This window comes from Rheinheimera sp. SA_1 (assembly GCF_001669775.1).
GTDB lineage: Bacteria > Pseudomonadota > Gammaproteobacteria > Enterobacterales > Alteromonadaceae > Pararheinheimera.
The window spans coordinates 1-57,671 of the sequence record NZ_LXWK01000020.1 but is presented as its reverse complement, the minus strand read 5'-3'; the positions used below and the strand labels follow the sequence as shown (position 1 = coordinate 57,671).

Below are 57,671 nucleotides of genomic sequence, written 5' to 3'. Positions count from 1 at the left end.
ATGTGGCTCTGGATGAAGTACCGCTGGTTACATGCGGCGCAACGCATCGGTGGTGATGTGAAACGTACATCGGTATTTGCATTGTATGGCATTGAAATTCCGTGGCTGATGCGTTTAACCCGTCGTCCGGCAAGTCTTACCGGCACCTTGTTGCTTGGTGACGGAGATAGCTGGGTTGCATCGATGGTTCGGGCGACCTGGGCCACCTGGCTGGCTCCGGTAACTTTTTGGCTCTTAAGCATCCTGTTTGGCACTCCGGACAAGCCGTCGTCAAAATTATGGACTGAACACGTATTTCTAGTGTTATTAACGCTTTGCCCGCTATTTACTCTTTGTGCACAGCAGCAAAAATCGTCACAGCGACTGGGTCGTTGCTGGTTGTTTCTGGGAGGAGCCCGCCAGAGCATGTATGGTTTTGCCGAACGGGTGTTTTTTCAGGAGCTGGCGGCCTATACAGCCATGACGCTATGCCTGATGTTGCTACTGTTACCTTACCCAATGATCGTGCCGCTGCTTTGTTATGGGATCAGTGCAACCTTATTGCTCTGTTATCTGATTTTCGCCTTGGCCGGGCAACATTTCTGGTGGAGTATCAGCGCCAATCTGTTGTTACTGTTGGCACTGCTTATAGCAATGGATTTTCTGTGGGCCAAACCGAACTTCATTTATCTGGCGAGTCTGGCTTTGCTGTTGCCGGTTTATCCGCTACGTCGGTACGGCAAGGCCTACTGGCTGAAACTGGATTACGCGCAATTAAAACCGCGGCAATTGCTGTAGTCTGGAGGTCCGATGTTTATTTTAAACCCGAACGCCGGCGAGCCGATTTACCGGCAATTAGTCGAACAAATACGACGTCTGATTGCCAGTGGCCAGTTACAACCAGGCACCGAAATGCCTTCGGTGCGTGAACTGGCCAATAATAACGCCATTAACCCGATGACCATTTCCAAAGCTTACAGTTTGCTCGAAGCCGAAGGGTTACTAGAGCGCCAGCGCGGCAAACCGATGACGGTCGCGAGCTCAGAGCGACCCACAGAAGATGAAACAAAAAGGCTGCTAAGAATTCAACCGCAGCTGCAGCAACTGATCCAGGCGGCGCGGCAACTGCAGTTATCCCACGAAGCGGTGTTGCAGGAAGTGGCACGACAGTTGGCAGCACCTTAAATACAGACTACAAGCGCGGACGAATAAACACCTGGCGTTAGTTCTTTTAATGCCAGTTTGTTTGATGCTGTTCGTTTGATGTCAGTACTGTTTGCAAAAGAGCGACTCCGCCTCTCTCGACCTACTCACTGATAAGCCGGTGACAATACCAATTTCCCCGGTGTTACTTGTAGTGCCAACGGGATATTCAGCAGCGCTCTGTGACTTAACTTCTGCGGATCTAACCGATACACCGGCTGCTCTGCCAACAATCGCTGCAGCAGCTGTGCAATTTCACGATTTAACGGTTTCAGCTTGCCTTGCCAGCGTCCTGCTGCCAGCTCAGATTTGACCACCTGAAATTGTCGTAAATAAACCGCTTGTCGTGTTTGGTCAAAATAGGGCTCAGCGCGCAAAGTTAACGCCAGTTGCATCGGCATTTTTAACATGGCTAATTGTGCCTGCGCATCCGTTTGCAGCGAGAGCTGAATGAGTGGCTGTCCATCGGGCGCAATCACCGCCTGCAAAGTATTCACTTTGAATTGCAGCGGGATGCCAGCGACCCGGACATCCCGCGACAGGTTGGTCAGGGTACGCGTCAGCTGCTGGTTTAATTCGGCTTCGCTCAAGCTGAAGAGCGCCAATCGATTGCTGTGCTGACAAGCAGCACTTAATAAACACAACAGCACGACCAACACCAGGTGCCAGCGACTACTTAACGCCTGATATTGAGCTCGCACACTGGATCTCCTGTCGTTCTTTGCACTGATTTTTAGCCATTGTTTTTGTAACACCAGCTCAGTCATCACTTGGTGCCAGTTGCGACAAAATGCTCAACCTGGTAGCCCGCCGCGCTTAACAACGCCAGCAGACCGTCTTCACCCGGTAAATGACCAGCGCCGACTAAAATCAGCTCCCGTTGCTTATTGCCAAACAACTGCTGAATTTTCGGAACCCAATCCTGATTGCGCTTGGTAAACAACAGTTCATAGGATACCGGATCGTCAGCGCGGGCGTCATTGAGTAAAATCCGCTCCAGTGCTGCGATGTCACCCACCTGCCAGGCGGTAATTGACTGGCGCAACAGTTCCGCAGTTTCATCGGCGTGTTTTAAATTTGCCAGCATAAATTGATCTTCTGTCCCGGCGCCCATGCTTGCCATCAGATCCAACTGAAACTCCATCGTTTCCAGATAGTGCTGCGGTTTTGCATCTCTGGTGGCTTTTTTCACAAAATAGGCATCGACGCCTTCTCCCGCCATCCCCGCTTTGCGCAGTTCCAGCATGGCAATTTGCATCACGACAAAACCAGGTTTAAAGGCATTAAACTGCTGCGGTGTCAGGCTAAAAGTTTTCAGATAATCGGCCAACGCCTGTAACACCTTCGGACTTAATTTTTCACTTAAAGTATCGCCATTGCTGTACGACAATTTTGCCATCATCGCCATGGCTGCTTTTTGATCACCAGGATCCGGCAGCTTTGCTTCCAGCACCACCACGTCGGCCTTGGTATAGGCTTGCTCAAATTCCGCCGGCAGTGGAAAGGCAGTTGGCGGTAACATGTGGATGGTACCACTCAGGTACAGCTCATCGCTGCCTTTGGAAATTTTCCACACTGAACTGGCGGCAAAGGCCGGTGCTTGCAATAACAGCGTGGTGATCGCAATCATGCAGCTGTTTCGAATAATACGGCGATAGCTGGATTGACGGGACGAGAAACGAGAAATGGTCATTTCACAACTCCTTGTAGCTGACGAAGGGTCTGCAACAACGCTTGCTGCTTAACCGGATATAGCGGTGGAATTGACGCGATGCAGCCAACATGGACTGCATCGCTGCAGATAAAGCACAAAAAGATATTATTTTGGTTGTTTCACCGGGCGTTTCCAGCCAGTGATATGCCGCTGCTTTGAGCGCGCAACAACTAGTTCATCAGCTGCGACACTGGCGGTAACCACTGAACCAGCACCAATAGTACTGTTCTGGCCCAAAGTTATTGGCGCCACCAGCGAACTGTTCGAACCAACAAACACGCCATCTTCAATGGTGGTTGTAGACTTGTTGGCGCCATCGTAATTACAAGTGATGGTACCGGCACCAATATTCACTTTGCTGCCGATGACCGCATCACCTAAATACGCCAGGTGATTGGCTTTGGAACCTTTGCCAAGCGTGGTTTTTTTCAGCTCAACAAAGTTACCAACATGGCTGTCATCCAACAGCACTGAATCTGGCCGGATCCGCGCATAAGGCCCAACAGAGCAGTCTGCGCCAACGACAGAGCTTTCCAGCATCGAGTTTGGTTTGATTTCGGTGTTGTCGCCAATGGTCACGTCTTTCAGGATACAGTTGGCACCGATCACTACGCCGTTGCCCAATATGACTTTGCCTTCGAAAATAACGTTAACGTCGATCATCACATCGGCGCCAACTGTTACATCGCCGCGCACGTCGATGCGCGCCGGGTCGCGTAAATTAGCGCCACTCAGCATCAACTCTTCGGCTTTGCGTTTTTGATAAGCGCGTTCTAATTGCGCCAATTGCACGCGGTTATTGGCGCCTTCGGTTTCGATTGGATCGGCAGGATGGGCGGTGGCGATTTCCACGCCATCACGGTGCGCCATGGCGATAATATCGGTCAGATAAAACTCGCCCTGGGCGTTATTGTTTTGTAAGTTGGCCAGCCAATGTTTCAGCTGTTTGCCAGGCACCGCCATAATGCCGCTGTTCACTTCGTTGATTTTCAGCTGTTCCGGCGTAGCATCTTTTTGCTCAACAATACCAACCACCAGACCATTTTCACGTACCATCCGGCCATAACCGCTTGGGTTATCCAGAATGACGGTTAACACCGCCAGACCATGCGCCGGACGCGCCGCCAGCAGTTTTTCCAGCGTTTCCTGGCGGGTCAGTGGCACATCACCGTATAAAATCAGCACCGTATCGTCATCAGCTAAATGTGGTACTGCTTGTTGCACCGCGTGACCAGTGCCCAGTTGTTCGGCTTGCAACACCCAGTGCAGCGGCTGTTCGCCTAAACCAGCTTTAAGTTGCTCGGCACCATAGCCATACACCAGATTAATTTGGGCAGCGCCCAATGAGTTGGCGGTATCGATGACATGTTGCACCATCGAACGCTCAGCAACTTTGTGCAACACTTTCGGCAGAGCGGATTTCATTCGCGTGCCTTTACCGGCCGCCAGGATCACTACGTTTAACGCCATCAAAGAACTCCTTTCACAATTTGTGAGTTATTCTAATGGATAACGCCACAGAAAACAGGGGCGGTTTGAAGTTTTACTGAACAGTAGCCTATTCAGCCCGCCCCTTCGCTGATCTGAGCTAGTACCTCTGAGTATTGTTAAGGCTGAGTAACAAGCTGCACTTCTGTGATCTGATATTGATTCGCTTCCACCGCAAATTTATCCGACTTTAAAAGTCGAAACCCAAGTTTAAGTGAATCGGGCTTCATTTCAGCAAAAGTGACCGTAGAAAGTACCAACTGCTTATGCTGCTGATTTGCTTTTAACTGATAAGTTTTGCCAATCTGAAACAACTCGCGGTGCTCATTCGACACCCAGAAATATAAGGTTTTTTCGCCACTGTAGAAGTCAATCTGTTCATCAGCTGTTGTCACATAAATTACCGCTGGATAGAGCTGGTAACAGGCCCAACCGACGACACAGAGGAAGCAAAAAGCAATCATTTTAGCCATCTTAAACTCCACAACAGCCCCTTTTCCGGAAATCAGAATTGATAATCAACGCTTAACCAGGCGCGCGTATCGGATTGGCCTTGAGCAGGCTCGACACGAAACACGCCAGCACGGAGCTGAAGATCATTGAGCGCCACCGGCCCCAGTGGTAAACCAATATTGCCTTTAAGGCTGATACCGTAACTGTCGATTGTTGGCTGATTTGCAAATTCATGCCGGCGATAGACAAACTGCAATGGCTCCAAACTTCGATCAGAAAGACTCAGTTCCAGCCGCTGATAGTCTTGGCCTGTCTGCTGCTGAAAAGTTAATTCTTCGGCTGGGATCCGATTTGGATCTAAGCTGGTAAGTAGCGCTGGGTGAAGATACCCGCCTAATCGCAGCAAGGCTTCAGTTTGCCAACGACGCTGAGCCAGGTAGGTCATCTGCAGACTAATGTCCTGATATCGACCACCAACACTGGTTGTGACATCCAAACCACGCCAACCTTCATGCTGCGCACTGGACCTGCTTTGATGCCAACTGGCTTGGTTTGCAACGGTCACCGCCCAGCTATTCCGCTGATGGTGCCAGTCTTGCTGCAAATTAAATGTCCAACTGGATTGTTCCGGACTGAACCATGAATCGCCATTTTCGGTAAGAATGTGTTGATCTAACTGACGTAATTGCATCTCAGCTGACAGGGATAACTCTTGTTGTTGCCATGGATAACTGAAGCTGAGTACTCCGCCATCGCTGCGTTCGGCGGCACTGGTAAATCCTGATTGCCGAGCCAACGACAAATCAACATCAGCAACAGTGAGTGCTACTTTAATTGGCCAGGCCTGGTAACGCCCCTGCGCAAAATGAGCCGAAAAACCGTCCCGGCTGGTATCTTTACTGTAACCCCACTGATAACTGACCCGCTTTAATAGATCCCCGCCCTTGAAACCTACTCCGGTAGAGCCGGGGCTAGTCGTTGAATAGTGTTGATGCAATACCAGCGTCATTTGTTGCGGGCCTAAGCCATAATCCGTGACCTTTGCCGCAACAGGTGCCTGGTCGTACTGTTGTGGTGGTGGCATCTGTAAATGGTCAATCACCCGAACCTCAGACGCGGATTTAGCATTCAAGGCTGCTGCGTTCACGCTGCTGTTAGATTTGGTCGCTAAATAGCGACTTTGTGCGCTGACACTGCCGATCGAGCTATGGTTCTGTTGTGGTACCAGCCAGGGTTTCTGCCCGGCACTCTCGGTGATTACAGGCGTCAACACCTGTTCCGAGCTTGGCACTAAACGTCCTTCAGTCAGCGTCACTTCATATAAATCAGGACCCTGTTGATTAACTAATTGTGCCAATAACCGGTTATCGGACCTTGGTTGCACCATTTGGATCATCTCAGCACCCGAAGAGTGTTCTGTTAATTTTTTACTTTGTAAATCATATTGATACAGTTTCAATCTATGGTGCTGACTCGCAACATAAAACAGTGACTTCCCATCCAGACTCCAACTCGGGTAGGACAGGTACTGATAGCCTTGTGGCAGCGGAATCATCTCGAGTAATCGGGCATCCGAACTGGCACGCAGTTCCAACTGCCAGCCTTGCCCCTGCACAAAGTGCACCACGGCAAATTGTTGTTGATCCGGCGTGAGCCTTGGAAAATCATAGACATGCTCTAATTCTGCGGCAGTAAGTTCGGTCAAAACGCCGCTGGCCAGGTCCAACCTGACCAATTGGGCAAAACCGTCTTTACTGCGCTCGGCAATAATAAAACGACCATCAGCACTCACATCAAAGCGGCGAAGATTTTGTTCGGTTGATAAAGCGGTGACCGCTCCCGTTTGCAGATCCCAGCGATAAAGATCTTGCCGCATCATGCCATCCGCGTCTTTGGTGTCGCCGCCAAACACGATGCTGTGATTATCTAACCAGCGGGGATCTCTTATTTTGGAAAGATTCCGCGGTTCCAGTCGATGTTTAATTTCCCGCTGAAACACTGCAGGCTGGACATCGGTAATATCAGCAGGATCCGCTTGCTGTATTTCTTGCTGCACCTTCACAAATTCTGCCGCGGCTTTGCTGTTTTCTGCCGTGCTAAGCACCACCAGTTCGGTCAAATCGGCTTTGTCTTCTTCGATCAGTGCTAACATTTTCCGATCGGGGCTCAGTGCGGGAGCTTGCTGCCGCCCTTTGCTGTCATGCCAAAGCTGTGCGGTGAGTGGCGGTAATTGCCGCTGTTGTTGCAGCGCCTGAAAGCTATATTCAGCTGCAAACCGCTGATAAAGACTAGCCGGCGAAACGCCATAGATCCCACTAAAGGCTTGCTCAAAAGTACGGGACTTTTTCGCGATCAGTCGCGTCCAAACCGCATCTAATTGGGCGCTGCCATATTGTTGCTCTAACCATGCTAAAAAACGGCTCCCGACTAAATAGGCAAAACCACTCGCCTGATAACGCCCCTTGCTTGAATTAAGGGTGTTGTACTCCGGTAATGCGCCTTCTAATGCCAGTTGTTGCAACCAGGCTTCAGCAAAATGACTATACAATCGGCCATAACCAGTCAGACGCGACTCTAACAAAGTGGCATAACCTTCCGAAGCCCAACGCGGCGTTTGTAGGCGTAACAAATCGGCAAATTGCATATATTTTCCAGCCTGATTTTGCCATTCCCGCCGATGGGGCTGCGCCAAATGGACTAAATGCACATATTCATGCAATGCCACCAGCTGCATCCAACCCGTCATATGATGCAGAACCATATCGGACTGCGGCGGCGTCGCAAATAACGCCATGGTTGGTTGATGGCTGAGTGGTAACGCAAAACCATTCGGTGCATTATTCGGATCAAACAGTACCACTTCAGCTTTGCTCACGAGCCGCCGTTGCTGATGTTGCTCCAGCAACTGTTGGCTGTTCTCCAGTTCATTGGCGGCATTTTGGGCTAGTGCTGCCAAATTTTCCGGGTAAAACAGTTTAAAATGCGGTGTTTCTAAGGCTTTTAACGGCTGTTCTTGCAGCGAACCGGCATGGCAGCTCAGACTCACTGACAAAGCAGTGATCGATAATAAAAAACGTAACATCATGATCATCCAATTATGTAAATTGCATTTACAGACATAAAGTTCAGAGATTGGCGTCATCTATGGTGGCAAACACCCATGGTGCTGATCTGAACAGTGCTTTGAATGCAGTTCGGATCAGCCTCATTGCTTAAGGTTGCTTGCTGCGCTGTGAGCTGGGCAGTGGGCGTTGCTTCTTCAACTTCCCACACCATCAAGTCACAGAGCAGATTGCTAGCGTCGTTAAAAGGTGCAGTTTCAACCGCAACATTAATCAACAGCAATGCCAACACCACTATAAAAAACATCTTGTACTTTCCATCAGGTATGCCTCAGGTTGAAGCTTGCTCAAACGAACAGCTTCAGCCTATCCATACCTAACTTCAGTCACAATAACTGGGGGGTTACCTTCAGGGGACTTTGCAGAGACTTAGTTATAACCAGAGTTATAACCAAACTTAACTAGCTGACTTTCATGATCATTTCCAACTGAAATAATGATGCCGCTACCGTCTTTATCAATAGAAAAAACAGTTTTAACCGGCAAGTTTTCAATTGGATGGAGTTGTAAGTGGTCAGTCACCAGGTCCAACTCTGCAAGTGACCAATTCGATGCATGATTGATGTTGGTGTAAGCCACAATTAACTTATTACCGCGTAAATTGATTTGATGTCTTGCAGTCAGATCGATTTCCAGTGGTAGCTGCCTGACTAATTGATACTGGCTATCTAACAGATAAAACGCCCCTTTTGCATCCGCTGCAATAAATTGCTTCTGCCATGGCAGCAACACTCGATAACCTTTGACGACAAGACTTTGCGACTTGGTTTCTCTGTTAAATGCATTGATCTGCCAATCCTCACCAATGAGTTCAGCAAAGAAAATAATCTTATCATCCGCTGCAGGGGCGGGAAACCGAACACGTTGATTAACATCAGAAATGACTGTTAACTCGCCAGTGTTTTTATCCAGTAACTTCAGCTGTTTTTTATGGAATAGCAGCAAATAAGATCCATCATGTCCTTCCGCAGCTAAACTGAACCGCTCCGAGGCTTCAAAGTAGCGTTTTTTATCACCGGAAACCGGATGATAGTGATGTAATTGAAAACCTGTTTGATCCTGTTCTATTAGCCAATAGTTTTTCCGATGTCTGGCTGTAGTCCAGGCTGACAGCCTGCCCGGGAAATGAAAAATATTGTTGGATTGAATTCAGATCAGAAAACTGTACCTGATAAAAGCTCTTTTTCTGCGGCCGTTTTAGCAGCCCAAACAGGTTTCCAGCAACATCTCGCCCAAATCCGCTAAAACGTTCCGACGCTGGTATTGTCAATTTAATGCCGCTGACAACATTTAACTCTTCTAATTTATCACCATAGTTGAACAACAACTGCTCATTGTTAAGCCATAACAGATGCATTTCATCAAACGAGAGCTGACCGCGCTCAAAAGATTCTTGCCTGAGCAATTCTCTATTATCTGTACGGTAAACCTGAACATGAACACCAGTATCCGCGCGGATCAAAGCATAGTGTTTTTTATCAGGCGAATAGGCTGCAGACAAATCAACTGAGTTTTGACTTGAACTGAAGGTCACCTGTTCTAGCGTTTCTTCCTCCAGATTAAGCAGATAATAAAGAACATTTTTTTCACCTATTTTTTGACCGTTAATCAAAACAACCTGGTCTCGATAAGAGGTTGCCTGAACAATCTGATAAAAGTCTTTTAATTGAATCATTTTAACCGGTGTGTTCAGGTTGGATATCGAATATAAATACAACGTGACTTGGTTATCCCCCGAAGTTGAAAGCAACACAGTATCGTTGTTCACGATCGACACCACTGGAAAAGCAGCATGTTTGGGCCGATGTATTTTTTGTAATTGACCAGACTGAAGATCATAGACATAAGACTGCCAGCCTTCGGTTTTATTCAGTCGACCGGTAAACGCCTGAAACCTGCCGTTATCGGATACAGATAATAAACCTTTTTCTCCGGCGATATTTACAAGTGACTGAAATTTCAGTACATCGCTTTTGCTTTCAGTACTAAAGAACTGCCGACTAACCAATGCAATGACGACGAACATCAAAATGGCGAGGATGGGGTACCAGACCTTGGCCGAACCTAATGGCCACGTTGATTTTTCTAAGGTTACAGCACCTTGATTGTTGTCATGAGAGGTAGCGTTGGTTGTGTGAAGTTGTTCTGGATGCCAGACTTCTGTTGAGGCAGGCTCGCCAATAAACTGATAACCACGTTTCATCTGCGATTTGATATACAGCGGGGTCTCAGGATCGGTATCGCCAAGTAAGGCACGTAGTTTGCTGATCGTACGTCTCACCGCAGTATCGGTCACTATCCGGCCAGCCCAAACTTCCGCATGTAGTTCTGCCAATGGCACCAAGCGATCACGATGCTGAATTAAATAACACAACACCTCGATGACTTTAGGTTCCACAGCAAGTTCACCATCCGTGCTGTAGATCCGCCGCGCGTCGACATCCAGCCGAAAACCACCAAAATTTAGCAAAGCCATCTTTCAAGTCACTCAATTTACTGCCAAAGCATGTCAAAGCAGATAGGTCATATTCATCATGTTGGTTTCGTTTAACTACATCAACAACAGGTTCTGCACTTACTTAAAGTTAATTGCTGTCAAAATTTAACTCGACCAATTGGCTGTCGAGGTGATTTTCTACAATAGCGATGGCTGTTTGACCGTCATAACTAAAAGAAAACTTGGTTTTAATTGGCAATGTCGATGCCACATGCTGCTGATAGTCGTCAGAAACCAGGTCTAATGTAAAGAAATGCCAATTCGTATTTAAACTAAGATTCGCGGCAAAGAGTTGATGACCCCTTAAGCCAATATGATACCTGATGGTGAAATCAAGTTTTAGCTGTAGCTGCTTTACGACTTGGTAGTCACGATCCAACAAGAAAAACTGTCCTTGATCATTAGCTGCAATAAAATGCTGCTGCCAAGGCAAAAACACCCGATATCCTTTAAAAAGAATTCTTTGTGTCATGGTTTGTCTGTCAAAAACATTGATGTGCCATTCATTACCAATTTTTTCAGTGAAGAAAATGTCTTTGTCATCCGTGGCAAAACTCGCGAAAGCAACCTTCTGGTTCACATCTGCAATTTGCATGACTTGACCTGTGGCTCTATCCAGAAGCTGTAACTGTTTTTGTTTCGACCACAACAGTAACTCAGGTGACTGGTGCCCCTCAGCCAGCACTTCGAATGACTCTTTAGCGGTGTAATAGGTTTTTTTCTCGCCGGTATCTGGTTGATAGTGATTTAATTGATAGCTATTTTGATTCTGTTCAACCAACCAAAGATAATCGGGCATTCTGCTGTAAGTCAGACTCATTGGCGGTTTGCGAAAGGTAAAATAGCGCTTCGCAAAGTCCGGTTCTGCCCAACTAAACTGGTAAAAAGTGGTGGTCTGCGGCAATTTATGCAAACCAAACACCTTCCCGGATGCATCCCGCGCCAAAGCGCCAAAGCGTTCTGTCCCGGAAAGTTCAGTTTGAGTACCGCTGACAATATTAAATTGTTTCGTCTTGTGACCTGTGTTGATCAACAACCGATTAATGTCGAGCCATGCTAAATTAAGCTCATCACCGGTCAACTGCTTAACTTCTATTAAACCTTGAAAAATCAATTCTTTATCAGCAAGTCGATACACTTGTACTTGATTGACTGAGTCAGTTCGGATTTGCGCAAAGTGCTTTTTATCAGGTGAAACCACCAAATTATAATCTTTTGAATTCGAGCTCGAACTAAAAGTAAATTGTGTGAAAGTCTCTGTGTCCAAATTCAACAAATAATACACCCAACTTTTTTCACTTTTTTTTAAAGCGTTCACAAGAACAAACTTCCCCTGAAATGACACTGCCTGCCCAGTCGCCATAAACTCCGAAGGTTTAATTATTTTCACCGGAGTGTTCAGATTGGTGATTGAATAGATGCCCAACCATGCATCATCACCGTTACTTGCTGAAATCAGCAAAGTATCGTTGTCTAAAATAGACAGAAAAGAAAAAGCAGCTTCAAAAGGCAACTTGATTTTCTGTAGGTGACCTAACTGACGATCATAGATATAAGGCTGCCAACCTTCGGTTTTGTTTAAGCGCCCGGTAAATGCGTGGTATCGCCCATTCGGTGACACCGATAAAAAGATTTTTTCACCGGCGACGCTGACTAAGGGTTTGGTGGTGAATGTTTGGTTATTTGGTGTGAAGGGCAGTAAGGTGAAAGCCAATACACTGCAAATCAATACCATGGCTGCCGCCAGCCAATACCAGCGCTTGCTTGAGACTGTTTGCGCACTTGAAGGGTTGGGGATTGAAGCCGCTATGGTACTTACAGCTTCATTGTTGCTGGTATCAGCAGCCGCTATCGAACTCTGCGCTGGCAAAGGTTGGCCAATAAACTGATAACCACGTTTCATCTGCGATTTAATATACAGTGGGGTCTCAGGATCGGTGTCCCCAAGTAAGGCGCGTAGTTTGCTGATCGTGCGTCGCACCGCGGTATCGGTCACCACACGGCCAACCCAAACTTCTGCATGCAATTCCTGTAGCGGCACAAAGCGATCTTGATGTTCGATTAAATAACACAACACCTCGATGACTTTGGGTTCAACAGCAAGCTCACCATCCGTGCTATAGATGCGCCGTGCATCAACATCTAGCCGAAAACCACCAAAATTTAGCAAACTCATTATCCAAACCACTCAACTCACAGCAAAAGCATTATTTGGCAGATGTTTTTATTCAAATGCTGGCTCCAGGTCAACACCAAGATCGTATTGAACGCTAGTAACACAGCCAAAACATGTTGTATTAACCAGATAATAACAATAAATATGCTTACTGTCGTTTAATGATTTTATGACTTGGAGGAATTTAACGACTCGCGGATTTTTGTGATTGGACAACGAAGCACTTGCATACGAGCAACGTTATGTCTTCACGATGAGTGTTTTTATGAACTTGCAGGTAAAACAACATTTTACCTTGTCAGCGATATCGATTACCGCTGGAATACCGTGAAATATCCAAAAAAAAACCACCCGAAGGTGGTTCTTTACAAGTAACTGAATAATTACTTTTTGCGCAGTTTCTGGATAAGACGCAACTGCGCAATTGCTTCGGCCAACTGGGCCGCTGCTTCTGCGTAGTTGAAGTCGGCGCCGGCGTGTTGCATTGCTTCGGTCGCACTTTTTTGTGCGGCCAGCGCTGCTTGCTCGTCCAGGTCTTCGGCACGGACTGCCACATCGGCCAGCACTGTAATCGTATGAGGTTGTACTTCAAGTACCCCGCCCGCTACGTAAATCAGATGCTCTTCGCCGAATTGTTTTACGATCCGTACCATACCTGGCTTGATGCCGGTCAGCAGTGGAATGTGACCAGGTAAAATACCCAGCTCACCTTCGCTACCAGTCACCTGTATAGACTCAACAAGGCCAGAGAAAATCTTCTCTTCAGCACTTACTACGTCTAACTGTACTGTCATCGCCATTTCGCTCTCCTAAAGCTGTAAAATTACAGCTTCTTCGCTTTTTCGATCGCTTCGTCGATAGAACCAACCATGTAGAAGGCTTGTTCTGGCATGTGATCAAATTCACCTTCCAGAATGCCTTTGAAACCACGGATAGTTTCTTTCAGCGGCACGTATTTACCTGGTGAACCGGTGAATACTTCAGCAACGAAGAACGGCTGCGACAGGAAACGCTGGATTTTACGAGCACGGAATACAGTGGTCCGGTCTTCATCAGACAGTTCGTCCATACCCAGGATCGCGATGATGTCTTTTAACTCTTTGTAACGTTGCAGTACTGACTGCACACCACGAGCCACTTCATAGTGTTCTTTACCGATAACCAGTGGATCTAACTGACGAGAAGTAGAATCCAGTGGGTCGATCGCCGGGTAAATACCCAGAGATGCGATGTTACGGCTCAGTACCACTGTTGCGTCCAAGTGAGAGAACGTGGTCGCTGGTGATGGGTCAGTTAAGTCATCCGCTGGTACGTAAACGGCTTGTACAGAAGTGATAGAACCAGTTTTGGTTGAGGTGATCCGCTCTTGCAGTACACCCATCTCTTCCGCCAGCGTTGGCTGGTAACCTACTGCTGATGGCATACGGCCCAGCAGTGCAGATACTTCAGTACCGGCTAAGGTATAACGGTAGATGTTATCAACGAAGAACAGAACGTCACGACCTTCGTCACGGAACTTCTCAGCCATGGTCAGACCGGTCAGTGCTACACGTAAACGGTTGCCTGGCGGCTCGTTCATCTGGCCGTAGACCAGTGATACTTTGTCCAGAACGTTTGAGTCGTTCATTTCGTGGTAGAAGTCGTTACCTTCACGGGTACGCTCACCTACACCGGCGAATACTGAGTAGCCGCTGTGCTCGATGGCGATGTTCCGGATCAGTTCCATCATGTTAACGGTTTTACCTACACCGGCACCACCGAACAGACCTACTTTACCGCCTTTAGCGAACGGGCAAACCAAGTCGATAACCTTGATACCGGTTTCTAACAATGCGTTAGAAGCGGCCTGGTCTTCGTAGCTTGGTGCTGCACGGTGAATTGGCATACGCTCTTCTTCACCGATAGGGCCAGCTTCGTCGATTGGCTCGCCCAGTACGTTCATGATCCGACCCAGTGTGGCTTTGCCCACCGGAACGTGAATTGCTTTGCCACTGTTGGCAACTTCAGTACCACGACGCAGACCGTCGGTTGAACCTAACGCGATGGTACGCACAGTTCCGCCACCTAACTGCTGTTGTACTTCAAGTACTAAGCCAGCCAGATCGCCGTTTGTTACGTTTAACGCGTCATAGATCCCAGGTACCGATTCTTGTGGAAAGTCGATATCCACAACGGCGCCAATGATTTGGACTACCTTACCTTGACTCATGTTAATTCCTCTAATTTCTCAAACCTGTAAACCAGGGCGTTAAACAGCTGCGGCACCGCCGACGATTTCGCTCAGTTCCTGCGTAATTGCTGCTTGACGGGCTTTGTTGTAAACCAGTTTCAAGTCATCCATCAGGCTGCCGGCGTTGTCCGTCGCGGCTTTCATCGCGACCATCCGGGCTGCCTGTTCGCTGGCAGCATTTTCAACCACACCCTGATAAACCTGAGACTCAACGTAGCGGTCCAATAGCTTGTCTAAAATCGCTTTTGGATCTGGCTCGTAAATGTAGTCCCAGCTATGACTCCTGGCTGACATCTCTGCTTTTGGCAAAGGTAAGAGTTGCTCAATGACTGGCTCTTGTTTCATGGTATTGACAAAGTTGTTATATACCAGGAATAAGCGGTCGATTTTGCCTTCTGAATATTCATTCAGCATGACCCGGACCGTACCAATCACATCAGCCAAACGTGGTGTATCGCCTGAACCCACTTGTTGTGCAACTACTTTACCGCCAAAACGTTTAAAGAACGCCGTCGCTTTGTTACCGATTACGGCAAACTCTGCATTCACGCCTTGTTCTTTCCACGTTCGAAGGTCAATCATCACACGTTTAAATTCGTTGGTATTCAAGCCGCCGCAAAGACCCCGGTCTGTTGATATCACAATGTAACCAACGTTTTTCACCGGCCGTTCGGTTAAGAACGGGTGGCGATACTCGAGGGTACCATTGGCGATATTACCGATCACTTTGCGCATACCTTCAGCGTATGGACGGCTGTGTGCAACCCGCTCTTGCGCTCTGCGCATTTTGCTGACCGCAACCTTTTCCATAGCGCTGGTGATCTTACGAGTATTGTTAATACTCCCGATCTTACTTTTTATCTCTTTTGCGCCGGCCATGACTAATCTCCGAAAATTTCAACGAAGGGTGGTGTTGCCACCACCCGATGCCAACCCCTGATTACCAGGTTTGAGTCGCTTTAAACTTCTCAATCGCGCCTTTAAGAGTGGCTTCGATTTGGTCGTTGTAGTTACCGGTTTTGTTCAGATCAGCCATGAACGCGGTGTGCTCTGCGTGCATGTAAGCCAGCAGGGCCGCTTCGAAGTCGAGAATTTTCGCAACTTCAACATCTTTCATGTGGCCTTTTTCGATGGCGAAAATCGACACACCCATATCAGCCACGCCCATTGGCGCGTACTGTAACTGTTTCATCAGTTCAGTTACTTTCTGGCCATGGTCTAACTGCGCACGGGTCGCGTCATCCAGGTCAGAAGCAAACTGTGCAAACGCTGCCAGTTCAGAATATTGGGCTAATGCCAGACGAATACCACCGCCGAGCTTCTTGATGATTTTGGTCTGAGCCGCACCACCAACCCGGGATACCGAAATACCAGCGTTAACTGCTGGACGGATACCGGCGTTGAACAGGTTAGATTCTAAGAAGATCTGACCGTCAGTGATTGAAATCACGTTCGTTGGTACGAATGCAGAAACGTCACCGCCCTGGGTTTCAATGATTGGCAACGCAGTTAAAGAACCGGTTTTGCCTTTCACTGCGCCGTTGGTCAGACGCTCAACATAGTTGTCGTTAACACGTGATGCACGCTCTAACAGACGGCTATGGAGATAGAATACGTCGCCTGGGTAAGCTTCACGACCTGGTGGACGGCGTAACAACAACGAGATTTGACGGTAAGCAACAGCTTGTTTAGACAAGTCGTCGTATACGATCAGGGCATCTTCGCCGAGGTCACGGAAGTATTCACCCATGGTACAACCAGAGTATGGTGCCAGGAATTGCAGTGCAGCAGCTTCAGAAGCAGATGCAACAACCACGATAGTGTGGGCAAGGGCGCCGTGTTCTTCCAGCTTACGTACTACGTTAGCGATGGTCGAAGCTTTCTGACCGATACAAACGTAGATACATTTCACGCCAGATGATTTCTGGTTGATGATGGCGTCGATGGCCAGGGCAGTTTTACCTGTCTGACGGTCACCGATGATCAGCTCGCGCTGGCCACGACCGATAGGGATCATCGCGTCCACTGATTTGTAACCAGTTTGCATTGGCTGATCAACCGATTGACGGTCGATAACGCCTGGTGCAATTTTTTCTACCGGCGCAAATGCAGTAGCTGCAATTGGACCTTTACCGTCGATTGGCTCACCTAAAGTGTTGACCACACGACCTAATAACGCAGGACCCACCGGTACTTCTAAAATACGGCCGGTCGATTTTACTTTGATACCTTCACGCAGGTCCGCATATGGACCCATGACTACGGCACCTACAGAGCTGCGCTCTAAGTTCAGTGCGATAGCGTAACGGTTACCAGGAAGCTCGATCATCTCACCTTGCATACAATCAGCAAGGCCATTGATCCGGATAATACCATCGGTAACAGACACGATAGTACCTTCGTTACGAGCTTCACTGACAACTTCAAACTGAGCAATACGTTGTTTGATCAGTTCAGAGATTTCAGTGGAATTCAGTTGCATGCTCTAATCCCCAATTATGACTGCAGCGCAGTGGCTAAACGGTCTAACTTACCGCGAACTGAGCCATCAATAACCATATCACCGGCTTTGATTAACATACCGCCGACAACTGTCGGATCTACGCTACAGTTCAACTTAACATTGCGTGCTAAACGCTGTGATAAAGCTGTAATCAGCTTTTGTTGCTGTGAAGAACTGAGTTCAGTGGCAGAAACAACATCAACGGTTGCTTCTTTTTCGAACTCGGCTTTCAGCACTACAAAGGCTTCAAACACAGCAGGCAACGCCAATAAACGTTTGTTTTCAGCCATCACTTTAATCAAGTTCTGACCTTGTTCATTGAGTTGCGCACCACATACCTGGATAAAAAACTCGGCTTGCGCTTGCGCGCCAGCATTGCTTTGCAGACGCTCGGCGACCACGTTGTTCTTCGCTACTTCAGCAGCAAAAAACAACATATCCGCCCAGGCCGCCAAAGCTTTTTGTTCAACAGCAAAGTCAAACGCCGCTTTGGCATAAGGACGAGCTACATTCGTCAAATCAGACATGGCTCATCCTCTTACAGTTCAGCTACCAGTTTTTCCAGGATGTCGCTGTGAGCAGCTTCATCAATTTCACGTTGAAGAATACGTTCTGCGCCAGCTACTGCTAAAGCAGCAACTTGCTTACGTAAATCTTCTTTCGCACGGATGCGTTCAGCTTCGACTTCAGCTTTGGCTTGAGTCAGGATTTTTTCCCGCTCAGCCTGCGCTTTAACCGCAGCTTCTTCGATAATCTGCGCTTCGCGTTTTTTAGCCTGGTCAATCAGAGCAGCGCCCTGAGCTTTGGCTTCGATCAGCTGTTTTTTTGCATTCTCTTGCGCTAAACGCAGGTCCTGTTCGGCGCGATCACTCGCGGCCAGGCCATCTGCAATTTTTTGCTGACGAGTTTCAATGGCGCCGATAATTGGTGGCCATACCCATTTCATACAGGCAATGACGAACACCAAAAACGCGATTAACTCACCAATGAGAGTGGCGTTAATATTCACGAACGCTTCTCCTTAATTTTACAAAATAAATGGTTCTGCTAAAAAACAGAATTAAGCCGCGAATGGTGCTAATGCGAACAACATGTACAGACCAACCGCAACACCGATCATCGCGATGGCGTCGATTAAACCTGCAACGATAAACATTTTACCTTGTAATGAAGGCGCTAATTCTGGTTGACGTGCAGCAGACTCCAGGAATTTACCACCTAAAGTACCGAAACCAATTGCAGTACCTAAAGCACCAAAACCGATTAACAGGGCTACAGCGATGTATTTTAAGCCAATTACCATTTCCATGATTTTCTCCAAGTTTCTAAAGTTAAAGTTAAAGTTAAAACGAAATCTGTACGATTAAATTAATGCTTCTCGTGCGCCATACTCAGGTATACCACGGTCAATACCATAAAAATAAAGGCTTGCAGTGTAATTACCAGAATATGAAACATCGCCCATGGGAAGTGCAGTGGTAACTGCCACACGCCAAGCAATGCAATCAGGATGAAAATAAGTTCACCGGCGTACAGGTTACCGAATAACCGCAGCGCCAGAGACAGTGGCTTGGCCAGCAGCGCCACAAGTTCCAGAATGAAGTTAAACCAATACAGCCAAGGGGTGTTAAATGGTTGGGTGGTCAGTTCTTTAATAAAACCGCCTACACCTTTGATTTTGATTGAGTAACCGATCATCAGAATAAATACACCCAGCGCCAGCGCGATGGTCATATTCAAATCCGTGGTTGGTACTACTTTCATATAGACATGATGTGGATCATAACCCATAGCACCGCCAATTAACTGGGCAGCTTGAGGAATGAAGTCGACCGGAATTAAGTCCATCAGGTTCATCAGGAACACCCAGACAAAAATAGTCAGGGCTAAAGGCGCAATAACAGCACTTTTGCCATGAAAGGTACTTTTGACGGTGTCGTTGACAAATTCCACAACCATTTCAACGGCGCATTGCCATTTGGTCGGGACACCGGCATTGGCTTTTTTTGCCACTGCACGGAAGGAGAACAGGAAAATAAGACCTGTCAGAATTGACCAGCCTAAAGTATCAACATGCCAGGTCCAAAAACCTTCGCCGACACTCCAGTTGGTCAAGTGGTGGGTAATATACTCTTTGCTTGTAAGCTCAGCACCAGATGCCATCGTTAGTCCCAATTATCGTAGTTAATCAAAATCGGTAAAAACATCTGTAATATCAACGCGGACACCAGTCCGGCAAAAAATAGCCAATCGACTATTACAGCATGTTTCAGCACCGCAGTGACCAGCAGTGCCATCAATAAAAATTTTAAGGTTTCGCCGCGATAAACGGACTTCAGGATCAATTGCAGTTGATCAGTCCCTCGAAAACGAAACACATACCACGTAAACACACAATGGGGCAAAACTACGCATAACGCGCCGTAAAACGCCGATTTTGCCGCTAAGGCATCAAATGCCCAAAAAACCATTGCTGCGATGACGGAAGAAGCAGCCAATTGCGACAAAAAAGTTATTAAAATCAGTCTATAGCGTTGTTTTGATGTGGCTGAAATCAACGAATACCACCAGAAAAAAGCTTAATTATCAACGCAAAAAACTCGCGCAAGTATACTTAACTGCCTTATTTTTGCAACCAAAAGCGGCGTCACTGCTGTATTTGTCGGGGTTTTAGTAACCCAACTGCTTAAATTTCAGTCTCTGCCACACCAAGCTTGGCCAGAATGCCATCAAGCTCGGCCAGATTGCTATACCCGATCACCAATTCGCCTTTGCCTTTTTTGCTGTAACTGATCTGAACCGGTGCAGCAAACTTCTCACTCAGTGTTTGCTCGAGCGCGGCGACATCCGGATCTTTCACTTTGGGCTCGCTGGGTGGCAGTGGCTCAAGAATACGGCGTACCAACGCTTCCGCTTCACGTACTGTCATTTGTTTTGCAGCAATGACCCGGCCGGCATCCGACTGCTGCTCTGGCGTTAACGTCAGCAGCGCACGGGCATGGCCCATTTCGATATCACCATGCTCCAGCAAGGTTTTGACATCGTCCGCCAGCTGATTTAACCGCAGCAGATTGGTCACAGTTGTACGGGATTTACCCACCGCATCAGCGACTTGCTGATGGGTCAGTTCAAATTCTGTCGATAACCGTTGCAGCGCAACCGCTTCTTCCATCGCATTTAAGTCTTCTCGCTGGATGTTCTCAATCAGGGCGATGGCAACAGCTGCTTCATCTGGCACGTTTTTGATAATACAGGGGACTTCAGCCAGACCTGCGATCTGACTGGCACGCCAGCGTCTTTCACCGGCGATAATTTCGTATAAGTTATCAGCGACCTGGCGCACGACTATTGGCTGGATCACACCTTGGGCGCGAATTGAACTGGCTAAATCTTCAAGCGCATCCTGCGACATGTCTTTACGTGGCTGATACTTACCTGGTTGTAAAAACTCAATCGGCAATTTTTGTAGCTCGTGCGGATGACTTTCAGCCTGAGCGACATTTCCTGTTGCTGCCGGTCTGCCATTGGTCAGTAATGCATCCAGACCACGTCCTAAACCCCGTTTTTTTACCGACATCTGTTCACTCATTCCTTAAAATCTCAAACTGGGGCTGTGGTTTTGACGACTTTTTTATCGGCCCGTCGTAATATTTCACCGGCCAACGCCAGATAGGCTTTAGCACCGGTCGAACTTTTATCGTAATACATCACCGGCGTGCCAAAACTTGGCGCTTCTGCCAACCGCACATTGCGTGGGATCACCGCGCGATAAACCTTTTCACCAAAATGTCGTTTTAATTGCTCAGAAACATCATTGGCCAAGCGGTTGCGCGGGTCATACATGGTGCGCAGAATACCTTCGATCTTCAGATCGGCATTGATGACGGACACCAGTTTGTTAATGGTTTCAACCAGTGCGGTCAGGCCTTCCAGCGCATAATATTCACATTGCATTGGCACCAGCACCGAATCAGCGGCGGCCATGGCATTGACCGTCAGCATGTTCAGTGATGGCGGACAGTCAATAAAAATAAAATCGTATTTATCGCGATGATCTTTGAGGGCATTTCGCAAACGCAGCTCACGCGCAAATACATCCAGCAACCGCACTTCAGCCGCGGTGACATCAGAATTCGCTGCGACCAAATGGTAACCACCGGCGGTTTCAGTGACGACCACTTCAGGCAGTGGTTTTTCTTCCACCAGTAATTCATAGGCAGTTGCGGCAACTTCGTATTTGTCCACGCCGCTGCCCATAGTGGCATTGCCCTGTGGATCCAGGTCAATCAACAATACTTTGCGTTTGGTAGCGGCCATAGATGCGGCCAGATTTACTGCGGTGGTGGTTTTGCCAACACCACCTTTCTGATTCGCAATTGCGATGATTTTTCCCACAGTACTCCCTCGATCAATCAGCCTGAATTGCAACCTTCTGCGCCGTTTTTTGCAGAACCTTCTGCACAACCACCAAATAACGCTGGCCGTTCAGCTCTGGGACCTGCAAAGTTTCACTGGCGACAACTTTAACAAAATCAGGCAAAGCTGCAATTTCTTCCTGCGCCTGGGCGCCTTTCATGGCTAGAAACTGGCCATTTGCTGCCGGTAAATGTGCGCACCAACCGATCATATCACTTAAAGACGCAAAAGCACGACTCAACACGACGTCATAACCTTGTTCCGGCTGATGATCTTCAACCCGGCTTTGCAATGGCGTGACATTTTTTAATCCCAGTTGCAATTTGACCTGATTTAAAAACCGGATCCTTTTGCCAAGACTATCGAGCAAAGTAAATTGTTTTTCCGGAAAACAAATCGCCAGTGGGATCCCGGGAAGCCCCGGGCCAGTGCCAACATCAATAATTCGTTCGCCCTGGATAAAAGGCGCTACCACCAGGCTGTCCATGATGTGTTTAACCAGCATTTCTTCCGGATCACGCACCGATGTCAGGTTATAAGCGCCGTTCCATTTGTCTAACAACTGCACGTATTGCACCAGCTGTTGTAACTGTAACTCTGACAACTGCAAACTGGTTTGTGCCACCAGTTTCGTTAATTTTTCCAACAAGTGGTTCATGTATTCGCCATTAAAATATTTACAATCATCAAGTTACGCAGACTTTCGCAATAAACCCTGTTTTTTCAGATAGACCAGCAACAACGAAATAGCAGCTGGAGTAATACCCTGAATGCGTGAGGCCTGGCCAACAGTTTCCGGTAATGACTGATTAAGTTTCATCACCACTTCGTTCGATAATCCTTTCACCACTGAATAATCAAACTGGGTTGGTAAACGACTGTTTTCATTACGTTCGTGTTTGGCAATCTCATCTTGCTGCCGATTGATATAACCTTCGTACTTGATCTGAATTTCTACTTGTTCGGCAGCAGCCGGATCAATCAAAGCCGGACCGACACCCTCGATCGCCATTAGATCCAGATAATTGACTTCCGGACGGCGGATCAGATCTTCCAGGCTCGCTTCACGGCTTAACGGTGTTTTTACCAGTGCGTTCACCTGCGCGACTGCTGCATGCTGCGGATGGATCCAGTTCTGTTTCAGGCGTTGGCGTTCCAGTTCAATTTGTTCCATTTTGATATTAAATGCCGCCCAGCGCACATCATCAACCAAGCCCAATTCACGGCCTTTCGCGGTTAAGCGGGAGTCAGCGTTATCTTCGCGCAACATCAGCCGATATTCAGCACGGCTGGTAAACATCCGGTACGGCTCTTTGGTGCCCATGGTGGTCAGATCGTCGACCAATACGCCGGTATAAGCCTGATCGCGGCTTGGGATCCAGGCGTCTTTTTCCTGAACCAACAATGCTGCATTGAGACCAGCCAGTAAACCTTGTGCACCAGCTTCTTCGTAGCCTGTGGTGCCATTGATCTGGCCTGCAAAGAATAAACCTTTGATAAATTTGGTTTCGAGTGATGTTTTCATATCCCGTGGATCAAAGAAATCATACTCGATGGCATATCCAGGCCGGGTGATATGCGCGTTTTCCAAACCTGGAATTGAATGCACCAGCGCCAGTTGCACGTCAAAAGGCAAGCTCGTTGAGATGCCGTTTGGATAGAGCTCGTGTGTGGTTAAACCTTCAGGTTCGATAAAGATCTGGTGTTTATCTTTGTCAGCAAAACGGTTGATCTTATCTTCGATCGAAGGACAGTACCTTGGACCTACGCCTTCAATCACACCGGTGTACATCGGTGATCTGTCTAAACCACCACGGATGATGTCGTGTGTTTGCTGATTGGTGTAGGTGATGTAACAAGGAATTTGTTGCGGATGATCGCTGATCTTGCCCATAAACGACATCACAGGCACCGGGGTATCACCTGGCTGTGGCTGCATTTTGCTAAAATCGACGCTACGCGCATCTATGCGCGGAGGAGTGCCGGTTTTTAATCGACCAACCCGGAACGGAAGATCCCGTAACCGTCTTGCCAGTGCAATGGATGGAGGATCACCAGCACGACCACCACTGTAATTTTCTAGGCCAATATGGATCTGTCCGCCTAAAAAGGTTCCAACCGTCAGCACCACAGTTTTGGCCGTGAACTTCAAGCCCATTTGGGTTACAACACCACAAACCTGATGATTTTCAACGATCAGATCATCACAAGCTTGTTGAAAGATCTGTAGATTTGGCTGGTTTTCTAAAGTGGTACGAATAGCTGCCCGATACAACTGTCGATCAGCCTGAGCACGTGTGGCACGTACTGCCGGGCCTTTTGAACTATTCAGCGTGCGAAACTGGATCCCGGCCAGATCCGTCGCTTTTGCCATGGCGCCACCTAAGGCGTCTATTTCTTTGACCAGATGACCTTTGCCAATGCCGCCAATTGCCGGATTGCAAGACATTAAGCCCAAAGTCTCGACGTTATGAGTCAGCAATAAAGTCTGCATGCCCATCCGTGCGGCTGCCAACGCAGCCTCGGTGCCGGCATGACCACCACCAACCACAATCACATCATAACTTTGTTGGAACAACATATTGGCCTCTGGTACTTCAAGCTGAATGCTAAAAAAGGGGCACGTATTGTAACTGGATCTGCCCTGAAACGGAACGACTAAAATTCGATCACGATCCTTGAAGATCTCTTAATATATTTAAAGATCTTTATTTAGATCTTCTTATTACTCTTACTATTAGAGAAGCCGTTTTAGGTGGATAAGCTGCTTTTACGTCAAAGGATCAAGATCTTACGAAAGATCTAAACTGTGATCTGATCCGGATCCACTGCGGTTGATCCTGTGTTTAAGTCGCCTACTTATACACAGGCCGGATCTCGATTAATTTGATACAGAGGATAATACCAGCATATACACCTGCTTATACCTTAGTTATACACATTAACTATTAAAATGTTCTAAAACTGTGGGTAACTAGGTATAGCTTGATCATAACCAGGATCCGGCTTTTATCACGCTTTTATCAGATTGATATTAAGAGTTTGATTTTAAAGAAGCAGATACTGCAGTCAGTTGATTGTGAATTGCTGCAATCAACTGGTTGACTTGTTTAAGACATCCAGTTTCTGGAAAGTGACTTGTGTATTTGGCGGGCTGAAATGCCCGCCTTTTTTTATTTCCATGGATAGTTTGCCGAAAAATGCAGGAAGCAATTCACCGGCGATCGGCCGACTAAGTAGTCGTTTATAAAGTGACGTGTTGTTTAACTTATTAAAGCCATAAACTGCGGTAACCAGACGAGAGCCTGATCTTCCGGCAAATCTGCGGTCAGTACGTCGATATCTAGTTTTATTCCGAGCGTTGAAGCTTGTTTTGCAGCCAGTAACGTTTCAATTTTCCTGCCCGCCAGACAAAAAGTATCATAGCTCGAATCACCTAAAGTGATCACGGCATAGGAAACTGTGGTAAGATCACTTCGATCTTGTGCTAATTGATCCGCAAAGGGTTGGATATTGTCGGGCAGATCACCCGCACCGTAGGTCGAGGTGATCACTAACCAGGTAGAGTTCCTGGCTAGTTGTTCTAAATCGGGTGTCAGATGCAGCCTGACTTCATAACCCGCTTGTACCAGTGTATCAGCTACTTGTTCTGCAGTGTATTCCGCTGCACCCATTTGGCTGCCCACGAGGATCTCAATCATCTGTCAAACCTATGTCAGTAAAATGATTGGCTATACTACTGGAATAAAAACGTGCAAAGCCATGCTTTTGTACGTTTGGGGTATTTTTACAGCAAAGCAGGCTCTGTAAAACTACAATAGCACAACCACCATCGCCTGCGTGTTATTGAGGTTTTACAATATATGTCTGAGTCCCTGACTTTTTCCCAGCTAATGCTGCCGGAACCCTTGTTACGTGCAGTAACAGAATTGGGTTATGAAACTCCATCGCCTATCCAGGCGGCGGCCATCCCAAAACTGTTAGCGGGAGAAGATTTACTGGGTCAGGCGCAAACTGGTACTGGTAAAACAGCTGCCTTTGCGCTGCCACTGTTAGCCCGGCTTGATCCGGCGCAAAATGAACCACAAATTCTTGTATTAGCACCAACCCGTGAACTGGCGATTCAGGTTGCTGAAGCTTTCCAGGCTTATGCCCGCTTTATGCCAGCATTCCATGTACTGCCTTTATATGGCGGTCAAAGTTACACAAACCAGCTGAAATCGTTAAAACGCGGTTCGCAAGTCATTGTCGGTACGCCAGGTCGTATCCTTGATCACTTAGATCGCGGCACGTTAAAGCTGGATAAATTACGCGCCATCGTGCTGGATGAAGCCGATGAAATGCTGCGGATGGGTTTTATCGATGACGTGCAGACCATTATGGATGCCACGCCAGCCGGTCGTCAGGTTGCAATGTTCTCTGCAACTATGCCTTCACAAATCCGTGCCATTGCGCAAAAGCATTTAAAAAATGCGCATGAAATCAAAATCGAATCTAAAACCAGCACTGTCGAGCGTATTTCTCAGCGTTATGTGATGCTGGACAGCAATCAGAAACTGGACGCGTTAACCCGCGTGCTGGAAGGTGAAGAATATGATGCCAGCATCATTTTCGTCCGCACCAAAAGTGCCACCGAGGAAATTGCCGAAAAATTAGGTGCTCGCGGTTATGCTGTAGCTTGCCTCAATGGCGATATGAACCAGGCCAACCGCGAACAAACTATTCGCCGCTTAAAAGCCAGCCAGATTGACGTGATTGTGGCAACCGACGTTGCTGCCCGTGGTCTGGATGTGGAACGGATTAGTCTGGTTATTAACTATGACATTCCGTACGACAGTGAAGCTTATGTGCACCGGATTGGTCGTACTGGCCGTGCTGGTCGTGAAGGTAAAGCGATTTTATTCGTGTCGCCACGTGAACGCCGTTTACTGCGCACTATTGAAGTTGCCACCCGTCAGCCGATTGAAAAAATGTCGCTGCCAACCGGTGAAGTGATTGAACAACGTCGTATCGAAACTTTCCGTGCCACGCTTGCCAACACTATCGAAGCGAAAAACTTAAGTTTCTTCCAGGACTTAATCAATGACTGGCGTGAAAAGCTGGAAACAACCGATGCAGATTTAGCTGCTGCATTGTTGTTTATGGCGCAAAAAGATCAGCCGTTAAACGTGGCCAAGCAGTTCCCGGAAATCCGTGAACCGCATGCCCGTGGTGATCGCCCGGATCGTCCAGCTGAGCGCTCAGGTGAACGTCCAGCCCGTTTTGAGCGTGGTGATCGTCCGGAGCGTTCAGGTGACCGTCCAGAGCGTGCACCACGTCCACGTCGCGAAATGCAGGGTAACTACAACACGTACCGGATTGAAGTGGGTAAAGAGCACGGCGTACGCGCTGGTGACATCGTTGGTGCTATCGCCAATGAAGCCAATATCGACAGCCAGTTCATTGGTAACATTAAACTGTTTGATCATTTCTCTACCGTTGAGCTGCCGGCAGATATCCCAACCGAAATCTTCCAGCACCTGAAAAAGGTTTATGTGCGTAAGCAAAAGCTGAATATCAGTGTTGATACAGGTAGCGCAGCTGGTGAACGTACTGAACGTCCAGCCAGTGATCGTCGTCCTTCTTCAGCGCCTGCTGGAGCTGGTGCTGGTCCGCGTCCAGGTGCTGCACCGAAGCGTCGTACCCGCGAGTAAGAAATGCTCTGAATGAAAAAGCCGGCTTTGATGCCGGTTTTTTTTATCTGCAATTTAACGACGCCTTTCCTTGAAGCTAATATGGTTCAACCCAAGATCAACTAACACATGCTTCTTGGAGAATTTTGATGATTATTGCCTGCCCGCATTGCGCCGGTTTAAACCGGATCCCGGCTGAAAAGCTCGCTGCTGCACCGGTTTGTGGTAAATGCAAACAGCCGTTGTTCAGTGGTCAGCCAGTGGACATTACCAGCGCAAACTTTGCTAATCTGGTGCAAAAATCAGAATTGCCGATAGTGCTGGATTTTTGGGCCAGCTGGTGTGGGCCTTGTCTTAATTTTGCGCCGGTATTCAGCCAGGCTGCACGCGAACTGGAACCAAATTTTCGCTTTGGTAAAATTAATACTGAACAGCAGCAACAATTGGCGGCGCAGTTTCAGATCCGGTCGATCCCAACGCTGATGTTGTTTCAACAAGGAACCATGATTGCGCAGCTGGCTGGCGCTTTGCCGAAGTCGCAGTTTTATCAGTGGTTACAACAAAACGCTGCAAAATTAAATCCTGTCAGCTAAGGTTGTGCGGTGAATTTTCAAAACGAATAGATGTAAATAATCTACTCGTAATTTAATAACTAAAACCAGACACAAGGAACCCTATGAAACCATTATTGTGCGCTTTGGCCATATTGGCGACGTCGTTATCAGCCAGCGCGATTGAGTTATCCAGCCCGGATATTAAAGAAGGTCATTTTATGGCCAATACTTTTGAATTTGCAGGTTTTGGTTGTGCCGGCGGCAACAAATCTCCGGCGCTACAATGGAAAAACCTGCCGGCTGGCACCAAAAGTATTGCCATTACCGCTTACGATCCGGATGCACCAACAGGTGCTGGTTGGTGGCATTGGTTAGTGGTTGATATCCCAGCCGATACCCAAAGTCTGAGTCAAGGCGCTGGCTCGACCGGTGGTAAAATGCCTGCGGGTAGCCGTAGCTTCAGCAATGATTACGGTATCAAAGAGTTTGGCGGCGCCTGCCCGCCAGCGGGCCATGGCATGCACCGATACCAGTTCACGGTATGGGCGCTGCCAGAATCAAAACTTGCAGTGCCAGATAACGCCAACGCAGCAACTATTGGTTATATGCTGAATGCCAGTGCGCTGGCGAAAAAAACCTTAACTGCGACTTATGCCCGTTAACGTTGATTTGTCCTTTGCAAAAATGAACAACGCCGCAATTTGATGCGGCGTTGTTTTATAGAGTGTTCCAGCTGTGGCGGGCTGCCAGCGTGCTTATTTTCCGATACAGAAACTCGAAAATATCCGTCCCAGTAAATCATCTGAGCTAAATTCACCGGTGATTTCATTTAGTTGTTGCTGCGTTAACCGCAGCTCTTCTGCCAACAACTCGCCAGCCAAATGATTGTGCAGCTGATATTCACCAATGTCTAAATGCTCCATAGCACGTTGTAAAGCATCCAGGTGACGGCGTCTGGCGATAAAACTACCTTCAGTGCTGGCTTCAAAGCCGATACAGGCTTTGAGATGGTCGCGCAGCGCATCAATGCCCTGATTGGTTTTGGCAGAAATGTGAAAAACCGGTGTGTCGCCCTGAGCATTGGCGCCGATTTGTTCACCCGTTAAGTCCGCTTTGTTCCGAACAACAGTGACACCTAAGGTCGCAGGCAAACGTTCAATAAATTCCGGCCAGATGTCTTTTGGGCTGGTGGCATCGGTGGTGGTGCTGTCGACCATAAACAGCACCCGATCTGCCTGCAGAATTTCCTGCCAGGCGCGCTCTATGCCAATCTGCTCGACTTTGTCGGTTGCTTCACGCAAACCTGCGGTATCGATGATATGCAGCGGCATACCGTCGATATGGATGTGTTCACGTAGTACGTCGCGGGTGGTGCCAGCAATGTCAGTGACAATCGCCGCTTCACGACCAGCCAAGGCGTTCAGTAAACTTGATTTGCCGGCATTTGGCCGGCCGGCAATCACCACTTTCATGCCTTCACGTAAGATACTTCCTTGGGTGGCTTGTTTTTGAATCCCGGTTAAATCGCTGATGATGCTAGCCAGGTCGCCGGCCACTTTCCCATCGGATAAAAAGTCGATTTCTTCGTCAGGAAAATCAATGGCCGCTTCGACGTACATTCGCAGGTAAATGACTTTCTCGACTAACGCATGGATTTTATTTGAAAATTCACCCTGCAATGATTGCATGGCAGAACGGGCTGCTTGTTCTGAGCTGGCATCAATTAAGTCGGCAATCGCTTCGGCTTGGGTTAAATCCAGTTTGTCGTTCAGAAAAGCCCGCTCGGAAAATTCACCGGGACGGGCAATACGCACACCGGTTAACTGCAACAACCGGCGTAGCAACATATCCAATAACACGGGTCCGCCATGGCCTTGTAATTCCAATACATCTTCGCCGGTAAAAGAATTAGGGCCTGGAAAATACAGCGCTATGCCCTGATCTAAAACAGTACCGTCCGCGTCATAAAACGCTAGATATTCAGCAGAACGTGGTTTTGGCAATCGATGTAGCACTGCTTGCGCCACTGCTTTGGCTGCCGGGCCAGATACCCGCAAAATGCCAACACCGGCGCGTCCGGGGGCAGTAGCCTGAGCGGCGATGGTATCTGATGTGTACATACAAACCTCGGATTATTAGTTGCTGTAGTGGTGTCAGGATGCTGACCGGTCAGCAATTTCTGCTTCTACATTCTTGACTTAAAAGCCTTCCTTGCCAATAAAAAATGCCCATTTTTGGAATGGGCATTTGCAGGCGGGTAAGCAAATCGCGGTTATTTGGCTTCGCGCACGTACAAGCCTTTTTTCTCCATACCACGGTAGATATAGAGCATCTGACCCAGTGATACTAAGTTACTGACGACCCAGTACAATACCAGTCCGCTTGGGAACCACAGGAAGAACACGGAGAAGGCCACTGGCATCCATAGCATAATCTTCGCCTGCATTGGATCGGTGACGGTCATCGGCGTCAGTTTTTGCATGATAAACATGCTGATCCCGTAAAGTACCGGTAAGACGTAATACGGGTCTTGTACTGATAAGTCGGTGATCCACAGCATAAATGGCGCCTGACGCAATTCAACACTTTCCACAAACACCCAGTACAGCGCCAGGAAAATCGGTAACTGAATTAACATCGGCAGACAGCCACCCATCGGGTTCACTTTCTCTTTCCGATACAGTTCCATCATCGCCGGACCCATCTTTTGACGGTCGTCTTTGTAACGGGCTTGCAGTTCATCGATTTTCGGCTTCAGATTACGCATCTTCGCCATCGATTCGTACTGAACTTTGGTCAGTGGGAACAAAGCGCCTTTAACCAGCAGGGTGATAGCGATAATCGCGATACCCCAGTTGCCAACGATGCCGTGGATAAATTGCAGGAACCAGAACAGTGGTTGTGAAATGAACCACAAAATGCCGTAGTCGACGGTCAGATCCAGACCGTTCGCCAATAACTTCAGGTTGTCCTGATCCTTTGGACCGGCATAAAAAATAGCACTGAAAGTTTTGGTTTCGCCAACTGCGATACTTGATTGAGGACCTTGTGCGCCAATAACGCCTAAATTTCCTGACACCAAGCTATATAGCTGATTGGTATCTTCCGCTTGTGGTACCCAGGCTGCAACGAAGTAGTGCTCCAGCATGCTGACCCAACCGCCTTTGGTGCTCAGACTCAGATTGGCGTCGGCCATATCTTCAAAGGAGAATTTTTCATAACGTTGTTCAGCGGTAGAGTACGCACCACCACGGTAGACCGGCATCATCATGTTGCTGCCTTCGCCATTGTCGATGGTTTGGGCGAAATGATAATAAGGCTGGACAACTTTGCTGCCGTCGCCCTGGTTGGTTACTGAATATTCAACCCGGACATCATATTTGCCCGCAGTGAAAATGAAACGTTTTTCAATCAGTAAACCATTGTGCTGTAACGTAAATGGCACCACCAATTCAGCTTGACCATTCGCCAGCTGATAACTGGTTTGGGCAACCTGGTAAGTTTGACGTGGGGCTTTTTTGTCATCCGGACCGTCACCGAGTAAACCGGATTGGGCTACATATTCAAAACCATTCAGTTGACGCATCAGTTGGTAAGAAGAAGGGTTCTCCTGCGATACGGTAAAACCTGGTAATTCCAGGCCAACAATATCACCACCTTGGGTGTTGATTTTCACCGTCAGCACATCAGTTTTAACTTCAACTAATTGCACTGCACTCGCGGTGGTGACTGCAGCAGCTGGAGTCGCTGGAACTGCACCGCTTAACTGCAAATCAGCCGAAGTGGTGGTGGTTTGCGTGGCTGGTGTAGCTTGCGTTGCAACAACCGGCTTCGGACCATAATCAACCTGCCATTGTTGCCATAATAAAAAACTGACTAAGGCCAGGGCAATAACTAAAAAACTGCGTAGCGATTCCATGTGTGGGCTTATCTCTTTGGCTTTTCCGGAACTGGATCATCACCACCCGGATGTAAAGGGTGACATTTTAATAGGCGTTTGGTAGTTAACCAACAGCCTTTTATTGGACCGAAGCGTTCTAAGGCTTCAATCGCATAATGCGAACAGCTGGGGTAAAAACGACAACTGGGACCAAACAGTGGACTGATACAACGCTGATAGCCTGTTATTGCCTTGATTAAGACTTGGGCTGAAGTGCGAGGTACTGGCGGGAGATTTTGCTCCATAACCGCTCCAGTTGTTTGTGTAACTCTTCATTATCCGTGTTGCTGATATCACCTTTAACCATCAAAACCAAATCTACCGGTGGCAGCTGATGTTGATGTAAACGAAAACTGTCGCGGGCACAACGTTTGATACGGTTGCGTTGCACGGCTAATTTAACACGTTTTTTTGCGATCGTCAGACCAATACGCGGCGTAACTGAAGAATTAGGTTTACAAAGGATGGTAAACAGAGGAGACGCAACCCGGAATGGGTTCTGGAAGACATTGTCGAATTCGCGGGGAGTTAACAGACGTAACTCCCTGCTGAAGGTATAGCTGACCACGCAGCGCTTTATAATCTGACTAGACTGTTAAGCGCTTGCGGCCTTTAGCACGGCGACGCGCTAATACTGCACGGCCATTTTTAGTAGCCATACGTGCACGAAAACCGTGAACGCGAGCACGTTTTAAAACGCTAGGTTGAAATGTTCTTTTCATAACTTCGTCCGTCCGGTCGATATTTACTAAGGTTTATCTGTGTTTTAGTAAAGTACCAAAACGCAGCGATTTCAAAAGAGCGCGAATTTTAAGGATTAAGTGGGTGCTTGTCAATGCGATCCTTGGTTAAATAACGATCCGATCCTTGTATTTGCGCTGATCAGTCAGAGTTTTCCACAGGCTGGCGTCTGCCACGGGATAAAATGTGAATTAAATGCTTTTTATCTCCCTGATATTTCCGAATCGTCTTTGCAATTCTTTCGGTATTATCAATTTGTATAATGGTTATTATTTGTTTAAAAACAAATAGATGCCTTATATCTTGGCCAAATGAAGCATTTTTCAAAAAGTCAATATTGCAGTTGTGGATAAGATCAGACCATAATGCCGGTCTTTGCATAACGCCTGCCTTGCTAAATAATAATTATTCGGGGCTTTTGGAGATATGGTGTATCAGTCAGTCTGGCAAAATTGCCTTGAAGCACTCCAGTCTGAATTGCCCGCACAGCAATTCAGCATGTGGATCCGGCCATTGCAAGCCGACAGTTCTCATGATGCGCTTACCTTATTTGCACCAAACCGCTTTGTGCTCGATTGGGTTCGGGACAAATACCTGAATCGGATCAATGAACTGATCCATGATTATTGTGGCGATCATGCACCACGCCTGCGGTTTGAAGTCGGCAGCAGTCAAAAGGCCGTCAAAGCCCCGGTACCTGCGCGAACCAACCATATAGCACCTACTCAGGCGGTACAAACGGCAGAAGTCGCTGAACCAGCACCAAAAACTATTGCCCGCAGTAATGTTCGTGCCAATTATACCTTTGACAACTTTGTTGAAGGTAAATCGAACCAGTTGGCGCGCGCTGCGGCCAGTCAGGTCGCCGACAATCCAGGAACCGCTTACAACCCACTGTTTATTTATGGTGGCACTGGTCTTGGTAAAACTCACTTATTACATGCGGTCGGTAACGGCATTCTGGCGAAAAAACCAGACGCGAAAGTCATCTATATGCACTCAGAGCGATTTGTGCAGGATATGGTTAAAGCGCTGCAAAATAATGCTATTGAAGAATTTAAGCGGTATTACCGATCCGTTGACGCTTTGCTCATCGATGATATTCAGTTTTTTGCCAAAAAAGATCGTTCGCAAGAAGAATTCTTTCATACTTTCAATGCCTTGCTTGAAGGTAATCAGCAGATCATTTTAACTTCTGACCGTTATCCAAAAGAAATCGACGGTGTTGAAGAGCGGCTAAAAAGCCGATTTGGCTGGGGTTTAACTATCGCGATCGAGCCACCTGAGCTGGAAACCCGGGTCGCGATCCTGATGCGAAAAGCCCAGGAAAATAATATCCGGTTACCGGAGGAAGTGGCATTTTTCGTCGCAAAACGTCTTCGTTCCAATGTTAGGGAATTGGAGGGTGCATTAAACCGTATCACGGCCAATGCCAACTTCACGGGCCGGCCGATCACCATTGATTTTGTCCGCGAGTCGCTGCGCGATCTACTGGCGCTGCAGGACAAACTGGTGACCATCGAGAATATTCAAAAAACCGTTGCTGAGTACTATAAAATCCGGGTGGCTGATTTATTGTCAAAACGCCGCTCGCGTTCGGTGGCCAGGCCACGACAAATGGCAATGGCGTTATCAAAAGAGCTGACTAACCACAGCTTGCCGGAAATTGGCGATGCTTTTGGTGGGCGTGACCATACAACAGTGTTGCATGCAGTGCGCAAGATTGAGTCACTCAAAGAAGAAACTCATGAAATTAAAGAAGATTTTCAGAATTTGATTCGGACGTTGTCGTCTTAATAGGGAAAGGTTATGCAATTTTTCATTGACCGTGACACTCTGCTAAAGCCACTGCAAATGGTATCTGGTGCTATTGAACGTCGGCATACCTTGCCTATTTTGTCTAACGTCCTGCTAGATGTCACCACCGATCAGTTATCGCTGACCGGCACCGATTTAGAAATCGAATTGGTTGCTGCGGTGCCGCTGACGCAGGTGCAGAGCACCGGTCGGGTGACCATTCCAGCAAAAAAGTTACTGGATATCTGCCGTTCACTGCCGGAAGGTTCGCCGTTGCATATTGCGGTGCAGGGCGATAACTGCATCGTCAGTACCGGTAAAAGTAAATTTACCCTTGCCACTTTAAGTGCATCTGACTATCCAAATCTGGAGTCCTGGCAAGGCGAAGTTGAATTTGAACTGAGCCGGGCGCAACTGCGTAAGTTGCTCGACGATACTGCATTCTCGATGGCTAATCAGGACGTGCGTTATTACCTGAACGGTTTATTGTTTGAAGTCGACAACGGTACTTTAAGAACTGTTGCTACGGACGGTCATCGTCTGGCATTAAGTTCGATGGAATTGCCGGTGGTGGCTGGTCAACAAAAACAGGTAATCATTCCGCGCAAAGGTGTGCTGGAGTTGATGCGTTTACTGGCTAGTGATGATCAGGTTATTCGCTTGGCCATAGGTCAGAATCATATTCGGTTGCTTGATAGCCAATTTAGTTTCAGCAGCAAACTGATTGATGGTCGTTTCCCTGATTATCGTCGGGTATTGCCACGCAACAGCTCAAAGCAAGTTACAGCGCATCGTTCAGTGCTAAAAGACGCTTGTGTCCGCGCTTCTATTTTGTCGAATGAAAAATACCGTGGTGTGCGTTTCACTTTGAGCAATGGTGAGCTGCAGATTGTTGCCAATAACCCAGAGCATGAACAAGCGGAAGAAGTGATTGAAGTTGAGTATCAGGGCGATACACTGGAAATCGGCTTTAACGTCGGTTATGTGCTGGATGTATTAAACACCTTAGCAACCGATTTAGTCATTATGCATCTAAGTGACGCCAACTCGAGTTCGTTGGTCGAAGGTGTTGGTAATCAGGGCGCTTTGTACGTCGTGATGCCAATGCGTTTGTAATTCGTTTACGCGCATGGCGCTGGCGCAGTTACAGCTGACTGAATTTCGCAATATTCAGTCAGCAGGTTTGCAGTTCTCACCGTCGATGAATTTAATCTGTGGTGAAAATGGCAGCGGCAAAACTAGTGTGTTGGAAGCTATTTATTTGTTGGCGCATGGACGTTCTTTTCGAACGACCAAAGCACAGAAGATGATCCGAAACCAGCAATCGCATCTGGTGTTGCATGGCAAAGTGAATTGGTCGTCGCAGTTGCTGAGTGTAGGCATGCAGCGTGACCGAAGTGGTGATTGGCAGTTAAAACTGAATGGCGAAAAAGTCACCCGTATCGCCGATATCGCCAGTTTATTGCCAGTACAGTTGATCACTCCAGAAAGTTTCAGACTGTTTTTTGGCGGGCCAAAAGAACGGCGACAATTTTTTGATTTAGGATTGTTCCACGTGGAACCTTCTTTCTATGAACTTTGGGTGTTGTTTAATAAGGTTTTAAAACAGCGTAATGCCTTATTAAAAAGCAAACAACAGTACAACGACAGTTATCGGTTTTGGGATCAGCAACTTGCAGACACTGCCGTTGCCATTCAAAAGCTGCGGCAGGTTTATATAAATCAGCTGACATTGATGTTGCAGCCACTATTACAACCCATCAAGGCGTTAGCCAGCGTGGAGCTTGAATTGGTTGCTGGCTGGTTAAATAAGCAAGGTGACGCGGCTGAACTGTTGGTGCAACTGCAAGATAACTTTTTAAGTGATCTTAAAGTGGGCTACACCCAACTCGGGTCACAAAAAGCAGATTTGCGGATAAAAATAGACGGCGAATATGTCGAAGAATTTCTATCACGTGGTCAGCTGAAAGTTTTATTGTTTGCCTTAAAAGTTGCGCAAAGTAACCTAATTTTTTCCAGCGGCCACAAACAGCCGCTGCTGTTGATCGATGATTTAGCCTCGGAATTGGATGACCAATCTAAGCGCTTTATCTTTAGTTTTTTACATCATATCAATTCGCAGGTGTTTATTACTGCAATTGAAGCTGCTCAAGTCTTGCCACATGTGTCAGACACTGAGGTTGGATTGTTCCACGTGGAACATGGGCAGATAGTACGGACGGATGAACATGGCCGAAGAACATAATTACGATTCCTCCAGTATCAAGGTACTGAAAGGTTTAGATGCAGTCCGGAAAAGACCGGGTATGTATATTGGAGATACCGACGATGGCTCAGGCCTGCACCACATGGTGTTCGAAGTCGTCGATAACTCTATCGACGAAGCGTTAGCAGGTTACTGTAACGACGTGTTCGTCACTATTCACAGTGACAACTCGGTATCCGTCCGTGATAACGGCCGTGGTATTCCAACCGATATGCACGAAGAAGGTGTCTCTGCTGCTGAAGTTATCATGACGGTACTACACGCCGGTGGTAAGTTCGACGATAACTCTTATAAAGTTTCTGGTGGTCTACACGGCGTTGGTGTGTCCGTGGTGAACGCGCTGTCAGACAAATTAGAGCTGACGATTCGTCGCAAAGGCAAAGTTCATAACCAAATTTATCGGTTAGGTGTACCGGACGAAGCGCTGAAAGTGATTGGTGAAACAGAGGGCACAGGTACTGAAATTCGTTTCTGGCCAAGTGATACCATTTTCACTGACATCAATTATCACTACGATATTCTGGCAAAACGCTTACGTGAACTGTCATTCCTGAACTCGGGAGTAAGCATCATTCTGACCGATGAGCGGGACGACAAGCGTGACCATTTCAAATACGAAGGTGGTATCGAAGCTTTTGTTCAGTACTTAAACCGTACCAAAACTGCAATCCATCCAAAAGCATTCTACTTTTGCTCAACACGCGATGACGGTATTACCGTTGAAGTAGCGATGCAGTGGAATGACTCGTTCCAGGAAGGCATTTATTGTTTCACTAACAATATTCCACAGCGCGATGGCGGCACTCACTTAGCTGGTTTCCGTTCGGCACTGACCCGTGTCCTGAACACTTACATCGACGCTGAAGGTTATGCCAAGAAGATGAAAGTGTCGGCAACCGGCGACGATGCACGTGAAGGCTTAACTGCGGTCATTAGCGTAAAAGTCCCTGATCCAAAATTCAGCTCACAAACTAAAGACAAGCTGGTTTCCAGCGAAGTGAAATCTGCCGTTGAAAGCGTGATGCACGAGAAGCTGAACGAGTATCTGCTGGAAAACCCGAACGACTCTAAAATCATTGTCACCAAGATTGTCGATGCTGCGCGTGCGCGTGAAGCGGCCCGCAAAGCCCGTGAAATGACCCGTCGTAAAGGCGTGCTGGATATCGCAGGTCTGCCGGGTAAACTGGCTGACTGTCAGGAAAAAGACCCTGCATTATCTGAACTTTACCTGGTAGAGGGTGACTCTGCGGGTGGTTCTGCCAAGCAGGGCCGCAACCGCAAAAACCAAGCAATTCTGCCACTGAAAGGTAAAATACTGAACGTGGAAAAAGCACGTTTTGATAAGATGATTTCTTCACAAGAAGTCGGCACCTTGATCACCGCGTTAGGCTGTGGCATTGGCCGTGAAGAATACAATCCGGACAAAACACGCTACCACAGCATCATTCTGATGACGGATGCTGACGTCGACGGTTCGCACATCCGGACGCTGCTGTTGACCTTCTTCTACCGTCAAACGCCAGAACTGATTGAACGTGGTTATATCTATATTGCACAGCCACCACTTTATAAAGTGAAAAAGGGCAAGCAAGAGCAGTACATCAAAGACGATTCGGCGATGACTGAATATCTGACTACCTTGGCACTGGATGAAGCGACTTTACACGTGAACCCAGAAGCACCAGGTATTGGCGGTGCACCGCTGGAAGCGCTGGTGACTCAGTACCACAAGTGTAAAGCGACCATTGAACGTTTAGGCCGTAAGATCCCATTAAACTTGCTGAACGAGCTGGTGTATGTGCCTGGTATTACCGTTGAGATGTTAAAAGACGCTGAGCGGACCAAAGACTGGGTGGCACAACTGGCCAAACGTCTGCAGGACAAAGAAGGTGATGGCTCTAGCTATGCATTTGATGTCACCGAAGATCGTGAGCGTAATCTGACTTTACCTAAGATTGTGATCCGTCAGCATGGTATCGATAACGAATACGTACTGCATTATGACTTTATCACCTCCATCGATTACGGCCGCATTGCCTCTTTAGGTGAATCGATCCGTGATTTGATGGAAGAAGGTGGTTTCTTCCGTCGTGGTGAGAAAATCAAACCAGTCACCAGCTTTGTTGAAGGCCTGGAATGGTTGATGACGGAGTCGAAAAAAGGTCTTTATATTCAACGCTATAAAGGTCTTGGTGAGATGAACCCGGAACAGTTGTGGGAAACCACTATGGATCCAAATACCCGTCGGATGCTGCAAGTCACCATCGAAGATGCGATTGGCGCCGATCAGCTGTTCAGCACCCTGATGGGTGATGACGTTGAGCCACGCCGCGCATTTATCGAAGAGAATGCGCTGCGGGTTGCTAACCTCGACGTGTAAGGTATTGTTTATAAATGACAAAGGCTCCTGCGGGAGCCTTTTCTTTTGAAGCCATCGCCCAAAGACTTCAATAAGCCTGTTCTTTACAGAGACAAGTCGATGTCAGAACAGCACAAATTCGTAAAAAACCCAATGAAAATGCCACTCTAAGCTACAGAAATCGTCGCTAAATAGGTATACTTTTCCGTCCTTTTCTTAAGCAGGTGCGTTGTGATGCACAAGTATGATATTCAAACATTCCAGGGTCTGATCCTGGCATTGCAGGATTACTGGGCGCGCCAAGGCTGTGTGATTGTCCAGCCGCTGGATATGGAAGTGGGTGCCGGTACTTTCCACCCAATGACCTTCCTGCGTTCATTAGGCCCAGAGCCGAGCAACGTGGCTTATGTGCAGCCATGTCGTCGCCCGACCGATGGTCGTTATGGCGAAAACCCAAATCGTTTACAGCATTATTATCAGTTCCAGGTCATCTTAAAGCCGTCGCCAGACAACATTCAGGATTTGTACTTAGGCTCGTTACGCGAACTGGGTATCGATACACTGGTGCACGATATCCGTTTTGTCGAAGACAACTGGGAGTCGCCAACACTGGGTGCCTGGGGTCTGGGTTGGGAAGTGTGGCTCAATGGTATGGAAGTGACGCAGTTCACTTATTTCCAGCAGGTCGGTGGCTTAGAGTGTCGTCCGGTGACCGGCGAAATTACCTATGGTTTAGAGCGTCTGGCGATGTATATCCAGGGCGTCGACAGTATTTACGATTTGGTCTGGGCTGATGGCCCGCTAGGTCGGGTCACTTATGGTGACGTGTTCCATCAGAACGAAGTTGAGCAATCAACTTACAACTTCGAACATGCTGATGTGCCTGCGCTGTTTGCTGCTTTTGATCAATATGAAGCTGAAAGCCACAAGCTTATTGAGCTGGGGTTACCGCTGCCGGCTTATGAGAAAGTGATGAAAGCCTCACATGCCTTTAATATGTTAGACGCCCGCCACGCCATTTCTGTGACCGAGCGGCAACGTTATATCCTGCGGGTTCGCACTCTGGCCAAAGCCTGTGCTGAAGCCTATTACGCAGCACGCGAGAAGCTTGGCTTCCCGTTATGCCGCACTCAAAACCAAACGCAGGAGGTCTGACGTGGTACAGGATTTTATCGTTGAAATTGGTACTGAAGAGTTACCACCAAAGTCGCTGCAAACTTTAGCAACCTCATTCCAGCAGAACATCGTTGATGAACTCAATAAGCTCGGTCTGCAATTTTCTGATACACAGTGGTATGCGGCACCGCGTCGTTTAGCGGTTCGTGTTAATCAGCTCGCTTCGCAGCAAGCTGACAAAATCGTTGAAAAACGCGGTCCTGCCATCGCTGGCGCTTTTGATGCGAGCGGTGTAGCAACCAAAGCAGCCCAAGCCTGGGCCGCTTCAAACGGTATCACAGTTGAACAAGCCGAACGGCTTGAAACTGATAAAGGTGCCTGGCTGGTGCATAAAGCCAAAGTGGTCGGCGGCGCAACGGTCAGTTTATTACCGGATGTGGTAAGTACAGCTCTGGCGAAATTACCCATTGCCAAGCCAATGCGCTGGGGTAATTCAACCGCTGAATTTATCCGCCCGGTGCACACCATTGTGATGCTATATGGCAATGACGTGGTGCCTGCGACGGTACTGGGTAAAACCTCCGGTCGTCAAACCCATGGTCATCGTTTCCACGCTCCGGCGCTGGTAGCCATTGCTAATGCTGATGCCTATTTACCGACAATGGAACAAGCTTTTGTTGTTGCGGATTACGCCAAACGTCGCGCCTTTATTGCCGCAGAAGTCGCGAAAACGGCAGCATCGCTTAATGGCGTTGTCGCGACCGACGAAGCACTGCTGGATGAAGTGACGTCATTGGTGGAATGGCCGGTGGTGCTGGTTGGTTCTTTTGAAGAACGTTTCCTGGAAGTGCCAGCTGAGCCGCTGATTTCCACGATGAAAGACAACCAGAAGTACTTCCCGCTGTTAGATAACAGCGGCAAGCTTTTGAATAAATTTATCTTTGTTGCCAATATCAGCAGCAAGGACCCAAGCCAGATCATCTCCGGTAACGAAAAAGTGGTGCGGCCACGTTTAACCGATGCCCAGTTCTTTTTTGGCGTGGATAAAAAGACCAAACTGGCTGATCGGCTGGAAAGTCTGGGTACGGTATTGTTCCAGCAAAAGCTCGGCACCTTACGGGAAAAATCCGAGCGAATTGCCCAGCTGTCAGGGTATATCGCCGGAAAAATTGGCGCGAACGTTTCGCATGCAACCCGGGCAGGTTTGTTATCAAAAACCGATTTGATGAGTAACATGGTCGGTGAGTTCCCGGAAACGCAGGGCATTATGGGCATGCATTATGCCCGGATCGATGGCGAGCACGAAGCGGTAGCCGTTGCGCTGAACGAGCAATACAAACCACGTTTTTCCGGCGACAGTTTGCCAGCACAGTTAGAAAGTTGCGCGGTGGCGATTGCCGATAAATTGGATTCACTGGTCGGTATTTTTGGTATCGGTCAGGCGCCAAAAGGCGACAAAGACCCGTTTGCACTGCGTCGTGCCGCCATTGGAGCACTGCGCATTATGGTCGAAAAACAGCTGCCACTGGATTTGCTGGATGTGATTGGTTATGCCCAAACCACCTTCGGTGACAAGCTGACACAAGCAACCGTCGCTGAAGAAGTGCTGGAGTTTATGTTAGGCCGATTCCGTGCCTGGTACGAAGCTGAAGGTTATGCCGTGGATGTGATCCAGGCAGTACTGGCTCGTCGCCCAACTAATCCGGCTGATTTTGACCGTCGGGTAAAAGCAGTGGCGGAGTTCCGTAAATTGGAAGCAGCTACCGCTTTGGCTGCAGCTAATAAGCGGGTGGCGAATATTCTGGCCAAAGTGGAAGGTGAATTGCCTACTGCAATTAATCAGAGTTTGTTACAAGCAGGGGCTGAACAGGCTTTAGCACAGGCACTGCTGAGCCAACAGCAAGCTGCAACGGCTTTAGTTGCTGCCGGTGATTACAACGCGAACCTGACACAACTGGCCGGGCTTCGGGTGGTCATCGATCAGTTCTTTGATGAGGTGATGGTTAATGTGGAAGATCAGGCGGTGCGAAATAACCGGTTGGCGCTTCTAAATCAATTACGACAAGCCTTCCTGCAAGTGGCTGATATTTCGCTGTTGCAGTCATAACAGTAGTAATACGACATAAAAGCCAGCACGCTGAATACAGAGTGCTGGCTTTTTTATTGGCATCAACCAAAAGTACAGGCTTGCAGTAACGGAAGCCGCAACCTCAATTCACCTGATTCCGGCCGTTCGATTTTGAAAGATATAAACGCTGATCCGCAAGTTTCACCGCCTGCAAAAACTCACTTTCATCCTGTGCCAATGCCACCCCAAAACTACAGGTAATGACTAAATCCGGATGCTCTGTCAGCAGCCGGCGCTGGGCAATGCCGGCCCGAATTTTATCGGCAACCCGGGTGGCATCGTTTTGACTGGTTTTGGGTAGCAATAATAAAAATTCTTCGCCGCCATAACGACAGGCAATATCTTCAGTTCGTAGTTTTTGCCGGAACAACATGGCCACTTGCTGCAACACTAAATCGCCTTGGTCATGGCCAAAACTGTCGTTGATATGTTTAAAGTGGTCTAAGTCGGCGATGATCACCGCCAGCGGAAAAAAGTGCTCAGGTTGCAGTGCAAAATGCTGCGGTAGTACTTCATCGACAAAACGGCGATTGGCTAAGTGCGTCAAAGCGTCGGTATTGGCTTGAGTTTCTTTGCTGCGTTGTAGCAGCGCCATGGCATTGTGGCTACGCTCGCGAAAGTGCTCGTTAATCCAGCCGACGGCAATCACAGTCGCCATTGAAGCCATAAAGCGGGAGATTTCGGCATTTTTATACTGCGCTACAATCAAATCAGGCTGATAGAGCATGACCATCAGCACCAGCACCAACAAGCCATTGATCTGGATGCCAACTCTGGGGCCAAGTAAGCCAAAAATAATCGCAGGAAATGGAAACACCCAATACAGCGCAGTGTTTTGATAACCGCCGTGGTACACCAGCCCCAGTACAAAAAGCCCGACCAGTACCGTTTCTATCCCGCAAGCTTTATCCAATTCGTTACTGGCATGAAACCAGGCAACGTTGGCCAGAAACGCAAAGGAGCAGCCAAATAAAATAGCCTGCAACAAATAGTCTTCGCTAAGCAGATGCTTGAAACCAAGCAATAGCATAATCAGTGAGGTGATGTAACTTACAAACAGCAGAATATAACGGCGGCGGATGGAGTCAATCGAAGCAGCTTTGCTGGAAACAGTTCTGAGCAATACCAATGCTGGCCATCCTTGAGCGGTGAATAGCTTCGATTTTGCGACCTGAATGTTGAAATAACAAGCTTATCCTGCGTTTTTTTTCAGCAGATATCGGTAGGGTAAAGTGGTAGTGTCGCTGGCAATCAGTTCGTGATCCATAAACCGACAAAACGCCGGAATATCACGGGTGGTCGCCGGATCGTCGGCGATAATCAGCAGCGTTTCACCGGCTTGCATCTTACGGATCGTCAGACGTACCATCATCACCGGCTCCGGGCAGCGCAAGCCCAAGGCGTCAAGATGTTGATTGGCTGAACTGAATAAATGCTGCATCAACCGGCTTCCAGAGTATTAAACAAGCCGATATGGTATCGGCTCTGCGGAGCAATTTCAAAAATTTGTCTGGCCGAAACCTTCACTGCCTGCTGAAACGCATAACTGCAGTGAAGGCGAGCCGGTGTTTCAGATAAAAATCGCACTCACCTGGAACAACCGTTCCACTTCGCCGATGAATTTTTTATCCACCAGGAACAAAATGACATGGTCGTCCGTTTCAATCACGGTGCTGTCGTGGGCAATCATCACTTCATCACCACGGACGATAGCGCCGATGGTGCAACCTGGTGGCAGTTTAATTTTACCTATCGACAAGCCAACAACTTTTGAAGTGGTTTTATCGCCATGGGCTATCGCTTCAATCGCTTCAGCGGCACCGCGGCGCAGCGAATAAACATTCACTATATCGCCGCGGCGCACATGGGTTAACAATGCTGAAATCGTGGCTTGTTGTGGTGATACGGCAATATCGACTTCGCCGCCTTGCAGCAAATCGACATAAGCACCACGTTTAATCAGCACCATGGTTTTCTGCGCGCCCATCCGTTTGGCCAGCATTGCCGACATAATGTTGGCTTCATCATCATTGGTCACGGCTAAAAACACGTCCACCTGATCGATATTTTCTTCCTGCAATAATTCAGGATCAGAAGCATCACCGGCATACACCACGGTATTTTCCAGCGCGCTGGATAAAAATTCCGCCCGCTCTTTGCTGCGTTCAATCAGTTTTACGCTGTGGGTTTTTTCCAGCGCTTTCGCCAGACCAAAACCAACATTACCGCCACCAGCAATCATGATGCGGCGGTAACTCGATTCAAGCTTTTGCAGTTCACTCATCACTGCACGAATGTGCTTGGTGGCAGCAACAAAAAATACTTCGTCGTCGGCTTCGATAATGGTGGTGCCAATCGGCTTGATGGCATGACCGCGACGGTAAATGGCGGCGACCCGGGCATCAATATGTGGCATATGTTCACGTAAAGTCGATAGGGCGTGACCGACCAGTAAACCGCCGTAATAGGCTTTCACTGCAACCAAACTTACCAAACCACCAGCAAATTCAACAACTTGCAATGCACCTGGGTAATCAATCAAACGGCGGATATAGTCAGTGACCAGAGTTTCCGGGGCGATAAAATGATCGACCGGCATATCATCTTTGTTAAACAGCTGGTCGCGGTATTTGATGTATTGATTGGTACGAATACGCGCCACTTTAGTCGGCGTGTTAAAAATACTGTAAGCGACCTGACAAGCGACAATATTCACTTCATCGCTGTTGGTCACAGCAATTATCATATCGGCATCTTCAGCGCCGGCTTTTTTCAGAATATCCGGGTGGGCACTATGACCATGCACCACCTGTAAATCCAGTTTGTCCTGCAGTGCCCGTAATTTGTCGGCGTTGATATCAACCACGGTAATATCGTTTTCTTCACCGACCAGGTTTTCTGCCAAAGTTGCACCGACCTGACCTGCGCCTAAGATAATGATTTTCATCAGTTCGCCTTTTTCTGCAGCTTGGCGTAAAAGAAGCCATCTGCACTTTGTTCACCGGGCAGAATTTGCCATTGGCTGTCGTTGATGCTCAAACCCAGTGCAACCGGAATTGCGTCCTGATGATGGGCTAAAAACTGCGCGATTTGCTGTTGGTTTTCCTGCGGTAACACACTACATGTGGCGTACAGCAAAGTGCCGCCTGGTTTCAGTAACGGCCAGATCTGGATCAGAATTTGTTGTTGCAAGGTAGCGAGTGCTGCAATATCAGCAGACTTTCTTAGCCAGCGGATATCCGGATGACGCCGGATCACCCCAGTCGCTGAACAAGGCACATCCAGTAAGATGCGGTCATAAAGTTCGCCATCCCACCATTGTTTTGGTGTGGCTGCATCCCCGGCTTTGACTTCGGCCTGATGGCCTAAGCGCAGTAAATTTTCGCGAACCCGCACCAATCGTTGCGGGTCTTTATCCAAAGCCAGTACCTGGGATTGTGGCGCCAGCTCCAGCAAATGGCCGGTTTTACCCCCTGGTGCGCAGCAAGCGTCCAGTATGCTGTCGGAATTTTCCGGTGCTAAAAACTGCGCCGCATATTGCGCTGCAACATCCTGAACCGCAAACCAACCTTCGTGATAGCCAGGTAATACTGTTACATCAATCGCTTGTTCCAGCAAAATAGCCTGTGGCATTTGTGGTTGCGGCTGAGTAAAGGCGATACCGGCATCGGTCAAGGTCTGACAAAACTGATTGATACTGCAACGCTGAATATTGACCCGCAGCCACAACGGTGCTTTTTGCTGGTTGGCGTCAATCACCGCTTGCCACTGCTCCGGATAAGCGGCTTGCAGCGACTGCACCAGCCAAGAAGGATGGTTGGTTTGCACCGAAAGTGGCGCCTGACTGACATCAAACAGTTCCGGTTTACGTTGCACCGAGCGTAGCACACCGTTGATCAGCTTGGTCATCGACTCGCCTTTTAAGGCACGGGCCGCTTCCACTGTTTCACCAACGGCGGCGTGATCAGGAATACGCAGAAATTTCAGCTGATAAATGCCGACATAAATCAAAAACTGTAATGGCCGCAGTTGTTTAATCAGCGGCTTGGCCATCAATTGCTGGCAGACAAAATCCAGTTGTGGCAAATACCGCAACACACCAAAACAAATTTCTTGCAGCAAGGCTTTGTCGGCGGGCAGCGGAAATTGAAATTGTGCTTTGGGTAACACATCAGAAAGCGATTTGCCCTGATCTACCACCTGATAACAGCAAGTGGCTGCGACAGCCCTTAAGTTGGCTGTCATGGTGTGACTCCGACCAGGCTGCCAACCGGAAACCAATCAGCGCGACCATTTAAAAAATCGGCGGCCGCCATGGCTTTTTTGCCTGGAGGTTGCAGTTGTTGCAGCACCAGCACGCCTTCTGCTGTTGCAATGGCGATGCCTTTTTTATCTGCGCTTAAAACAGTCCCTGGCGCGGCATTGGCGTGTACCGGTTCAACCCGCGCTTGCCAGATTTTCAACTGTTGTGCACCGAGCTGCAGATAGCTCACCGGCCAAGGATTAAAAGCTCGGATTTCACGCTCTAGCGCCGCGGCTGGTTTATTAAAATCGAGTAACGCTTCCTCTTTACTCAGCTTTTCAGCGTAGCTCGCCAATAAATCGTTTTGTGCTTTGGCCTGCTGTTGCAGGGCAGGTAAATCAGTCAGCGCCTGTAACAGTGCTTTGGGACCAATGTCCGCCAGTTTGTCGTAGAGGCTGGCCGAAGTGTCGGTAGCCGTAATGGCTAAGCTGGCGATACTCAGCATGGCGCCGGTATCGAGGCCTTCGTCCATTTGCATGATGGTGACGCCGGTGTCTAAGTCACCTGCCCATAAAGAGCGTTGGATCGGAGCGGCTCCACGCCAGCGGGGTAACAACGAGCCATGCACGTTAATACAGCCAAGCTTTGGCGTTTGCAAAACCACGGCTGGCAGAATTAAACCGTAGGCTACGACCACCATTAAATCAGCGTCGAGATTGGCGAGTTCAGCCTGCGCTTTGGATTTTTTCAGTGATTTTGGCTGATATACCGGAATTTCGTGTGCCAACGCCAGTTGCTTCACCGGGCTGGCTTGTAATTGCTGACCACGGCCAGCAGGGCGATCCGGTTGACTATATACAGCGATGACTTGATGTTCAGAATCAAGTAATGCTTGTAAATGGCGGGCGGCAAAATCCGGCGTACCGGCAAAAATAATACGTAGTGGAGTCACTTCAAATCCTGTGGTGGCTTAACGAGCCGCGTTGCGGGCTTCTTTTTCCAGCTTTTTCTTGATCCGATCACGTTTGAGCGGTGACAGGTAATCGATAAACAGTTTGCCGACCAGGTGATCCAGTTCATGTTGCAAACAAATAGCCAATAAACCTTCGGCTTTCAGTTCGAACCATTCACCTTCAGTGTTTTGAGCTTTTACCGTTACTTCAGCAGCACGTTCGACATTGGCATAGCTTTGCGGAACCGACAGACAACCTTCTTCATAGGTGGTGTCGCCACTTTTATTAATGATTTCAGGATTGATAAAAACCTGCGGCTGATCGCGGCTTTCTGACACATCAATCACCACAACGCGCTGATGAACATTGACTTGTGTCGCTGCCAGACCTATACCATTTTCATCATACATGGTGTCGAGCAAATCAGCGACCAGCTGACGGGTCTGGGCGGTAATTTCAGCGACCGGTTTGGCCGTGGTACGAAGGCGATCATCGGGATAATGTAATACTGTTAAGACTGTCATGGGACCTACAAAATTATGCGTTGTTTAACTATCTATGATATGGTCTAATTTTAGCCATTAATCAGCTGTATTAACAGCTTAGTCTGCATTAATTACTACAAGTTCGGGCTCAAGGAAGCTGGCATGCTCAAAATAATAACGACTTCAATCGCCGCTCTGCTGCTTTGTTATACAGGTTTTGTAACCGCGCAGGAATTAACTTTAAAACCAGATGCTCCGAAAAATTATACCGTAAAAGAAGGCGACACCTTATGGGATATTTCCGGCTTGTATTTAGCCCAGCCCTGGTTGTGGCCACAGTTATGGAAACTGAACCCACAAGTTGATAATCCGCATTTAATTTTTCCAGGTGATGTTTTAAGTTTGACCTATGACGCGGATGGTAACCCGGTGTTGGCAATCAACAACGAAAATGCCGTGATCACCGTATCACCAGATACGGAAGCTGCAGTTTCTGATACTGAAGTTGTTGCCATTAGCGGACCTTCAGGTATTAAAAAGCTGACACCAAAAATTCGCAAATCAATCAAATCGACCAAGGCGGTGACGACGTTACCGCTAAAAATGATTCGGCCTTTCCTGACGTTTGAACAAGCATTAACAGAAGCAGAAATTGCAGCTCTACCTTATGTGCTTGGCGCTAATGAAGAATGGAAAAATACCATCGTTGAACAAATTTTATATGTCAAAGGTGAGCTGGAGCTTGGCTCAAGCTACGGCATTTACCGCAAAGGAAAACCTTATATTGACCCGGAAACTGAAGAGTTGTTGGGCTATGAAACCATTCTGGTGGCTACGGGCAAAGTGTTCCGCCCAGGCAGTATCGAAAATAACACACCTTCGTCAGTGCAGGTTATTGATGTAAAACAAGAAATAAAGCAGGGTGATCGCCTGATCCCGGCATCGGATGGTCAATCATTGCCGGCATTTTTTGTGATGAGCAAGCCAGAAAAAGTGATTGATGGTGTGATCATTGATACCACTTCAGATTTACGTGAGTTTTCAAAGTGGGACATTGTGGTGTTGAACAAAGGCTTGATTGAAGACGTCAAAGCTGGCCACATGTTCTCGATCTACCGCAAATCACCTTCGGTCGTGGATACAAAACGTGGGCCGGTTTATGTCAGCGACGCCAGTAAATATGAAAAACTCACCGGCGGCATCGAAGGTGACGTGCTGGAGATGCCACGAGAAAAAATAGGTCAGCTGATGGTGTTTAAAGTCGCAGACCGGGTAAGTTTTGCCATTGTGACTTCGACCGCCAGACCGATCCGGGTTGGCGATTTGATCGGAGAAATTTAACGCGTATTAATTGATGAAGCCATAAGGGGACGATCATGGATGATCTCCGCGACTGGCTGGCACTTGCGTCGGTACCCGGCATGGATTTACGCCGGTTTCAGCGGATTTGCCAGTCGATGCCACTGCAACACTTCTTTTCTTTATCAGCGCCTGAGCTGCAACAGCTCGGCCTGACGGAATATCAAAGCCAATTGCTGGTTGTACCCAATCATCGATTGGTCGACTCCGCTATGCGCTGGTTACAAAATGCACCCAATCGTCATTTTATCCGTTGCATCGACGATGCATATCCGGATTTATTGCGTCAAATCAAACAGCCGCCGCTGGTCTTGTTTATCGAAGGTGACGTCCAACTGTTATCACAACCACAATTGGCCATTGTAGGTAGCCGACAACCAACCGCTACCGGCAAACAAATTGCTTTTCAGTTTGCTGCAGATTTGTGCCGTCAGGGTTTAACCATCACCAGCGGTCTGGCGCGTGGTATTGATGGGGCGGCGCATCAGGGCGCGTTATCGGTCAGTGGCAAAACTATTGCCGTATTGGGGCATGGTCTGTCGCATATCTATCCCAAACAGCATCAAGCATTAACGGCGCAAATTGCCGCAGAAGGCGCTTTAGTGTCTGAGTTTTTGCCCGATATTGAACCAAAACCGTTATTTTTTCCGCTGCGTAACCGCATCGTAGTGGGACTCAGTCTTGGTACATTAGTGGTGGAGGCTGCAGAAAAAAGTGGTTCGCTGATTAGTGCTAATTACGCTGCTGAATATAATCGTGAAGTCTTTGCGGTACCGGGCTCGATTTTTAATCCGATGGCGGCTGGCTGTCATCAGTTAATTCAACAGGGGGCTAAGTTAACCCGTACCTGTGCCGATATTATGGAAGAATTGCCCGTTTCATCAGCGATTGATCTGAATAAATCCGTGAAACGTAAAAATAATTGTCAGCAAGACTTGTTCGAACCCAGCTTGTTGGCTAACGTAGGAGATGAGGCCACTGCAATTGACGTTATCGCAGCGCGAGCGCAGTTATCAGTGGCTGAAGTAACCATTGCCCTACTTCAACTGGAACTCTCCGGTGAAGTAGCAGTAGTACCTGGTGGCTACATTCGAGTGAGGAGGGCCTGATTATGTTTGATATCCTCGTCTATCTGTTCGAAAACTATATTCACAACGAATCAGAAATCTACGTTAATCAGGCAGATTTGACCCGCGAGCTGGTCAAAGCCGGTTTTCATGATGATGATATTTTTAAAGCGCTGCGCTGGCTGGAGAACTTGTCCAAGCTGCAGGAAAGTCATGTTAAACCTTACCTTACCAAAACCAATTCATCGGCAGTGCGCGTTTATACTGCGGATGAGCAACAAAAGCTGGATGCGGAGTGCCGCGGATTCCTGCTGTTTTTAGAACAAATTAACGTGTTGGATTTGCCAACCCGTGAAATGGTGTTAGACCGGGTGATGGATTTAGATAGCAAAGAAGTATGTCTGGAAGACCTAAAATGGGTGGTGCTGATGGTGCTGTTTAATGCGCCAGGCCATGAAACCGCTTATGCCCAGATGGAAGATTTAATTTTTGAAGAACCTACCGGGCCGTTGCATTAAGCGGCCTTTTATCTGAGCGAAGGGCATTCAGCGTGCTATTGCACTGTGGTGAAGTTGCTGCGCCCTTAGCTAGCTTTTGTGCGATAATCCGCCAATTGCTGATTTTGACGCTCTGTTATGTCTGAAACCCCATTATTCGCCATTCCTGAACATAAACAAATCTGTCCTTTGTGCCAACACGAGTTGGTGATGAAGTCAGGTAAACACGGGCCATTTTTGGGCTGTAGCCATTATCCACACTGCCACTATATTCAGAATTTACATCCGCACGACAGCACCGTGGTGAAGTTGCTTACTGACACACCGTGCCCAAGTTGTGGTTCGCCACTTGCGGTTAAAAATGGCCGTTATGGCATGTTTATTGGTTGCAGTAATTTTCCGGCCTGTCATTTTATTGTGCATGAAGAAGCGCCGGAAGTGGCAGATGTCAGTTGCCCGCAATGTCACAAAGGCAAGTTGCTGGAGCGCACCAGTAAATTTGGCAAGACCTTCTATGGCTGTGATCAATATCCGGCTTGTGATTTTGTGCTGAACCTCAAACCTGCGCCGGGCAGTTGCCGCCACTGTGGTTTTGGTTTGTTGGCTGAAAAGCCATCCGCGCAAGGGGTGAAGTTACTTTGCGCCAGTAAAAAATGTCAGCTGCCGCAAGCGGAGTGACTATGTCAGGTATCTCAAAAATAACCAAGGCCCACGAAGGGCCTTGGTTATTTCTACGACCTATCACTGAGCCTGTGCGGCAAGTTTTGCTGCAACTTCAGCCACTTCCGGAAAGCTGTGTTCCGGTAAATGCTGAGATAAAGCGACAAAACGTTGTGCAAGTTCAGCGACAGTCGCGCCGCTGATATTGATGTGACCCATTTTCCGCCCGGCTCTTTTGCCTTTGCCGTACCAGTGCAGATGACAAGACGGCAGTGCCAGTACTGCCGGGTCGACAAAGTCTTCACCCAGTATATTTACCATCACGGTTGGCCGCACTAAAGCAGTGCTACCCAATGGCAAACCGCAGACAGCGCGCAGATGATTTTCAAACTGACAGGTGTCGCTGCCTTGTTGGGTCCAGTGCCCAGAGTTATGCACCCGCGGCGCGATTTCGTTCACTAGTAATTTATCGCCAACCTGGAAAAACTCCAGTGCCAGTACACCAACATAATCAAGCTTGGCGGCCACTGCATCAAACATCTGTTTAGCTTGTTGCTGTAGTTGTTGTTGCCCTAGTAGCGCCAGCGATACCGCGAGTACGCCATTCACATGATGATTTTCCGTCAGCGGATAGACGACAGTCTCACCTTTTGCATTGCGTGCGCCGACTAAACTCACTTCACGGTCAAACCGTACAAATTGCTCAGCGACAATGGCCTGGGGCAGTGCATGATCAGCGCCGGCCATAAAGCTTTCGATATCAGCCCAAATTGCGGCTGCATCTTCCGCTTGTTTTAACCGCCACTGACCTTTGCCATCGTAACCGGCCAAAGCACTTTTCAGCACCAAAGGTAAACCTAAAGCTGCGATAGCTGCCTGAAACTCCGCTTCATTACTGACAATCCGGTAACCTGCGTTCGCAACACCTGCTGTATCCAGCAATTGTTTTTCCTGACGGCGATCACCACCGGCTTTAATCGCCATGCTATTTGGGAAAAATTTACCGCTGGCTTCGCAAACCTGCTGCACCGGGTAGGGAATATGCTCAAATTCGGACGTGACTACATCGGCATCGGCAACAGCTTCTGCCAACGTCATGGTGAATTTTTGTTGAGTCACCGGATGCACCACAGAATCGGTATTGACGTCATAAGCCAGCACTTGCAAATTCAGCGGTGCGCCAGCCAGTGCCATCATGCGGGCGAGTTGCCCGGCGCCCATCACCAGAACTTTTTTCATTCTGCGTCCTCAGCCGGATTTGGCTGGCTTAACACGGAATCGGTTTGTTCTTGTCGGAAAGTGTCTATTTTTGTCATTAAAGCGGCATCGGAAGTTGCCAGAATTTGTGCTGCTAATAAACCAGCATTGGCGGCACCGGCGTCACCAATGGCCAAAGTGCCGACTGCAACGCCTTTTGGCATCTGTACAATCGATAACAAAGAATCCAGCCCTTTTAAGGCTTTGGATTGTACCGGCACACCTAACACCGGCAAACTGGTGAATGCTGCGGCCATGCCAGGTAAATGCGCTGCACCACCGGCGCCGGCGATAATCACTTTCAAGCCGCGGCTGGCAGCATTTGTGGCATATTCAGCCAGTAAATGTGGGGTTCTGTGGGCAGAAACAACAGTCGTTTCATAAGCAATACCAAACTTATCTAACATGTCTGCTGCATTTTTCATGGTGGGCCAATCAGATTTTGAACCCATAATGATACCGACTTTCATTGCTGTTTCCTCAAAACGGCCAGCTACTGGCATAATAGGCGGCTATTATAGCCATCTGGCCGTGGCCAGGAAAATATTTGTGCAGTTCGGCATTTTCGATGAGTGTAGTTTTATGATGAGTCAGACTGAATTAGATAAAGCAATCAAGGCATTAACCGAAGGTCAGGTAATTGCCTATCCTACGGAAGCCGTATACGGCGTCGGCTGTGATCCGGATAATTTGGCAGCAATTGCGTTATTGCTGCAGATGAAGCAGCGCGAAAAAAGCAAAGGACTGATTTTGATCGCCGCCGATTTTGCGCAATTGGCGCCTTTTATCCATCTTCAAGCCATTACTTCTGAGCAAAAACAACAAATGTTGGACAGTTGGCCAGGCCCGGTGACCTGGGTGGTACCGGCGCGGCCGGGTTTGACTGACTGGCTGACCGGCCAGTTTAGTACCATCGCCATTCGGGTCAGTGATCACCCGCTGGTGCAGCAGCTGTGTCAGGCTTATGGAAAACCGCTCACCTCGACCAGCGCGAATTTAACCGGGCAACCGGCTTGCCGCAATGCCGCTGATGTTGCGGCGCAGCTAGGTGAACAGCTTTCGGTGATCATAGACGCGCCAACCGGCGGCCGGCTCAATCCATCAGAAATTCGGGATATCAATACCGGACATATCTTCAGGGCTGGTTGAAGCTGGGTTATCGCACTGACTGTTCATCGCAGATGAGTGAATTCCGAGACAGGAGTAAATAATGCAACACGTAGATAAAGCTCAGGTTAAAGCCTTTTTACTAGCGCTGCAGGAGCAGATTTGTGCAGCTTTGACGGCAGCAGACGGCAAGGCACGGTTTGTTGAAGATAGCTGGCAGCGGGTTGAAGGTGGTGGTGGTCGCAGCCGGGTGTTGACACATGGCGCCGTTTTTGAACAAGCCGGGGTGAATTTCTCGCACGTGTTTGGCGACAAAATGCCAGGCTCAGCCACAGCGCACCGGCCGGAACTGGCGGGACGCGGCTTTGAAGCGATGGGCGTTTCGTTAGTCATTCACCCGAATAATCCACATGTGCCAACCAGTCACGCCAATGTGCGGTTTTTTATTGCTGAAAAGGAAGGCGAAGCGCCGGTCTGGTGGTTTGGCGGTGGTTTTGATTTAACGCCGTTTTACCCGGTGGAAGCCGATGTTGTGCACTGGCATCAAACCGCAAAAGATTGTTGTGAGCCGTTTGGCAGCGATGTTTATCCAAAATATAAAAAGTGGTGTGATGAATACTTCTATTTAAAACACCGCCAAGAAACCCGTGGCGTTGGTGGATTGTTCTTTGACGATCTGAATGAATGGGGATTTGATTCAAGTTTCTCTTTTATGCGCAGTGTGGGTGAAGCCTTTGCTAAGGCTTATCTGCCGATTGTCGAAGCACGAAAAAACACGCCATTCGGCGATCACGAACGGCAGTTCCAGCTCTATCGTCGTGGCCGTTATGTCGAATTTAATCTTGTGTTTGACCGCGGCACGCTGTTTGGCCTGCAAAGTGGCGGCCGCACCGAGTCGATTCTGATGTCGATGCCGCCATTGGTGCGTTGGGAATATGGTTATCAGCCGTCACCTGGCTCTGCCGAAGCGACGCTGTATGCGCGCTACTTACAACCGCAAGATTGGTTGGGTCTGGAAGCGACAAGCTGATGGTGAGTTGAATATTGGAGAATCGCGGTTTAATCGCCGCGATTGATCATATGGCTGGCCAGCTGTCCCAATGCTTCACTTAAACCATCGCGCAGCATTTTATCTGCCACGACTTCGGCCAGTGCCTTGTTCATACAAAACATCCATTGCTCGCGTAATTTCGGGCTCACCGTAAAAGGCATATGACGAGCGCGTAGCCGTGGATGACCGTATTTTTCTTCAAACAAACCAGGACCACCCAGCCAGCCGGACAAAAATTCAAAGAACTTCTGCCGGATCAGGTCCAGCGGTAGCGGGTGAATGGCATAAAGCTCAGTGGCTTCTGGCGCAGTTTCCATAATGTCGTAAAAACGGTTGGCGAGACGCTTGGTCGCGGCTTCACCGCCAATCAATTCATAAGGCGTGACTTGTGGTGTCGGATGGCGCTTGCTATCGTCGGCGTTAAACATCTTTTTCAGCAACTTTATCATGGTGGTAGGTGTGGACCGTTACGCTGTATTTGGAAATCCAATCGGGCATTCGAAATCGCCCTTGATCCATCGTTGGTTTGCCGAACAAACCGGTCAGGACCTGCAGTATGAGGCCATTCTAGCACCGGTCGATGGTTTTGCCGACAGCTGGCAGGATTTTGTCAGTGCCGGAGGTAAGGGCGCCAATGTTACCGTTCCTTTTAAAGAAGCTGCATTTGCGCTGGCAGAGGTACTCAGCGAACGAGCACAGCAAGCTGGGGCAGTGAACACACTCTATATAGATAGTAACGGTAACCTCTGTGGTGATAACACCGACGGACTGGGTTTAGTGGCTGATTTGCAGCGACTGGGGGCAAAGCTGGATGGCGCTAAAGTGCTGCTGCTTGGCGCAGGTGGTGCCAGTCGCGGCGTTGTTGGTCCTTTATTGGCTGCTGGTGTTGCATCTGTGCATATTGCCAATCGCACTGCAGATAAAGCGATGACGGTAGCGAAGTTGTTCAACAGTCAGGTGACAGCCTCTGGCTATGGCGATATTCCAACTGTTCACTGGCAGCTGGTGATTAACGCAACTTCGTCCGGCCTCAGTCAGCAACGCCCGGATTTCAGTCCTGAGCATCTGCACTCTTGTCAGCTGGCTTACGACATGATGTACGGCAAAGAGCCAACAGCCTTTATAGTGTGGTGTCGGCAGCATCAGGTGCCGCTGTGTGCCGACGGGATCGGCATGTTGGTGGCGCAGGCAGCGGCAAGTTTCGCGATCTGGCGTGAGGTAGCACCAGATATAACACCTGTGCTCGAAAAAATTACGACATTGGTGCGTGGATGAACCAGCAACTGATTTTCAACAATGACTTCCGGCTCACCGATAATCAAGACGCTGTGTGCTGTAGTGTATTACAGGCCGGCCTGCGGATCGCTGTAGTCATCCCTATGCCCGAAGGCTGGGAGCCACATATTTGGTTAGCTCAGATAAAAGAAGACGGTTTTTTCTGGGAAGAACAAATAGAGGACGCTTTAGCTGCAGATCAACTAAATAGCGATGGCGTTCTCTATCTGGATGGGGCTGCCTAAATAGACAGAGGTGGCTTAGGCAACAGATTGGGATCAGATTTCTACCAGATACTCATCTTTGAGTACCACATAATTTTGCGCCGACACAGCAAGAAATGCCTTTTCGCTGTCATTGAGCGGGCGGGCCTGTTTTACCGGACTGCCTACATATAAATAGCCGGAGGCTAAAGTCTTACCCGGTGGTACCAGACTACCGGCGCCAATAATCACATCATCTTCAACTATTGCATCGTCCATCACGATGGCACCCATGCCAACCAGAATACGATTGCCAAGCGTACACCCGTGCAACATACACTTATGACCAACAGTGACATCTTCACCAATAATCAGTGGCGAACCAGCGGCATTCTTTTCGCTCGGGCGTGATACATGTAAGACAGTGCCGTCCTGAACATTGGTTCTGGCGCCAATCCGGATCTTGTTAACATCACCACGCGCGGCGACCAACGGCCAGATACTGACATGGGCTGCTAATTCGATGTCGCCGACCAAAACTGCGCTTTCATCAATATAAACACCTTGCCCAAGGACTGGCTTTACACCTTTATAAGAACGAATTGTCATGCTGAACTCCTTTGTTGTGTGGAAAGTATGCGGCAATTGTTGGCAAAAAGCACTGTTCGCACGAAAAAGAAGCTGTCGCACTCAAAAACACAAGTTATCTTCAATTTGTGCTTGTCAGGCCGCGTAAAGTCTCTATAATGCGCCACATGCCGACGGGGTGGTGCGAAAGCAGCAAGCCGGGTGAGTTTGAAGAAAGTGAAAAAAGTCGATAAAAAGACGCTTGACACGAACTTAAAACTGACTAAAATGGCCGCCTCGCAGCGACGAGGGGTTGAGAAGCCCGAAAGTCGAAGTGAGGCAGAAAATCCTTCGGGGTTTTCAAGGTAAGCCAGGTTGAGCAGCAGAGCTCATTGAAATAGTGAATTCTGCTGCTTGACTTAAATTCTGGGAAGTGTAACATACGCCTCCCGCTTCGAAGTCGAAGCACGCTCTTTAACAATTAGCAATCAATCATCTGTGTGGGCACTCGTGAAAGAAGATTCGCAAAACGAATTAACTGAGTATGAGTGACCAGATAGTAAAATATTTAGTCAGTAATACTGAGCATGTCA

57 protein-coding genes (1 of these 57 running past the window's edge) are annotated in these 57,671 nt (G+C 48.2%); 19 read left to right on the top strand and 38 right to left on the bottom strand.

Annotated features, from left to right (window positions below; all coding sequences use genetic code 11):
• Together A5320_RS20050 and A5320_RS20045 are read left to right on the top strand one after the other, a co-directional pair.
• Positions 1-777, top strand: the 3' portion of a protein-coding gene (locus tag A5320_RS20050; RefSeq protein WP_068069492.1) for a hypothetical protein. The gene continues 567 nt to the left of window position 1, outside the view; 777 of the gene's 1,344 nt are visible here — the last part of the coding sequence; its start codon lies beyond the left edge, outside the window; it ends in the stop codon at positions 775-777.
• A gap of 12 nt (positions 778-789) precedes the next feature.
• On the top strand, positions 790-1,164 hold the full coding sequence (locus A5320_RS20045; protein ID WP_068069491.1) for a GntR family transcriptional regulator: 375 nt from the start codon (positions 790-792) through the stop codon (positions 1,162-1,164).
• 125 nt (positions 1,165-1,289) lie between these two features.
• Here A5320_RS20045 and A5320_RS20040 read toward each other — a convergent pair whose 3' ends face one another.
• From A5320_RS20040 to mioC, 23 genes are all read right to left on the bottom strand, one after another.
• Positions 1,290-1,883 (bottom strand): DUF1439 domain-containing protein, encoded by a 594-nt coding sequence (locus tag A5320_RS20040; protein ID WP_197490219.1) that lies wholly within the window; start codon positions 1,881-1,883, stop codon positions 1,290-1,292.
• A 65-nt stretch (positions 1,884-1,948) separates the two neighbouring features.
• Entirely contained in the window at positions 1,949-2,875 is a 927-nt protein-coding gene (locus A5320_RS20035; protein ID WP_068069485.1) for a TraB/GumN family protein, read from the bottom strand.
• Positions 2,876-3,001: 126 nt separating this feature from the next.
• Complete coding sequence (gene glmU, locus A5320_RS20030; RefSeq protein WP_068069483.1) at positions 3,002-4,366, bottom strand: bifunctional UDP-N-acetylglucosamine diphosphorylase/glucosamine-1-phosphate N-acetyltransferase GlmU; 1,365 nt, start codon at positions 4,364-4,366, stop codon at positions 3,002-3,004.
• A gap of 137 nt (positions 4,367-4,503) precedes the next feature.
• Positions 4,504-4,857: a hypothetical protein gene (locus A5320_RS20025; RefSeq protein WP_068069477.1), complete on the bottom strand. Its 354-nt coding sequence runs from the start codon at positions 4,855-4,857 to the stop codon at positions 4,504-4,506.
• A 32-nt stretch (positions 4,858-4,889) separates the two neighbouring features.
• Positions 4,890-7,919 carry a TolB family protein gene (locus tag A5320_RS20020; protein WP_197490217.1) on the bottom strand — a complete coding sequence of 1,010 codons (3,030 nt, stop codon included), beginning with the start codon at positions 7,917-7,919 and terminating at the stop codon, positions 4,890-4,892.
• Between the two features lie 56 nt (positions 7,920-7,975).
• A complete protein-coding gene (locus tag A5320_RS20015) occupies positions 7,976-8,206 on the bottom strand; it encodes a hypothetical protein (RefSeq protein WP_068069473.1) in 231 nt (76 codons plus the stop codon).
• 122 nt (positions 8,207-8,328) lie between these two features.
• Positions 8,329-8,904 carry a hypothetical protein gene (locus tag A5320_RS20010; RefSeq protein ID WP_068069471.1) on the bottom strand — a complete coding sequence of 192 codons (576 nt, stop codon included), beginning with the start codon at positions 8,902-8,904 and terminating at the stop codon, positions 8,329-8,331.
• A 67-nt stretch (positions 8,905-8,971) separates the two neighbouring features.
• The gene (locus tag A5320_RS20005) at positions 8,972-10,435 is read right to left on the bottom strand and encodes a transcriptional regulator (protein ID WP_068069469.1); all 1,464 of its coding nucleotides are present in this window, start codon (positions 10,433-10,435) and stop codon (positions 8,972-8,974) included.
• A gap of 109 nt (positions 10,436-10,544) precedes the next feature.
• Positions 10,545-12,632: a winged helix-turn-helix domain-containing protein gene (locus A5320_RS20000; protein WP_068069466.1), complete on the bottom strand. Its 2,088-nt coding sequence runs from the start codon at positions 12,630-12,632 to the stop codon at positions 10,545-10,547.
• A gap of 383 nt (positions 12,633-13,015) precedes the next feature.
• Positions 13,016-13,432, bottom strand: a complete 417-nt coding sequence (locus A5320_RS19995; RefSeq protein WP_068069462.1) for a F0F1 ATP synthase subunit epsilon — start codon at positions 13,430-13,432, stop codon at positions 13,016-13,018.
• Positions 13,433-13,455: 23 nt separating this feature from the next.
• The gene (gene atpD / locus A5320_RS19990) at positions 13,456-14,841 is read right to left on the bottom strand and encodes a F0F1 ATP synthase subunit beta (RefSeq protein WP_068069458.1); all 1,386 of its coding nucleotides are present in this window, start codon (positions 14,839-14,841) and stop codon (positions 13,456-13,458) included.
• A 39-nt stretch (positions 14,842-14,880) separates the two neighbouring features.
• Positions 14,881-15,741, bottom strand: a complete 861-nt coding sequence (atpG, locus tag A5320_RS19985) for a F0F1 ATP synthase subunit gamma (RefSeq protein ID WP_068069456.1) — start codon at positions 15,739-15,741, stop codon at positions 14,881-14,883.
• 61 nt (positions 15,742-15,802) lie between these two features.
• Positions 15,803-17,344 carry a F0F1 ATP synthase subunit alpha gene (atpA, locus tag A5320_RS19980; protein ID WP_068069453.1) on the bottom strand — a complete coding sequence of 514 codons (1,542 nt, stop codon included), beginning with the start codon at positions 17,342-17,344 and terminating at the stop codon, positions 15,803-15,805.
• Between the two features lie 14 nt (positions 17,345-17,358).
• Positions 17,359-17,892, bottom strand: a complete 534-nt coding sequence (gene atpH, locus A5320_RS19975) for a F0F1 ATP synthase subunit delta (protein WP_068069447.1) — start codon at positions 17,890-17,892, stop codon at positions 17,359-17,361.
• A gap of 11 nt (positions 17,893-17,903) precedes the next feature.
• On the bottom strand, positions 17,904-18,374 hold the full coding sequence (atpF, locus tag A5320_RS19970; RefSeq protein WP_068069444.1) for a F0F1 ATP synthase subunit B: 471 nt from the start codon (positions 18,372-18,374) through the stop codon (positions 17,904-17,906).
• Positions 18,375-18,425: 51 nt separating this feature from the next.
• The gene (atpE, locus tag A5320_RS19965) at positions 18,426-18,674 is read right to left on the bottom strand and encodes a F0F1 ATP synthase subunit C (RefSeq protein ID WP_068069439.1); all 249 of its coding nucleotides are present in this window, start codon (positions 18,672-18,674) and stop codon (positions 18,426-18,428) included.
• Between the two features lie 59 nt (positions 18,675-18,733).
• A complete protein-coding gene (gene atpB / locus A5320_RS19960) occupies positions 18,734-19,528 on the bottom strand; it encodes a F0F1 ATP synthase subunit A (RefSeq protein ID WP_068069434.1) in 795 nt (264 codons plus the stop codon).
• Positions 19,529-19,530: 2 nt separating this feature from the next.
• A complete protein-coding gene (locus tag A5320_RS19955; protein WP_269454663.1) occupies positions 19,531-19,863 on the bottom strand; it encodes an ATP synthase subunit I in 333 nt (110 codons plus the stop codon).
• Positions 19,864-20,051: 188 nt separating this feature from the next.
• Positions 20,052-20,942 carry a ParB/RepB/Spo0J family partition protein gene (locus A5320_RS19950; protein ID WP_068069426.1) on the bottom strand — a complete coding sequence of 297 codons (891 nt, stop codon included), beginning with the start codon at positions 20,940-20,942 and terminating at the stop codon, positions 20,052-20,054.
• Positions 20,943-20,965: 23 nt separating this feature from the next.
• A complete protein-coding gene (locus A5320_RS19945; RefSeq protein ID WP_068069424.1) occupies positions 20,966-21,760 on the bottom strand; it encodes a ParA family protein in 795 nt (264 codons plus the stop codon).
• Positions 21,761-21,773: 13 nt separating this feature from the next.
• Positions 21,774-22,439, bottom strand: coding sequence for a 16S rRNA (guanine(527)-N(7))-methyltransferase RsmG (gene rsmG, locus A5320_RS19940; protein ID WP_231916795.1), 666 nt, complete (start codon positions 22,437-22,439; stop codon positions 21,774-21,776).
• A gap of 33 nt (positions 22,440-22,472) precedes the next feature.
• Positions 22,473-24,362 (bottom strand): tRNA uridine-5-carboxymethylaminomethyl(34) synthesis enzyme MnmG, encoded by a 1,890-nt coding sequence (mnmG, locus tag A5320_RS19935; protein WP_068069421.1) that lies wholly within the window; start codon positions 24,360-24,362, stop codon positions 22,473-22,475.
• A 682-nt stretch (positions 24,363-25,044) separates the two neighbouring features.
• Positions 25,045-25,482 carry an FMN-binding protein MioC gene (gene mioC / locus A5320_RS19930; RefSeq protein WP_068069417.1) on the bottom strand — a complete coding sequence of 146 codons (438 nt, stop codon included), beginning with the start codon at positions 25,480-25,482 and terminating at the stop codon, positions 25,045-25,047.
• Between the two features lie 162 nt (positions 25,483-25,644).
• Between mioC and A5320_RS19925 the strand changes: the two genes are divergently transcribed.
• The 3 genes from A5320_RS19925 (at position 25,645) to A5320_RS19915 (ending at position 28,669) form a co-directional block, all read left to right on the top strand.
• On the top strand, positions 25,645-27,474 hold the full coding sequence (locus A5320_RS19925) for a DEAD/DEAH box helicase (RefSeq protein WP_197490215.1): 1,830 nt from the start codon (positions 25,645-25,647) through the stop codon (positions 27,472-27,474).
• 128 nt (positions 27,475-27,602) lie between these two features.
• Positions 27,603-28,046 carry a thioredoxin TrxC gene (gene trxC, locus A5320_RS19920; protein ID WP_068069414.1) on the top strand — a complete coding sequence of 148 codons (444 nt, stop codon included), beginning with the start codon at positions 27,603-27,605 and terminating at the stop codon, positions 28,044-28,046.
• A gap of 83 nt (positions 28,047-28,129) precedes the next feature.
• On the top strand, positions 28,130-28,669 hold the full coding sequence (locus A5320_RS19915; protein ID WP_068069411.1) for a YbhB/YbcL family Raf kinase inhibitor-like protein: 540 nt from the start codon (positions 28,130-28,132) through the stop codon (positions 28,667-28,669).
• A gap of 93 nt (positions 28,670-28,762) precedes the next feature.
• Here the strand turns inward: A5320_RS19915 and mnmE are convergent, their stop codons facing one another.
• The 5 genes from mnmE to rpmH all read right to left on the bottom strand — a co-directional run bounded on the left by mnmE (position 28,763) and on the right by rpmH (position 32,669).
• Positions 28,763-30,127 carry a tRNA uridine-5-carboxymethylaminomethyl(34) synthesis GTPase MnmE gene (gene mnmE / locus A5320_RS19910; RefSeq protein ID WP_068069407.1) on the bottom strand — a complete coding sequence of 455 codons (1,365 nt, stop codon included), beginning with the start codon at positions 30,125-30,127 and terminating at the stop codon, positions 28,763-28,765.
• 152 nt (positions 30,128-30,279) lie between these two features.
• On the bottom strand, positions 30,280-31,926 hold the full coding sequence (yidC, locus tag A5320_RS19905) for a membrane protein insertase YidC (RefSeq protein WP_068069405.1): 1,647 nt from the start codon (positions 31,924-31,926) through the stop codon (positions 30,280-30,282).
• 8 nt (positions 31,927-31,934) lie between these two features.
• Entirely contained in the window at positions 31,935-32,192 is a 258-nt protein-coding gene (gene yidD, locus A5320_RS21830) for a membrane protein insertion efficiency factor YidD (protein WP_082971936.1), read from the bottom strand.
• Positions 32,144-32,515 (bottom strand): ribonuclease P protein component, encoded by a 372-nt coding sequence (gene rnpA / locus A5320_RS19900; RefSeq protein ID WP_068069399.1) that lies wholly within the window; start codon positions 32,513-32,515, stop codon positions 32,144-32,146. The genes yidD and rnpA overlap by 49 nt, the downstream gene beginning before the upstream one ends.
• A 19-nt stretch (positions 32,516-32,534) precedes the next feature.
• Positions 32,535-32,669 (bottom strand): 50S ribosomal protein L34, encoded by a 135-nt coding sequence (gene rpmH / locus A5320_RS21825; RefSeq protein ID WP_082971935.1) that lies wholly within the window; start codon positions 32,667-32,669, stop codon positions 32,535-32,537.
• A gap of 448 nt (positions 32,670-33,117) precedes the next feature.
• On the opposite strand from rpmH, the gene dnaA reads away from it, so the two are divergent.
• The 6 genes from dnaA (at position 33,118) to glyS (ending at position 42,333) form a co-directional block, all read left to right on the top strand.
• On the top strand, positions 33,118-34,485 hold the full coding sequence (dnaA, locus tag A5320_RS19890) for a chromosomal replication initiator protein DnaA (protein ID WP_068069672.1): 1,368 nt from the start codon (positions 33,118-33,120) through the stop codon (positions 34,483-34,485).
• 12 nt (positions 34,486-34,497) lie between these two features.
• Entirely contained in the window at positions 34,498-35,601 is a 1,104-nt protein-coding gene (gene dnaN / locus A5320_RS19885) for a DNA polymerase III subunit beta (protein ID WP_068069396.1), read from the top strand.
• A 13-nt stretch (positions 35,602-35,614) separates the two neighbouring features.
• A complete protein-coding gene (gene recF / locus A5320_RS19880; protein WP_068069393.1) occupies positions 35,615-36,730 on the top strand; it encodes a DNA replication/repair protein RecF in 1,116 nt (371 codons plus the stop codon).
• Positions 36,714-39,131 carry a DNA topoisomerase (ATP-hydrolyzing) subunit B gene (gene gyrB, locus A5320_RS19875; protein WP_068069387.1) on the top strand — a complete coding sequence of 806 codons (2,418 nt, stop codon included), beginning with the start codon at positions 36,714-36,716 and terminating at the stop codon, positions 39,129-39,131. The genes recF and gyrB overlap by 17 nt, the downstream gene beginning before the upstream one ends.
• Positions 39,132-39,344: 213 nt before the next feature.
• Positions 39,345-40,265, top strand: a complete 921-nt coding sequence (gene glyQ, locus A5320_RS19870; protein ID WP_068069384.1) for a glycine--tRNA ligase subunit alpha — start codon at positions 39,345-39,347, stop codon at positions 40,263-40,265.
• Position 40,266: 1 nt separating this feature from the next.
• Entirely contained in the window at positions 40,267-42,333 is a 2,067-nt protein-coding gene (gene glyS / locus A5320_RS19865; protein ID WP_068069383.1) for a glycine--tRNA ligase subunit beta, read from the top strand.
• Positions 42,334-42,436: 103 nt separating this feature from the next.
• On the opposite strand, the gene A5320_RS19860 is transcribed toward glyS, so the two are convergent.
• From A5320_RS19860 to def, 6 genes are all read right to left on the bottom strand, one after another.
• Complete coding sequence (locus A5320_RS19860; protein WP_068069382.1) at positions 42,437-43,483, bottom strand: GGDEF domain-containing protein; 1,047 nt, start codon at positions 43,481-43,483, stop codon at positions 42,437-42,439.
• A gap of 63 nt (positions 43,484-43,546) precedes the next feature.
• Positions 43,547-43,795 carry a sulfurtransferase TusA gene (gene tusA / locus A5320_RS19855; protein WP_068069381.1) on the bottom strand — a complete coding sequence of 83 codons (249 nt, stop codon included), beginning with the start codon at positions 43,793-43,795 and terminating at the stop codon, positions 43,547-43,549.
• A gap of 129 nt (positions 43,796-43,924) precedes the next feature.
• Positions 43,925-45,301 (bottom strand): Trk system potassium transporter TrkA, encoded by a 1,377-nt coding sequence (trkA, locus tag A5320_RS19850; protein WP_068069378.1) that lies wholly within the window; start codon positions 45,299-45,301, stop codon positions 43,925-43,927.
• A complete protein-coding gene (rsmB, locus tag A5320_RS19845) occupies positions 45,301-46,599 on the bottom strand; it encodes a 16S rRNA (cytosine(967)-C(5))-methyltransferase RsmB (protein ID WP_068069371.1) in 1,299 nt (432 codons plus the stop codon). Before rsmB ends, trkA begins: the two co-directional genes overlap by 1 nt.
• Entirely contained in the window at positions 46,596-47,549 is a 954-nt protein-coding gene (fmt, locus tag A5320_RS19840) for a methionyl-tRNA formyltransferase (protein WP_068069367.1), read from the bottom strand. Before fmt ends, rsmB begins: the two co-directional genes overlap by 4 nt.
• A gap of 18 nt (positions 47,550-47,567) precedes the next feature.
• Positions 47,568-48,074 carry a peptide deformylase gene (def, locus tag A5320_RS19835; RefSeq protein ID WP_068069365.1) on the bottom strand — a complete coding sequence of 169 codons (507 nt, stop codon included), beginning with the start codon at positions 48,072-48,074 and terminating at the stop codon, positions 47,568-47,570.
• Positions 48,075-48,197: 123 nt separating this feature from the next.
• Here def and A5320_RS19830 point away from each other — a divergent pair, with 123 nt between their 5' ends.
• The 4 genes from A5320_RS19830 (at position 48,198) to A5320_RS19815 (ending at position 51,636) form a co-directional block, all read left to right on the top strand.
• Positions 48,198-49,376 (top strand): LysM peptidoglycan-binding domain-containing protein, encoded by a 1,179-nt coding sequence (locus A5320_RS19830; protein WP_068069363.1) that lies wholly within the window; start codon positions 48,198-48,200, stop codon positions 49,374-49,376.
• A 35-nt stretch (positions 49,377-49,411) separates the two neighbouring features.
• Positions 49,412-50,503, top strand: a complete 1,092-nt coding sequence (gene dprA / locus A5320_RS19825) for a DNA-processing protein DprA (protein WP_068069360.1) — start codon at positions 49,412-49,414, stop codon at positions 50,501-50,503.
• A gap of 2 nt (positions 50,504-50,505) precedes the next feature.
• Positions 50,506-50,979: a DUF494 family protein gene (locus A5320_RS19820; RefSeq protein WP_068069359.1), complete on the top strand. Its 474-nt coding sequence runs from the start codon at positions 50,506-50,508 to the stop codon at positions 50,977-50,979.
• A gap of 117 nt (positions 50,980-51,096) precedes the next feature.
• On the top strand, positions 51,097-51,636 hold the full coding sequence (locus tag A5320_RS19815; RefSeq protein ID WP_068069356.1) for a DNA topoisomerase family protein: 540 nt from the start codon (positions 51,097-51,099) through the stop codon (positions 51,634-51,636).
• Between the two features lie 63 nt (positions 51,637-51,699).
• Here A5320_RS19815 and A5320_RS19810 read toward each other — a convergent pair whose 3' ends face one another.
• Together A5320_RS19810 and purE are read right to left on the bottom strand one after the other, a co-directional pair.
• Complete coding sequence (locus A5320_RS19810) at positions 51,700-52,857, bottom strand: 5-(carboxyamino)imidazole ribonucleotide synthase (RefSeq protein WP_068069355.1); 1,158 nt, start codon at positions 52,855-52,857, stop codon at positions 51,700-51,702.
• Complete coding sequence (gene purE / locus A5320_RS19805; RefSeq protein ID WP_068069670.1) at positions 52,854-53,345, bottom strand: 5-(carboxyamino)imidazole ribonucleotide mutase; 492 nt, start codon at positions 53,343-53,345, stop codon at positions 52,854-52,856. Before purE ends, A5320_RS19810 begins: the two co-directional genes overlap by 4 nt.
• Before the next feature lie 79 nt (positions 53,346-53,424).
• Between purE and A5320_RS19800 the strand changes: the two genes are divergently transcribed.
• Both A5320_RS19800 and hemF read left to right on the top strand, forming a co-directional pair.
• Positions 53,425-54,024, top strand: a complete 600-nt coding sequence (locus A5320_RS19800) for an L-threonylcarbamoyladenylate synthase (protein ID WP_331712121.1) — start codon at positions 53,425-53,427, stop codon at positions 54,022-54,024.
• 61 nt (positions 54,025-54,085) lie between these two features.
• The gene (gene hemF, locus A5320_RS19795; protein ID WP_068069351.1) at positions 54,086-55,012 is read left to right on the top strand and encodes an oxygen-dependent coproporphyrinogen oxidase; all 927 of its coding nucleotides are present in this window, start codon (positions 54,086-54,088) and stop codon (positions 55,010-55,012) included.
• A 29-nt stretch (positions 55,013-55,041) separates the two neighbouring features.
• Here the strand turns inward: hemF and A5320_RS19790 are convergent, their stop codons facing one another.
• A complete protein-coding gene (locus A5320_RS19790; protein WP_068069350.1) occupies positions 55,042-55,482 on the bottom strand; it encodes a group II truncated hemoglobin in 441 nt (146 codons plus the stop codon).
• Between A5320_RS19790 and aroE the strand changes: the two genes are divergently transcribed.
• Together aroE and A5320_RS19780 are read left to right on the top strand one after the other, a co-directional pair.
• Entirely contained in the window at positions 55,481-56,308 is an 828-nt protein-coding gene (gene aroE / locus A5320_RS19785) for a shikimate dehydrogenase (RefSeq protein WP_082971933.1), read from the top strand. The genes A5320_RS19790 and aroE overlap by 2 nt on opposite strands.
• Positions 56,305-56,553 (top strand): hypothetical protein, encoded by a 249-nt coding sequence (locus A5320_RS19780; protein WP_068069349.1) that lies wholly within the window; start codon positions 56,305-56,307, stop codon positions 56,551-56,553. The genes aroE and A5320_RS19780 overlap by 4 nt, the downstream gene beginning before the upstream one ends.
• Before the next feature lie 33 nt (positions 56,554-56,586).
• Here A5320_RS19780 and A5320_RS19775 read toward each other — a convergent pair whose 3' ends face one another.
• Entirely contained in the window at positions 56,587-57,120 is a 534-nt protein-coding gene (locus A5320_RS19775) for a gamma carbonic anhydrase family protein (RefSeq protein WP_068069346.1), read from the bottom strand.
• Positions 57,121-57,671 lie beyond the last annotated feature (551 nt).

Excerpts from the sequence above, each read along its gene's own strand:
- trxC (WP_068069414.1), top strand. The coding sequence starts at position 27,603 with ATGATTATTGCCTGCCCGCATTGCGCCGGTTTAAACCGGATCCCGGCT.
- recF (WP_068069393.1), top strand. The coding sequence starts at position 35,615 with ATGGCGCTGGCGCAGTTACAGCTGACTGAATTTCGCAATATTCAGTCA.
- rpmH (WP_082971935.1), bottom strand. The coding sequence starts at position 32,669 with ATGAAAAGAACATTTCAACCTAGCGTTTTAAAACGTGCTCGCGTTCAC.
- atpB (WP_068069434.1), bottom strand. The coding sequence starts at position 19,528 with ATGGCATCTGGTGCTGAGCTTACAAGCAAAGAGTATATTACCCACCAC.
- yidC (WP_068069405.1), bottom strand. The coding sequence starts at position 31,926 with ATGGAATCGCTACGCAGTTTTTTAGTTATTGCCCTGGCCTTAGTCAGT.
- purE (WP_068069670.1), bottom strand. The coding sequence starts at position 53,345 with ATGAAAGTCGGTATCATTATGGGTTCAAAATCTGATTGGCCCACCATG.
- A5320_RS19915 (WP_068069411.1), top strand. The coding sequence starts at position 28,130 with ATGAAACCATTATTGTGCGCTTTGGCCATATTGGCGACGTCGTTATCA.
- rsmB (WP_068069371.1), bottom strand. The coding sequence starts at position 46,599 with ATGACAGCCAACTTAAGGGCTGTCGCAGCCACTTGCTGTTATCAGGTG.
- A5320_RS19925 (WP_197490215.1), top strand. The coding sequence starts at position 25,645 with ATGTCTGAGTCCCTGACTTTTTCCCAGCTAATGCTGCCGGAACCCTTG.
- A5320_RS20000 (WP_068069466.1), bottom strand. The coding sequence starts at position 12,632 with ATGAGTTTGCTAAATTTTGGTGGTTTTCGGCTAGATGTTGATGCACGG.
- glmU (WP_068069483.1), bottom strand. The coding sequence starts at position 4,366 with ATGGCGTTAAACGTAGTGATCCTGGCGGCCGGTAAAGGCACGCGAATG.
- A5320_RS19810 (WP_068069355.1), bottom strand. The coding sequence starts at position 52,857 with ATGAAAAAAGTTCTGGTGATGGGCGCCGGGCAACTCGCCCGCATGATG.
- A5320_RS19950 (WP_068069426.1), bottom strand. The coding sequence starts at position 20,942 with ATGTCGGTAAAAAAACGGGGTTTAGGACGTGGTCTGGATGCATTACTG.
- tusA (WP_068069381.1), bottom strand. The coding sequence starts at position 43,795 with ATGCAGCATTTATTCAGTTCAGCCAATCAACATCTTGACGCCTTGGGC.
- atpH (WP_068069447.1), bottom strand. The coding sequence starts at position 17,892 with ATGTCTGATTTGACGAATGTAGCTCGTCCTTATGCCAAAGCGGCGTTT.
- A5320_RS19790 (WP_068069350.1), bottom strand. The coding sequence starts at position 55,482 with ATGATAAAGTTGCTGAAAAAGATGTTTAACGCCGACGATAGCAAGCGC.
- glyQ (WP_068069384.1), top strand. The coding sequence starts at position 39,345 with ATGCACAAGTATGATATTCAAACATTCCAGGGTCTGATCCTGGCATTG.
- mioC (WP_068069417.1), bottom strand. The coding sequence starts at position 25,482 with ATGATTGAGATCCTCGTGGGCAGCCAAATGGGTGCAGCGGAATACACT.
- yidD (WP_082971936.1), bottom strand. The coding sequence starts at position 32,192 with ATGGAGCAAAATCTCCCGCCAGTACCTCGCACTTCAGCCCAAGTCTTA.
- trkA (WP_068069378.1), bottom strand. The coding sequence starts at position 45,301 with ATGAAAATCATTATCTTAGGCGCAGGTCAGGTCGGTGCAACTTTGGCA.
- A5320_RS20020 (WP_197490217.1), bottom strand. The coding sequence starts at position 7,919 with ATGTTACGTTTTTTATTATCGATCACTGCTTTGTCAGTGAGTCTGAGC.
- A5320_RS19995 (WP_068069462.1), bottom strand. The coding sequence starts at position 13,432 with ATGGCGATGACAGTACAGTTAGACGTAGTAAGTGCTGAAGAGAAGATT.
- atpD (WP_068069458.1), bottom strand. The coding sequence starts at position 14,841 with ATGAGTCAAGGTAAGGTAGTCCAAATCATTGGCGCCGTTGTGGATATC.
- A5320_RS19815 (WP_068069356.1), top strand. The coding sequence starts at position 51,097 with ATGTCTGAAACCCCATTATTCGCCATTCCTGAACATAAACAAATCTGT.
- A5320_RS20045 (WP_068069491.1), top strand. The coding sequence starts at position 790 with ATGTTTATTTTAAACCCGAACGCCGGCGAGCCGATTTACCGGCAATTA.
- A5320_RS20035 (WP_068069485.1), bottom strand. The coding sequence starts at position 2,875 with ATGACCATTTCTCGTTTCTCGTCCCGTCAATCCAGCTATCGCCGTATT.
- mnmE (WP_068069407.1), bottom strand. The coding sequence starts at position 30,127 with ATGTACACATCAGATACCATCGCCGCTCAGGCTACTGCCCCCGGACGC.
- A5320_RS20015 (WP_068069473.1), bottom strand. The coding sequence starts at position 8,206 with ATGTTTTTTATAGTGGTGTTGGCATTGCTGTTGATTAATGTTGCGGTT.
- A5320_RS19830 (WP_068069363.1), top strand. The coding sequence starts at position 48,198 with ATGCTCAAAATAATAACGACTTCAATCGCCGCTCTGCTGCTTTGTTAT.
- rsmG (WP_231916795.1), bottom strand. The coding sequence starts at position 22,439 with ATGAACCACTTGTTGGAAAAATTAACGAAACTGGTGGCACAAACCAGT.
- A5320_RS19780 (WP_068069349.1), top strand. The coding sequence starts at position 56,305 with ATGAACCAGCAACTGATTTTCAACAATGACTTCCGGCTCACCGATAAT.
- mnmG (WP_068069421.1), bottom strand. The coding sequence starts at position 24,362 with ATGTTGTTCCAACAAAGTTATGATGTGATTGTGGTTGGTGGTGGTCAT.
- A5320_RS19820 (WP_068069359.1), top strand. The coding sequence starts at position 50,506 with ATGTTTGATATCCTCGTCTATCTGTTCGAAAACTATATTCACAACGAA.
- atpA (WP_068069453.1), bottom strand. The coding sequence starts at position 17,344 with ATGCAACTGAATTCCACTGAAATCTCTGAACTGATCAAACAACGTATT.
- atpG (WP_068069456.1), bottom strand. The coding sequence starts at position 15,741 with ATGGCCGGCGCAAAAGAGATAAAAAGTAAGATCGGGAGTATTAACAAT.
- A5320_RS20025 (WP_068069477.1), bottom strand. The coding sequence starts at position 4,857 with ATGGCTAAAATGATTGCTTTTTGCTTCCTCTGTGTCGTCGGTTGGGCC.
- A5320_RS20005 (WP_068069469.1), bottom strand. The coding sequence starts at position 10,435 with ATGGCTTTGCTAAATTTTGGTGGTTTTCGGCTGGATGTCGACGCGCGG.
- dprA (WP_068069360.1), top strand. The coding sequence starts at position 49,412 with ATGGATGATCTCCGCGACTGGCTGGCACTTGCGTCGGTACCCGGCATG.
- def (WP_068069365.1), bottom strand. The coding sequence starts at position 48,074 with ATGACAGTCTTAACAGTATTACATTATCCCGATGATCGCCTTCGTACC.
- A5320_RS19775 (WP_068069346.1), bottom strand. The coding sequence starts at position 57,120 with ATGACAATTCGTTCTTATAAAGGTGTAAAGCCAGTCCTTGGGCAAGGT.
- atpE (WP_068069439.1), bottom strand. The coding sequence starts at position 18,674 with ATGGAAATGGTAATTGGCTTAAAATACATCGCTGTAGCCCTGTTAATC.
- aroE (WP_082971933.1), top strand. The coding sequence starts at position 55,481 with ATGGTGGTAGGTGTGGACCGTTACGCTGTATTTGGAAATCCAATCGGG.
- gyrB (WP_068069387.1), top strand. The coding sequence starts at position 36,714 with ATGGCCGAAGAACATAATTACGATTCCTCCAGTATCAAGGTACTGAAA.
- hemF (WP_068069351.1), top strand. The coding sequence starts at position 54,086 with ATGCAACACGTAGATAAAGCTCAGGTTAAAGCCTTTTTACTAGCGCTG.
- dnaN (WP_068069396.1), top strand. The coding sequence starts at position 34,498 with ATGCAATTTTTCATTGACCGTGACACTCTGCTAAAGCCACTGCAAATG.